The organism is Bacillus sp. ATD (assembly GCF_050585765.1).
Taxonomy (GTDB): Bacteria; Bacillota; Bacilli; order Bacillales; family Bacillaceae; genus Bacillus; species Bacillus stercoris.
Genome location: NZ_JBOBQH010000004.1, coordinates 400,414 through 443,122, shown reverse-complemented (window position 1 = coordinate 443,122; position 42,709 = coordinate 400,414). Strand labels below are relative to the sequence as shown.

Here is a 42,709-nt window from a genome sequence, read left to right as displayed (position 1 = left end):
TTTTATCAATATATATTTTGGCGGTTGTGGCGAAGTGGTTAACGCACCAGATTGTGGCTCTGGCATTCGTGGGTTCGATTCCCATCAATCGCCCCAAATAAAAATTGCGGGTGTAGTTTAGTGGTAAAACCTCAGCCTTCCAAGCTGATGTCGTGGGTTCGATTCCCATCACCCGCTCCATTTCTATATCGTCATGGGCCTGTAGCTCAGCTGGTTAGAGCGCACGCCTGATAAGCGTGAGGTCGATGGTTCGAGTCCATTCAGGCCCACCATGACTTTTATATTCCACAGTAGCTCAGTGGTAGAGCTATCGGCTGTTAACCGATCGGTCGCAGGTTCGAATCCTGCCTGTGGAGCCATATGGAGAAGTACTCAAGTGGCTGAAGAGGCGCCCCTGCTAAGGGTGTAGGTCGTGTAAGCGGCGCGAGGGTTCAAATCCCTCCTTCTCCGCCATATGATTACAGATATAAATTTATAATTGTCGGCCCGTTGGTCAAGCGGTTAAGACACCGCCCTTTCACGGCGGTAACACGGGTTCGAATCCCGTACGGGTCATCCAGAAGCCTTGCAGGATATGCAAGGCTTTTTTATTTTTATTAATCATAGATATGTCATAAGCTTCGTTCTTTATTTTAAAACAGGCAACAAAAATCTCCATATATTTCGTTTTTCTTCAGAAATTGAAGTTAATTGTCTATAAGTATAAGCGCTTTCAGGAAAGGGCTTTTTTTTATTTCTTCGAATAAATACTATAAATGAAAACTATGATGTCAGAAAGGATGATTACATGGCCGCTGTCAGCCCTACAGCACATGATGTTTATCTTTTTCACGAAGGCAGTCTGTTTAAAAGCTATCAGCTGTTTGGCTCGCATTTTCGTGAGCTGAATGGCACAAGCGGATATGAATTCTGTGTGTGGGCGCCTCATGCGTCGGAGGTACGAGTGGCTGGGGATTTTAACAGCTGGTCGGGAGAACAGCATGTGATGCACAGAGTGAATGATAATGGCATTTGGACGTTATTTATTCCGGGTTTAGGAGAAAAGGAACGATATAAATATGAAATCGTGACAAATTGCGGTGAGATCAGGCTGAAGGCAGATCCATACGCCATTTATTCAGAAGTCAGACCAAACACAGCGTCACTTACTTACGATTTGGAAGGGTACAGCTGGCAAGATCAAAGATGGCAAAAGAAACAGAAGACTAAGACGCTGTATGAGAAACCTGTTTTCATTTATGAACTGCATCTCGGGTCTTGGAAGAAGCATTCTGATGGCAGGCATTACTCCTATAAAGAGTTAAGTCAGACACTTATTCCGTATATCAAAGAGCATGGGTTTACCCATATTGAACTGCTTCCGGTATATGAGCATCCATATGATCGTTCCTGGGGCTACCAAGGAACGGGGTATTACAGCCCGACAAGCAGGTTTGGCACACCGCACGATCTGATGAGGTTTGTTGATGAATGTCATCAACAAAATATCGGAGTTATTTTAGATTGGGTTCCTGGACATTTTTGTAAAGATGCTCACGGTCTTTATATGTTTGATGGAGAACCGCTTTATGAATACAAAGAAGAACGTGATCGAGAGAACTGGTTATGGGGTACGGCAAATTTTGACCTGGGAAAACCAGAAGTTCATAGTTTTTTAATTTCGAATGCGTTGTACTGGGCGGAATTCTATCATATAGATGGATTTAGGGTTGATGCAGTGGCTAATATCTTGTATTGGCCAAATCAGGATGAACGCCACACGAATCCATATGCTGTTGAATTTTTAAAAAAACTCAATCAAACCATGAGAGAGGCATATCCACAGGTGATGATGATCGCGGAAGATTCTACAGAATGGCCTCAAGTGACAGGTGCCGTTGAGGAAGGGGGGCTTGGTTTTCATTATAAATGGAATATGGGATGGATGAATGACGTACTGAAATACATGGAGACGCCTCCTGAAGAAAGGCGGCATTGTCATCAGCTTATCTCTTTTTCATTACTGTATGCGTTTAGTGAACATTTTGTGTTGCCGTTTTCTCATGATGAAGTCGTATACGGAAAAAAATCACTTCTTAATAAAATGCCTGGCGACTACTGGCAGAAATTTGCCCAGTATCGGCTTTTGCTGGGCTATATGACAGTGCATCCCGGAAAGAAATTGATCTTTATGGGATCAGAGTTTGCCCAATTTGATGAATGGAAAGATACAGAACAACTTGATTGGTTTTTGGACTCCTTCCCCATGCATCAGAAAGCCAGCGTTTTTACGCAAGATCTTCTCCGCTTTTACCAAAAAAGCAAAATCCTTTATGAACATGATCATCGTGCACAATCGTTTGAATGGATTGATGTCCATAATGACGAACAATCAATCTTTTCTTTTATTCGCTATGGCAAAAAGCACGGTGAGGCGCTTGTCATCATTTGTAATTTTACACCCGCGGTCTATCATCAATATGATGTTGGAGTTCCTTTTTTTACCCAATACATCGAAGTGCTTAACAGTGACAGTGAAACATATGGAGGCTCAGGACAAATCAATAAAAAGCCGTTATCGGCCAAAAAGAGAGCTCTTCATCATAAACCTTGTTATATCACGATGACCATCCCCCCTTACGGCATCTCGATTTTACGGGCGGTTAGAAAAAGAGGAGAGATAAAAAGATGAAAAAACAATGTGTAGCCATGCTCCTTGCCGGCGGAAAGGGCAGCCGTCTCAGCGGATTAACAAAAAATATGGCCAAACCGGCTGTATCTTTCGGGGGAAAATACAGGATTATTGATTTTACCCTAAGCAACTGTTCTAATTCAGGCATAGACACAGTCGGGATTTTAACGCAATATCAGCCGCTTGAGCTGAATTCCTATATTGGAATCGGCAGTGCATGGGATCTTGATAGATATAATGGCGGAGTGACGGTTTTACCTCCTTATGCTGAGTCATCAGAAGTCAAATGGTATAAAGGGACGGCAAGCGCCATTTATGAAAATCTCAATTATTTGAATCAGTATGATCCTGAGTATGTACTGATTTTATCAGGGGATCACATATACAAAATGGACTACGGCAAAATGCTGGACTTTCACATTGAAAAGAAAGCAGATGTGACCATCTCTGTCATCGAAGTGGGCTGGGAGGAAGCAAGCCGGTTCGGGATTATGAAGGCCAATCCAGATGGGACGATCACACAATTTGATGAAAAGCCTAAGTTCCCTAAGAGCAATCTTGCCTCAATGGGAATTTATATCTTCAATTGGCCGCTTTTGAAACAGTATCTTGAGATGGACGATCAGAACCCTTATTCTAGCCACGACTTCGGCAAGGACATTATTCCTCTGCTTTTGAAGGAGAAAAAGAAGCTTTCCGCTTATCCGTTCAAAGGATATTGGAAGGATGTCGGAACAGTGCAGAGCTTGTGGGAAGCCAATATGGATTTATTAAAAGAGGACTCGGAGCTGAAGCTGTTTGAACGCAAATGGAAAATTTACTCCGTCAATCCAAATCAGCCCCCGCAATTTATTTCATCTGATGCACAGGTTCAAGATTCGCTTGTGAACGAAGGTTGTGTTGTGTATGGAAATGTGTCTCACTCTGTTCTTTTTCAAGGTGTGACTGTCGGTAAGCATGCGACTGTCAAATCATCCGTCATCATGCCGGATGTGACGATTGGGGAGCATGTAGTGATTGAAAATGCCATCGTTCCTAAGGGGATGGTGCTCCCGGATGGCGCAGTGATTCGCTCCGAAAAAGACATTGAAGAGGTGCTGCTCGTTTCAGAGGAATTTGTAGAAAAAGAATTGATTTAATTACTGAACAGGGGGCAGAATCAGTGTTCAATAATCAAATGTTAGGTGTTATAGATGAAACCACATATAAGCATTCTCTTCAGGATTTAACAGCACAGCGGTCGCTTGGAGCGATTCCTTTTGCCGGCAGATACCGTCTGATTGATTTTATGCTTTCTAACATGGTGAATGCGGATATTAGGAGTGTTGCCATTTTTCCGAAGTATCGTTACCGTTCGCTCATGGATCACCTTGGGGCAGGTAAGGAGTGGGATTTGCATCGGAAAAAGGACGGTCTCTTTTTTTTCCCGTCTCCCCATCTTCATCACGAATACGATGAATTCGGTTCCTTTCGCCAGTTTTCGGACCATCTAGATTACTTCCACAGAAGCACGCAGCAATATGCTGTTATCTCCAACAGCCATACCGTATGCAACATTCAATTTCAATATGTGCTGAAACGCCATCAGGAGGTTGGCTGCGATGTCACCGAGGTATTTCAGGACGGCCAGTCGCTGCAAATCTATATCATGTCTACAACACTTTTAAAGGAGCTGATCTACGGACATAGCGAAAAAGGCTATAAAACCATTCAGGAGGCTGTTGAAAAGGAAGCTTCCGCCTTGACCATTTGCCCTTATGAATATTCAGGTTATGCCGCTGTTATTGATTCGGTGGAAAAATATTATACCCACAGTATGGAACTCATTCAGCCTCGTTTTTGGCAGCAGGTATTTTTGCCGCAGCAGCCGATCTACACAAAAGTGAAGGATGAACCGCCGACGAAATACGGAAAACACAGCACTGTCAAAAATTCTTTGGTGGCAAACGGCTGTGTGCTTGAAGGAGAGGTTGAAAACTGCATTTTGTTCAGGGCGGTCCATGTCGGAAAGGGAACGAAGCTGAAAAACTGCATTATTATGCAAAAAACGCAGATTGGCGAGGATTGTCTTCTTGAGCAGGTCATTTCTGATAAGGACGTTAAAATCGGCAAGGCGACGGAAGCTGCTGGAACAGCTGAGCAGCCGCTTGTATTAAGAAAAGGTTTGGTGCAAGGAGAGCTGATGAATTCTTGAAGATATTATTTGCTGTGTCTGAATGCACCCCATTTGTTAAATCCGGAGGTCTTGCCGATGTAGCAGGTGCTCTTCCGAAGGCGCTTGCGCGATTAGGCAATGAGGTAGCTGTGATGCTGCCGAAGTACAGCCAAATACCTGAGCCGTGGAAAAAGCGTATGAAAAAAAAGGCTGAGTGTACCGTAGCTGTCGGCTGGCGGCAGCAATATTGCGGAATTGAACATATGGCAGAGGATGATGTGAATTATTACTTCATCGACAATGAGTACTATTTCAACAGGGATTCGTTGTACGGGCATTATGATGACGGTGAGCGGTTTGCCTTTTTTTCAAGAGCTGTGCTGGAGGCTGCCAAAGTTGTGAATGTTCAAGCCGATATTGTTCATACTCACGATTGGCATACAGCGATGGTCAATTATTTGCTGAAAGAGGAATACAGAAAACATCCTTTTTATGAACGCATGAAAAGCGTGCTCACGATTCACAACCTGCAGTTTCAAGGCATATTCCCTCCCGATGTCACACATGACTTGCTGGGTCTTGAGATGGATCATTTTCACTATGAAAGGTTAGAATGCAACGGATTTGTTAATTTTATGAAGGCGGGCATCATTGCGGCTGACCATGTGACGACTGTGAGCCCTACTTACAGAAATGAAATCTTGACACCGTATTATGGTGAGCAGCTGGAACAGGTTTTGCAATATAGGGAAAATGATGTAACGGGCATATTAAATGGCATTGATGATACGTTCTATCAGCCGAAAAGCGATCCTTATATAGAGGCGCAATACGACTCGGAACATCTTGCATGCAAGATGGAAAACAAAACGAAGCTTCAGCGGCGAATGGGGCTTCCAGAGAAAAACGATATTCCGCTGATCAGTATGGTGACAAGGCTCACTAAACAAAAGGGGCTTGATCTTGTCCGCAGAATTATGCACGAGCTTCTTGAGGAGCAAGACATACAGCTGGTTGTGCTGGGGACAGGAGAACGTGAATTTGAAGATTATTTTCGGTATGCAGAATTTGCTTTTCATGGGAAGTGCAGAGCTTATATTGGGTTTGATGAGCCGCTTGCCCACCAAATTTATGCGGGATCTGATATGTTTTTGATGCCGTCGAAATTTGAGCCGTGCGGCTTGGGGCAGCTCATTGCTCTTCAATATGGCGCCATTCCCATTGTTAGGGAAACGGGTGGACTTTACGACACTGTCCGTTCATATCAGGAGGAAGAGGGGACGGGCAATGGTTTTACATTTTCCGCCTTCAATGCGCATGACCTGAAATTTACGATTGAAAGGGCGCTGTCGTTTTATCGCCAACAGGATGTATGGCAGAGCATCATGAAGACCGCAATGAATGCAGATTACAGCTGGGGGAAGTCGGCTAAAGAGTATCAGCGCATTTTCGAGCATGTGACAAGGAGTGGACGGGATGTTCTCGAGTAAAGAACGCTTTGCAGATTTATTTTTAAAGCGCCTGGAAATGACGTGCGGAAAAAGCTTTAAAGATTCTGCCAAGCTGGATCAATATAAAACGTTGGGCAATATGGTCAGAGAGTATATCAGTGCAGATTGGATCAAGACGAATGAAAAAAGCAGATCCAATTCCGGGAAGCAGACATATTATTTATCAATCGAATTTCTGCTCGGTCAGCTCCTTGAACAAAACTTAATGAATCTCGGTGTTCGTGATGTTGTAGAAGCTGGTTTAAAGGATATCGGCATCAATTTAGAGGAGATCCTTCAGATAGAGAACGATGCTGGTCTCGGCAACGGCGGGCTTGGCCGGTTGGCCGCTTGCTTTTTAGATTCTCTTGCTTCGTTGAACTTGCCGGGGCACGGGATGGGCATCCGTTACAAGCATGGCTTGTTTGAACAAAAAATTGTAGACGGGCATCAGGTGGAGCTGCCTGAGCAATGGCTGAAAAACGGGAACGTATGGGAAGTAAGGAATGCAGATCAAGCAGTGGACGTGCCGTTTTGGGGCGAAGTCCATATGACAGAAAAAAGCGGGCGCCTGCATTTTCGCCACGAACAAGCGACAATTGTTACCGCTGTTCCTTATGATATCCCGATCATCGGTTATGAAACAGGCACTGTCAACACGTTAAGACTTTGGAACGCCGAGCCCTATGCGCATTATCACGGCGGTAATATTTTGTCTTATAAGCGGGAAACAGAAGCGGTTTCTGAATTTTTATATCCCGATGACACCCATGACGAGGGGAAAATTTTACGTCTGAAGCAGCAGTATTTTTTGGTATGCGCAAGCTTAAAAAGCATTGTAAACAATTACCGAAAAACGCATAAATCTTTATCCGGCCTGCATAAAAAAGTGAGCATTCATATTAATGACACTCATCCTGCGCTTGCGGTGCCTGAGCTGATGCGGATTTTGCTCGATGAAGAGGACATGAGCTGGGAAGAAGCTTGGCATATCACTGTACATACGATCTCTTATACGAATCATACAACATTGTCAGAAGCGCTTGAGAAATGGCCGATTCATTTGTTTAGGCCGCTGCTCCCGCGCATGTATATGATTATTGAAGAGATCAATGAAAGGTTTTGCCGCGCAGTTTGGGAAAAGTATCCGGGAGACTGGAAAAGGATAGAGAACATGGCGATTACAGCGCATGGTGTTGTCAAAATGGCTCATCTGGCCATAGTAGGCAGTTACAGTGTAAATGGTGTTGCAAAAATTCATTCCGATATATTAAAGGAAAGGGAGATGCGTGACTTTCACTTGCTGTTCCCGAATCGTTTTAACAATAAGACGAATGGGATTGCCCACAGGCGCTGGCTGTTAAAAGCGAATCCAGGCTTGTCTGCCATCATTACAGAGGCGATCGGCGATGAATGGGTGAAACAGCCGGAATCACTGATCCATTTAGAATCGTACGCCTCTGATCCTGCATTTATTGAACAGTTTCAAAACAACAAAAGCAAGAAAAAACAAGAGCTTGCCGATTTGATTTTTTGCACGGCAGGGGTGGTTGTGAACCCTGACAGCATATTCGACGTCCAGGTGAAACGGCTTCATGCATATAAACGGCAGCTGTTGAATGTTCTTCACATTATGTATTTGTATAACCGCCTCAAGGAGGACGCTGGGTTTTCAATCTACCCGCAAACCTTTATTTTCGGGGCAAAGGCTTCACCAAGCTACTATTATGCCAAGAAAATCATTAAGCTGATCCATTCTGTCGCAGATAAAGTCAATTATGATCCGGCGGTCAAACAGCTGATCAAAGTTGTTTTTTTAGAAAATTATAGAGTTTCTATGGCTGAGCGAATTTTTCCGGCATCAGATGTAAGTGAGCAAATTTCAACCGCAAGCAAGGAAGCGTCTGGTACAGGAAATATGAAGTTTATGATGAACGGCGCTTTGACGATCGGCACGCATGATGGCGCTAATATCGAAATCCTTGAGCGGGTGGGCCCTGATTGTATTTACACGTTCGGCTTAAAAGCGGATGATGTTCTATCGTACCAGGAAAACGGCGGTTATAGATCGAGGGAATATTATCAGCATGACCGGAGAATCAGGCAGGTAGTCGATCAGCTGATCAATGGTTTTTTTGAAGGAGAAGCAGATGAGTTTGAATCGATCTATGACTCGCTGCTTCCGCATAATGATGAGTATTTTGTACTGAAGGATTTCAGCTCATATGCAGATGCGCAAGAGCGAATTCAAGCTGATTATCGAGAACGAAGGAAATGGTCTGAGCGTTCGATTGTAAACATTGCCCATTCTGGATATTTCTCCAGCGACCGCACGATCCGGGAATATGCGAAGGACATTTGGGGCATCAAGCCGATGATATGAAAAAGCCGCTTATACAGCGGCTTTTTTTGTTCACAGATTCATTGAATCGATAGTAAAGGATAAGAACGTCGCAAATGCACTCCATAAAAAATAAGGCAAAAGAAGATAGCTTGCGGCTCTGCTGTATTTTTTCGCAATGATCAGTAATACGATTGCTGTGATGGCGACAAGCAGGCAGTCAATCGATGCAGCCAGCAGATTTTTTTGCGTAAACTGGAAATAGCTGAATGCCTGATTGAGCACGTAATTTATTAAAAGCGCCAACCAAAAGCTTTTTGCACCTTTAAAAGAAAACGCAGTATATATAATGGCAGCTGAAAGGGAGATCAGGGCAAACAGAATGGCCCAAATGATGCCGATCGCAGATCCGCTTGGCGTCCAGTCGGGTTTTTTTAATGAATTGTACCATTCTTGGTCAACAGGAAACAGGTATCCTGCGGCTGAAAACAGCGCGTATGTAATCACAAAAACCGCTATGGCGCCGATCATCTTTTTCATGTTTGCAACCTCCGTATGTATTTATTTTACATTTATACTTACCCTTTAGCTTATAAAGATCAAACCCCCGATATGCGGGGGAAATGATGGATTTAAATCAGCTGCTGCAATGCGTTTGATTTAATGCGTTCATATTCAAAAGCTGATTCTAATTCTTCCTTCGGTAAAGCAGACTTGCGGACGTATTTTTCGCGAATGACATCGTAAAGCTCATAAGGAAACAGCATATCTATAAACATGACTTGTTTTTGTTCTTCAGTTAATGGGGCTCTGGATTCGTATGCGCTTAGCATGACATGAAATGTCTCGTCATCCCAAGCGCCCGTCGTATCCAAAAGCGGAATAATCATTTTGCGCAAATCGCGAATAGGCAGATCAAATGATACGGTATCTAAGTCGATGACCCAAATCTGTTCATTTTCTCCTAAGAGTGTATTTCCGGTTCCGTAATCCTGGTGGCAAAGGTTAGGGCTTTTTTTCAGCTGTTCAGTCCATGGAACATAGGCCGATTGCAAAAGCTGGTCTTTGATGCGCAGGCCGTCTTCAATGAAGCGGTCTATCTCCTGAAGATAAAGCTGTGAGAATGGGTCTTCTTTTTCCGCTCTCGCCATCAGCTTCCACGTTTCCATCTGTTTGCACCGTTTCGTGTAGTGGTTCGGCCAGCGCCCTAATTTGGTAAATACGGGAACTCCATTCGGCGGCTGATATCCGACGGACGCTGTATGGAAATCAGCAAGGCCTTTCATGATAAACTCCAAGTCCTGCTTTACAGTCAGCTCAAAAGGTCTTCCTTCGATCCAATCATATACGACAAATAGAAAGGAGCCGTGCTTGGAATATAGGCTGCCTTTTTTGTTTGGGAGTATGCCAGGAACATTCATGCCTTTTTTTGCTAAATAATCCTGCGCAAAAATGGAAAATAACGCTTTCTTTTCTGGTCTGTGTATTCGTTTCAGACAAACCGCGCCGGAGCCTGTGTGGACCTTCCAGACCAGCGCCATCTGATTTCCCTGAATGACGTCTATTTTTTCAGCATGCACATCCCATCCTTGAAGCACATTTTCAGCCAGCTCCGTTAATTTTTTTTCATCTTCTGCTGATAAAGGAAGCTCTGATGAATTCCCCTCCTCAATGACTTCGTGGTTTTCTGCCATTAAAGGACACATCCTTACCTGTTTTACTCCTACCTTATGAATCAAAAGGAAAAAATGATTGAGATATTTGACTATATTTAATAGAAGAATATGGTTGTTTACCCGTTTTGTTTTTGGGGCAGTCCCAATCCGCACAAGTTGGTTGATCAGCCGTATCATGATTCTAACTAGTTAAAAATCATGCAGGAATGGAGGCTATGTATGAAAATAGCACTGATCGCCACAGAGAAGCTTCCTGTCCCATCGGTTCGAGGAGGCGCCATTCAAATCTACCTCGAAGCGGTTGCCCCTTTAATTGCCAAAAAACATGAGGTGACTGTGTTTTCTATTAAAGATCCTAATCTCGCTGATAGAGAGACGGCAGACGGTGTCCATTATGTGCATTTGGATGAAGACCGTTATGAAGAAGCTGTTGGAGAAGAGCTGAGAAGGAGCCGCTTTGACCTTGTGCATGTTTGTAATCGCCCAAGCTGGGTTCCAAAATTGAAGAAACAGGCGCCGGACGCTGTTTTTATATTAAGCGTTCACAATGAAATGTTTGCTTACGATAAAATCAGCCAGGCAGAAGGAGAGATTTGCATCGATTCCGTAGCGCAGATTGTTACGGTCAGCGATTATATCGGACAGACGATCACAAGCCGTTTTCCGTCAGCCCGATCAAAAACAAAAACAGTTTATTCCGGTGTGGATTTAAAAGCGTACCATCCCCGCTGGACGAATGAAGGACAGCGGGCTCGCGAAGAGATGCGAAGCGAGCTGGGGCTTCACGGCAAAAAAATCGTCCTATTTGTCGGCCGTCTTAGCAAAGTCAAAGGCCCGCACATTTTATTGCAGGCTTTGCCGGACATCATTGAGGAGCATCCCGATGTCATGATGGTGTTTATCGGGTCCAAATGGTTCGGAGATAATGAGTTAAATAACTATGTCAAACATCTTCATACCCTTGGCGCGATGCAAAAGGATCATGTCACATTTATTCAATTTGTGAAGCCAAAGGACATTCCGCGCCTTTATACCATGTCAGATGTATTTGTGTGCTCTTCGCAGTGGCAGGAACCTTTAGCAAGGGTGCATTATGAAGCGATGGCTGCGGGACTGCCTATTATTACAAGCAATCGGGGAGGCAATCCAGAGGTCATAGAGGAAGGGAAAAACGGCTACATCATTCATGACTTTGAAAATCCTAAACAATATGCCGAACATATCAATGATTTGCTAAGCAGCTCGGAAAAGCGGGAACGGCTTGGGAAATACAGCCGCCGTGAGGCAGAAAGCAATTTCGGCTGGCAGAGGGTGGCTGAAAATCTGCTCAGCGTCTATGAAAAGAACAGATAGAAGGGGTGAACAGAGTGTACCAAAAAGAGCATGAAGAACAGATTGTGTCTGAAATTCTTAGCTATTATCCTTTTCATATTGACAATGTGGCGCTGAAATCGAACAAAAGCGGACGCAAAATCTGGGAAGTTCAAACTGATCATGGCCCAAAGCTGCTAAAAGAAGCGCAAATGAAACCGGAGCGGATGCTTTTTATCACTCAGGCACATGCCCATTTACAAGAGAAAGGGCTGCCGATAGCGCCGATTCATCAAACAAAAAATGGCGGTAGCTGCTTGGGCACGGATCAGGTTTCTTACAGCTTATATGACAAAGTGACAGGAAAAGAAATGATTTACTATGATGCAGAGCAAATGAAAAAAGTCATGTCGTTTGCAGGCCATTTTCATCATGCGTCAAAAGGATATGTTTGCACAGATGAAAGCAAGAAGAGAAGCAGGCTGGGAAAATGGCATAAATTGTACCGATGGAAGCTGCAGGAACTTGAAGGGAATATGCAGATCGCAGCATCTTATCCTGATGACGTATTTTCGCAAACTTTCTTAAAACATGCTGATAAAATGCTGGCAAGAGGAAAAGAAGCACTTCAAGCGCTTGATGACTCAGAATACGAAACCTGGACAAAAGAAACGCTCGAGCATGGCGGATTCTGTTTTCAGGATTTTACATTGGCACGTTTGACTGAGATCGACGGGGAGCCCTTTTTAAAGGAGCTTCACTCGATTACCTACGATTTGCCTTCAAGAGACCTTCGTATTCTGCTGAATAAAGTGATGGTTAAGCTCTCGGTGTGGGATACTGATTTCATGGTTGCGCTGCTTGCGGCCTATGACAAAGTGTATCCGCTCACAGAAAAACAGTACGAGGTACTTTGGATTGATCTCGCGTTTCCGCATTTGTTCTGTGCAATCGGCCATAAATATTATTTGAAGCAAAAGAAAACGTGGTCAGATGAGAAGTATAACTGGGCGCTGCAAAATATGATTTCCGTTGAAGAATCTAAAGATTCGTTTTTGGATAAACTGCCGGAACTGTATAAAAAGATAAAAGCGTATCGGGAGGCGAATTGACATGAGATCTTCGAGACAAAAAGCCTCTATTTCTAAATTGGATCTTGATCAATTCGTATTTACACCGCCTGGATCAATGGGGTGGCAGGCTCATGACTCAATCTCAGCTGAGAAGGAGGAAGAGGAGAAGCATTTAGCTGTGGGCAGCATCCGAGAGCTTCCTCACATCAATGCACCGAAAGAATATCAAGAAGAAACGAAGGAAAAGGAAACTGAACACAAAATCATCAATGATGAAGAAGAAACGAAATTTGAAACTGCTCGAGAGCCTGAGGAGGAGCGTGAGTCGAAACGCTCAATGCCGCTCTTTGAGGAAGAAGAGCATGATGATGAAGAACCAGAATTAGTGGAGGAAGCTAGAGTGGAAATCATCATTCTTCCAAGTGATTCTAAACCAGCTCCATGGTTTTCTTCAGCTGTAAAGCGAAAGGCATAAAGTCACTTTTATGCCTTTTTTTGAGCTCTCTGCAACAAAAAACAGCCCGTTTTGCAACGCGAGCTGTAGGTTTATGATTTTGCTTTCACAAAAAGCTGATTGATTGATGATAAATCAAGGTTTTGCGTCAGAAAAGGCGGCGGGAATTGTTTGTTTTTCGGGGTCAAAACAAATTGGTAAACTTCATTGAGCCGTTTGGCAGCATGTGTAAAGGTAAATAAAGCTTCTACATGCTTACGGCCGTTTTTTGTCATTTTGTTCATTAATTCTTGATCTGTAAAGGCTCTATCAATTGCTTTTGCAAATGAAGAAGGTTTGTTGTAGCTGTCAATGACAAGGCCGGTGACTTCGTGTTTTACGACCTCTCCGTTTCCGCCCCGGTTTGTGGTAATTAAGGGCGTGCCGGCTGCCATTGCTTCATAATTCACACGGGCGAGCGGTTCATTCCACTGAGAGCTGCACACAAATACATCTGCCATCAGAAAAAGGTTTGGTATGTCGTCTGCGGGAATGAATTTTGTGAAGATCACGTGGTCTCTGTACGGCAGTGCCAGCTTGCGAAGATAGGTGACATATTGATTTTCGCTGTCATCGCTGAACCACTTCCCGCCCGCTATGACAAGTACAGCATCAGGATGCTGCTGCAAAATCCGTCTCATGCTGTGGATGAGAAGGTGAGGCCCTTTTGTCGGGCTTAAGCGGCCGGCGAATAAAATAACTTTTTTATCCTCAATGTCGTATTTTTTTCGGTATGTTTCTCTGACAGCCGCGCCTTTCGTCGTCCAGACGGGCGGATAAGCGTGTAAATCAACGCCCGAGTACACGACTTTTGTGATGTCCTCGGCTTCAGGGAAACGTTCGATGACGGTTTGTTTAATAAATTCGCTGACAGTTGTAATCATGGAGACATTGTCGAGTACTTCTTTTCCTTGCGCGAAGGTCATCTTTTTTTCAGAAAACATTTCGTTATGCAGGCTCAGAATGATCTTGCTGTTTGGTGAAGCCTTTTTATATAAAGAGACATTTAAAGGCCTGTTAAACACATGAATGAGGTCGAAGGAAGAGGCTCGCAGCTCTTCGGCTACCGCCTCTCGGTAATGCTCTTTTGGCAGATGGATATAATGTACGCCGTTTTTCGTTTCTCTTTTTGGAAGCGATGGATCTTCTATTGAAAAAATGGTCAGGTCGTAGCGGCTGCTGAAATAGGGCGTGACACCGTCAATCATCATTTGAATAGCGCCGCCGCGTACCGCGGGCGCCGGCAGCTTTTCTGTACAGATAAAGGCAAGCTTCATTTTCATTCCCCCTGATACAGCGACGATAAATAGGCAATTTCGTTAGTCAAGCCATCCTTTAAGGATGTGGCAGGATCATAATGCAAGAGCTGCTTTGCTTTTGAAATATCCGCCCACGTGTTGCTCGGTTCCCCTGCTATTTTGTCCGAAAAGTGCAGTATTGCTTTTTTACCGGAAATCTCTTCAATGAGGGAGACAACCTTTAAGACTGAGGCACGTTCAGCACCGCCGATATTTACCGTTTCACCAATAAGGTGGGGTTTCCCAAGAACAGCGGTGATGCCTTTGACACAGTCGCTGATGTAAGTAAAATCTCTTGACTGCTGCCCGTCACCGAAGATCGTGAGCGGCTTTTGCTGAAGGTGCTGCTTGATGAGCCGGTGAAAAGCCATGTCCGGCCGCTGTCTTGGTCCGTAAACGGTAAAAAAACGGAGAATCACAATTGGAATGCCAAAGCTTTGTTGATACACATGGCAAAGCTTTTCGCCGGTAAGCTTTGTTACCCCGTATGGAGATAAAGGAGAAAGCGACGTGTTCTCGCTGACTTTTCCTTGTTTTTCGCCATAGACGGAAGAGGTGGATGCAAAGATGAACGTTTGAATAGGATGTTCCCGGGATGCCTCAAGGAGTCTTTGGAGCGCTTGGATATTATGTGCGGCATATGGGTGAAAATGATTGCCCCAGCTTGAGCGGACACCCGGAATGGCCGCCAAATGAAAGATGACGTCCACTCCTTCCAGTAAGGGAGAAAGATCCGCTGTCAGCAGATTTTCCTTTATAAACGTAAATCGTTTTTCTTGCAGCAGGGTTTTAAGGTTTTTTAATTTTAAGGAAAATGGAGTAGGACCGATAAAGTCATCGATTCCGATAACGTGATGTCTCTTATCCTTCAGTAATTCTTCGCAGAGGTGGGAGCCGATAAATCCCGCTGCTCCTGTGACGAGTATTCTCATGGGCGCCCAACCCCCGTACAGATCAGGCCGCAAGCCTCGATCGGTTCTTTTTTCAGTACGTTGCGTCCGTCAATCACAAGACGCCCTTTCATGATATCTGCAGCCTTTTTCCAATCAAACGCTAAAAACTCAGGCCATTCTGTCGCCAAAAATAAAAAGTCACTCTCTTCTATCGCATCAAAAGCTTGAGAATGCTGAGTTGCATGTTGCCGCAAATGTTCTGGAAGGACAGCTTCAGGGTCATATGCATGAACATCACATCCCAGCTCTGCCAGCCCTTCAATCAGTCTGACGGCCTGAGAATTTCTGGTGTCATCGGTATGGGGTTTGAAGGAAATGCCGAGTACAGCTGCTTTCTTGCCTTGAAGTGTATCGAAGAATGACTGTATTTTTTTGATATACAGGCTGAGCTGGGTGTCATTAATGTGCTGCACGGCTTGAAGCAGGAAGGTCTCCGTGTTTTTTTCCTTGGCAGCAAATTGCAGCGCCTGCAGATCCTTTGGAAAACAAGAGCCGCCGTATCCGATGCCAGCCTGCAAAAAGTGCCTCCCGATTCTCGGATCTAGTCCGATAGCGCGGGAAATATCCGAGATATCTGAATGATAGGCTTCACATAAACGGGCCATTTCGTTAATGAACGAGATTTTGGCTGCTAAAAAGAAATTGTTGGCATATTTGATCAGCTCTGCTCCTGTTAAGCTTGTAATGATATAAGGGGTGTCAATGTGTTTGTAAATAGATTTGACGATTGCTGCCGATACGTGATCGCCTTCCTGAATACCGATGACCGTTTTGTCAGGATGCAGCATGTCATATAAGGCGTTGCCTTCCCGCAGAAACTCGGGATTGGATACGATGTTAAACAAACTTTCAGACACACCGGAGGCAACCAGCTGTTTTGCTATGTTTTCATTTGTCCCGGGCGGAACAGTGCTTTTCGTAATAATGGTTTTATACGATCGAATCGCCTCGCTCAAATCGCTGATGACGGACTGCAGGGCTTTCGTATCAGCTGACCCGTCCGAACGCGGTGGGGTTCCGACTGCGATAAAGATGACGGGACATTTCTCCATGCTCGATTTCACTTCAGAAGAAAACGAGAGATTGCCGTAATGGTTTATTGCATCAGAAAGCCCAGGCTCGTAAAAGGGAATGTCTCCATTTTTCAGCTGCTCGATTTTTTTGACGTCTTTGTCTGTGCATATCATGTCATGCCCGATGGATGCCAGTGCCGCTGATAAAGTTAAACCGACATATCCGGCGCCAACCACACAAATTTTCATCACCTGAGCTCCTTTTCAAGATTACTGGTCATATATCAATATCCTATTAAAAAAGGGCTGGTTCGTGATTCCGCTTTCTGCCCAGTTGCGTCCGCCTAATTTCACATGGACAAACATCGGGATGCGCTCTTGGAATATCATGTAATAAACATAAGCTGAGGGGAAAATACCATGATAAAAAAAGCGATCATTCCTGCCGGAGGATTCGGCACGAGAAATCTGCCGGTGACGAAGGTGATTCCGAAAGAAATGTTTCCGGTAGGGTCTAAGCCTGTAATTCATTATATTGTTGAAGAACTAAAGGAGTCAGGCATTGAGGACATTTTGATGGTTGTATCGAGCCATAAAAACCTGATTGTCGACTACTTCGATTCCTCTTTGGCACTCGAAGCTTTTCTGGACTCCCGGAATAAACTGCATTTACTCAGTGAGCATCCAATTCCAGATATACGAATTCACTACGTGCGCCAGCCTTATGCAAAGGGTTTGGGTGATGCCATTTCTTACGGAAGGCCATTTGCAGGCGGGGAGCCTTTTGCCGTCGTTTTGCCCGATGATCTGATTTTTTCCGCCAATCAGCCGGCTTTAGGGCAGCTGATTGAAGCGTATACGAAATATCAGTCCAGTGTGATCGGCTTAAAAGAAACAAAAACGGAGGATTTACATCATTACGGGGTGATAAAGGGGGAGCCTGTTGAAAAAGGGGTTTATCGCATCCAGGATATTGTGGAAAAGCCTAAAGAAAACCCGCCATCTCATTTTGCTGCAGCAGGACGTTATATTTTTACACCGGATATCTTTGATAAGCTGGACGAATTAGAAGCTGATAACGGAGGAGAAGTGCAGGTAACGGATGCGATTAAAGCTTCACTCGGGGCATGCAATGTTTACGGGAAATTGCTAGAGGGCGAGCGGTATGACATCGGCCTGCAAAAGGATTATTTGAGGCTGATTTCCGATATGCTGAAAACGAAAAAGAACCCCCGATAATCGGGGGTTCAATCAGCGTGGAGATCGCCGAATGTTGTCATGATTCCCTCTTCGTCAAGCTCTTCCTCATAACGCTCATGGGCCCTGCTTTGATAAACTGTAATTTCTTTGCCGGTGATATCAGTAGCAATGAAATTTTCGTAAGACTCCGTATTACCGATATTCTCTTCGGCGTTCATTGTCATATCATCGTAGCTGAGCGGCGGATTTTCCATATCCTGCGGCGTTTGCGAGTTACCGTATTTTTCGACATCCTGATAGGAATCTTCACTGTCATATGGCGCTCTGATTTCTTCATCATCGTCAAATTCAAATTGCCCGAAAGGTGTTTCTTCTTCGATCGGACGGTCTTTGGACACCACGTCCTGTGACGAATACTCCGCGAGTGTTGTGGCAGTCGGAAGCGCTTCAAGTCTTTCGTAAGGGATTTCCTTTCCGCTGACTTCACAAATACCGTACGTACCGTTTTCTATCGCTTTTAATGAATGCTCAATGTCCCGAAGGTGCTCTCGCTCATGTAAATCGAGAGCGATGTCTTTTTCACGCTCGTAAAGTTCGGTTGCATGGTCTCCGGGGTGGTTATCATAAGCTGAAAGTTCACCCATTGAATCATACGGAAAGGCTGAATTGAGCTGAAAATGGTCATTGTCTTTGAAACGGTTTAAGATATCTTTTTTTGTTTGCTCCAGTTCATTTTTTAAATGCTGCAGCTGGTCTTTTGTAAGCAATGTGATCGCCTCGTTTCTCTGTGATGCATACCTTTAGTATGAACAGATCGCCGGAGAACTTTCATAAATGCCTGATGGAGGAATATAGGGGATTTTCCTTTTATGGTAAGCGGATACAAGCTTTGCTACCAGTGGAGAAAGAAATTTAAGCTTTGTTTCTTTTTCATTTCTGAAATTAGGTTTATAATAGGTAAGGCAGGCCATTTGGACTGCACGATCTGTGTTTGACACAAAGAAGACACAGGTGTATGGTATTAAAAGCATTTTAAGGATTATGGAGGAATGTCTCATGGTGACAACGGTGCAGCGTACGTTCCGAAAGGGAGTTCTACATGCATTACATAAAGCCAAAGAAGTCAACCATGCTGTCTTAATAAGCTATTCGAGACAAATCGAGTCTCTTGACCCTCTATCATTTTTCAATTACAGAGCAAAAAAATATACAGGCAATCGATTTTTTTGGTCAGATCCTGAAAGTGAATTGACAATAGTCGGTCTTGGCAAAGAAGCAGTTTTCCAGACAAATCAAAAAAACAGCGAGCGGTATCGTGAGGTTTTTGAACAATGGGAGCGCTTTAAAAAGACGGCTTTTCATATTTATGAAGAAGAAAAGCTGCAGCATTCTGCAGTGGGACCTGTGTTATTCGGAGGATTTTCTTTTGACCCTTGCGAAGAAAGAGGTACACAATGGGACCATTTCTCGGAAGGGGATTTCTTTGTGCCTTCGCTTATGCTGACAATGACTGCTGAAGGCCCGTTCTTAACAGTCAACAGATGGGTAAAAGGACAAGAAGACGCAGAGGCTGTTTTGGAAGGCTTACAAGCTTTTGCAGCGGAATTAATTGTTCCTGATTTAGATCTGGGAAGCCAGGCTATGATTGAAGCATCTCAAGAGCTGGATAAGGATGATTGGCTGAAAGCAATCGAAACGGCAACAAGCCAAATTAAAGAGAAACAATATGATAAAGTGGTTCTTGCCCGAGAGCTGCTGCTCACGTTTGACGGTCCAATTCAAATTGAACCGGTGCTTAAAACGCTTCTGAACGATCAGCAGACAAGTTATGTTTTTGCAATTGAACAGGGAGGCAAAACCTTTGTCGGCGCATCTCCAGAAAGACTGATCAAAAGGGACGGCAGCACTGTCATGTCTACTTGTCTGGCAGGCTCCATTAAACGAGGCGTGAATGAAGAAGAAGACCGCCGGATCGGGCTGGAATTATTAAACGATGATAAAAACCTGCATGAGCATGATATTGTCGTAGGCATGATTCATAACGCTTTTGAATCAGCCTGTTCAGAGGTTGAAAAGCCTGATGGGCCTGTATTGTACAAAACAAAAAGCGTTCAGCACCTATTTACGCCGATTGTCGGACAGCTGCGTGACTCTGCTTCGATTTTTGACTTAATTGAGAAGCTGCATCCCACTCCGGCGCTTGGGGGAGCACCTAAGGAAAAAGCTGTTGAAGTGATCCGAGAGATTGAACCGATGAATCGCGGCTGGTATGCAGCCCCTATCGGCTGGATTGACAGCCAGGATAACGGAGAATTCGCAGTAGCCATTCGTTCCGGACTGATCGAAGGCAGAACAGCAAGGCTGTTTGCCGGGTGCGGTATTGTGGAAGACTCGGAACCAATCTCGGAATATGAAGAAACGCAGATTAAATTGAAGCCGATGATCTCTGCATTAGGAGGTGAGAGGCGTTGACTGTCAACCCGATTACTCATTACATCGGAAGTTTTATTGATGAATTCGCCCTTTCCGGAATTACGGACGCCGTCGTTTGTCCAGGCTCAAGATCCACGCCGCTGGCTATTCTTGCTGCCGCGCACCCCGATATTAGCGTCCATGTCCAAATTGATGAAAGATCGGCCGGGTTTTTTGCACTAGGATTGGCAAAAGCGAAGCAGCGTCCCGTACTATTGATCTGCACATCAGGAACAGCCGCGGCCAATTTTTATCCGGCTGTGGTTGAAGCCCATTATTCAAGGGTGCCAATTATTGTGTTAACTGCTGATCGGCCTCATGAGCTGCGCGAAGTAGGCGCACCGCAGGCTATTAATCAGCACTTCTTATTCGGTAACTTTGTTAAGTTTTTCACAGACTCTGCTCTTCCTGAAGAGTCTCCGCAAATGCTGAGATACATCCGAACGCTGGCAAGCCGCGCTGCCGGTGAAGCACAAAAACGACCAATGGGGCCTGTCCATGTGAATGTGCCGCTGCGCGAACCGCTGATGCCGGACCTTTCGGATGAGCCGTTTGGAAGAATGAGAACAGGCCGTCATGTGTCTGTAAAAACGGGTACGCAGTCTGTTGACCGCGAATCCCTGTCTGATGTGGCTGAAATGCTCACAGAGGCTGAAAAAGGAATGATCGTCTGCGGAGAGCTCCATAGTGAAGCGGATAAGGAAAACATTATTGCGCTGTCAAAAGCGCTTCAGTATCCGATTTTAGCGGATCCGCTATCTAATTTGCGGAATGGTGTTCATGATAAAAGCACTGTCATTGATGCGTATGATTCATTTTTAAAAGATGATGAGTTGAAGCTGAAACTTCGTCCTGATGTTGTCATCCGGTTTGGGCCGATGCCTGTTTCAAAACCGGTTTTCTTATGGCTCAAGGATGATCCGGCGATTCAGCAAATCGTGATTGACGAGGATGGAGGGTGGAGAGACCCGACACAGGCAAGCGCGCATATGATCCATTGTAGTGCGTCTGTTTTTGCTGAGGAGATCATGGCAGGCCTTACTGCTGCCACCAGATCATCAGAGTGGCTTGAGAAGTGGCAGTTTGTCAATGGGCGGTTCCGCGAGCATTTGCAAACCATCAGCAGTGAAGATGTTTCGTTTGAAGGCAATCTCTATCGAATCCTTCAGCATCTTGTGCCTGAAAACAGCTCGCTGTTTGTTGGCAACAGCATGCCGATCAGGGATGTTGATACGTTTTTTGAAAAGCAGGAACGCCCTTTTCGGATTTATTCAAACCGGGGCGCAAATGGAATAGACGGTGTCGTCTCCTCTGCGATGGGGGTATGTGAAGGAACAAAAGCGCCTGTTACCCTTGTGATTGGAGATTTATCTTTTTATCATGATTTAAACGGCCTGCTCGCGGCCAAAAAACTGGGCATTCCTCTGACTGTGATTCTTGTCAATAATGACGGCGGAGGGATTTTCTCCTTTTTGCCGCAGGCTTCTGAGAAGACACACTTTGAAGATTTGTTCGGCACACCGACTGGGCTCGATTTCAAGCATGCGGCTGCACTTTACGGCGGAACGTATTCATGCCCGGCTTCATGGGATGAATTCAAAACAGCTTACGCGCCGCAGGCAGACAAGCCCGGACTCCATTTGATCGAAATCAAAACAGATCGCCAATCGAGAGTCCAGCTTCATCGCGATATGCTGAACGAGGCTGTGCGGGAAGTGAAAAAGCAATGGGATCTGTAAACATAACGGTGTCAGATGGTGTCCGATATGCTGTGACAGACGTCGGGCCGGATGCTTCCGAAGCCGTCGTCTGTCTGCACGGGTTTACTGGCAGCAAACAATCATGGACTTTTCTTGATGAGATGCTGCCTGATTCTCGCTTGATCAAAATTGATTGTTTAGGGCATGGTGAAACCGATGCCCCGCTGAATGGGAAAAGATACAGCACTAGCCGGCAGGTTTCTGACCTTGCCGAGATTTTTAATCAATTAAAACTTCACAAAGTGAAATTGATTGGGTATTCTATGGGAGGAAGGCTTGCTTACTCTTTTGCGATGACATATCCAGAGCGGGTATCAGCACTTGTGCTTGAAAGCACAACGCCGGGGCTCAAAACGCTTGGGGAACGGCGGGAGCGAATCATGCGGGACCGGAAGCTTGCTGATTTTATTTTGCGTGACGGGATCAAAGCGTTTGTTGAGTATTGGGAGAATATCCCTTTGTTTTCATCCCAGCAGCGGCTGGCTGAAGATATTCGGCACAGGATACGATCGGGCCGTCTGCGGAACAATAAGATTGGGCTTGCGAACAGTTTAACCGGCATGGGCACCGGTTCACAGCCTTCCTTGTGGAGCCGTGTAGAAGAAATAGCCGTTCCTGTGCTCCTTATCTGCGGCGAGTGGGACGAAAAATTTTGTGCCATCAATCAAGAGGTGCATAAGATGCTTCCTTCTAGTAGAATAGAGATTGTTCCAAAGGCAGGACATACGGTCCATGTGGAACAGCCGCGATTGTTTGGTAAAATAGTGAGTGAGTTTTTGACAAGCATCTGACTCATTCACATAGAGAATAAAAGGAGGTCATCATATGGCTGAATGGAAAACAAAACGGACATACGATGAGATATTGTATGAAACGTATAATGGCATTGCAAAAATAACAATCAACCGACCTGAGGTACATAATGCGTTTACCCCTAAAACGGTTGCTGAAATGATTGATGCGTTTGCTGACGCAAGAGACGACCAAAATGTTGGGGTTATCGTGCTTGCCGGCGCAGGGGACAAAGCATTTTGTTCTGGCGGAGACCAAAAAGTGCGCGGTCACGGTGGATATGTAGGAGACGACCAGATCCCGCGTCTTAACGTATTGGATCTTCAGCGTTTAATCCGTGTCATTCCGAAACCGGTTGTTGCGATGGTGTCTGGATATGCGATCGGCGGAGGCCATGTGCTTCACATCGTATGTGACTTGACAATTGCTGCAGACAACGCAATTTTCGGACAAACAGGCCCTAAAGTGGGAAGCTTCGATGCAGGTTACGGTTCTGGCTATCTGGCTCGAATTGTTGGGCACAAAAAAGCGCGTGAAATCTGGTACCTATGCCGTCAGTACAACGCACAGGAAGCACTGGACATGGGTCTTGTCAACACAGTCGTTCCTTTGGAACAGCTTGAAGAAGAAACGATTAAATGGTGTGAAGAAATGCTTGAAAAAAGCCCGACCGCACTGCGCTTTCTTAAAGCTGCGTTTAACGCGGACACAGACGGACTTGCTGGAATTCAGCAGTTTGCAGGGGATGCGACCCTTCTTTACTACACAACAGATGAAGCAAAAGAAGGCCGTGATTCCTTTAAGGAAAAACGCAAACCTGATTTCGGACAGTTCCCTCGTTTCCCGTGATCAGCAATACTTAGTCAACCAACAGCTTGAGACTTTGCGGTCCAAGCTGTTTTCTTTTCAATACAGACATTTTACCTCGGAGATGATGACATGCTGACAGAACAGCCTAACTGGCTCATGCAGCGGGCGCAGCTGACACCTGAGAGAATTGCTCTCATCTATGAAGACCAAACCGTGACTTTTGCAGAATTGTTTGCCGCGTCTAAACGAATGGCGGAACAGCTTGCCGCTCATTCGGTTCGGAAAGGGGATACTGCGGCTATTTTGCTCCAAAACCGTGCAGAAATGGTATACGCTGTTCACGCTTGTTTTTTGCTAGGTGTTAAAGCGGTGCTTTTGAATACAAAGCTGTCAACACATGAAAGGCTGTTTCAGCTGGAGGATTCCGGCTCCGGCTTTTTACTGACAGATTCAAGCTTTGACAGAAAAGAGTATGAACATATCGTTCAAACGATTGATGTGGATGAATTGATGAAAGAAGCCGCGGGGGAAATGGAGATCCAGGCTTATATGCAAATGGATGCAACGGCGACGCTGATGTATACATCGGGTACGACAGGAAAGCCAAAGGGAGTTCAGCAAACGTTCGGCAACCATTATTTCAGTGCGGTGTCGTCCGCGCTTAATTTGGGTATAACAGAACAAGACCGCTGGCTTATCGCATTGCCGCTCTTTCACATCAGCGGCTTGTCCGCATTATTTAAATCTGTGATCTATGGAATGACTGTCGTGCTTCATCAGCGTTTTTCCGTAAGCGATGTGCTGGATTCTATCAACAGGCATGAAGTGACAATGGTATCTGCGGTTCAGACTATGCTGGCCAGTCTTTTACAAGAAACAAGCCGCTGCCCTGAATCCATCAGATGCATTCTTCTCGGCGGCGGTCCTGCACCGCTGCCATTGCTTGAGGAATGCCGTGAGAAAGGATTCCCTGTCTTTCAGTCATATGGAATGACAGAAACTTGCTCACAAATTGTTACCCTGTCGCCGGAATTTAGCATGGAGAAGCTCGGATCTGCGGGGAAACCGCTGTTTTCATGTGAAATCAAAATCGAGCGGGACGGACAGGCATGTGAACCGTTCGAACACGGTGAAATTATGGTCAAAGGCCCGAATGTCATGAAAAGCTATTTTAACCGAGAGAGCGCAAACGAAGCCTCCTTTCAAAATGGCTGGCTGAAAACAGGTGATCTTGGGTATTTGGACAATGAAGGCTTTTTATATGTATTAGACAGACGTTCAGATCTGATCATTTCTGGCGGAGAAAACATTTATCCGGCCGAAGTGGAGTCAGTGCTGCTTTCACACCCCGCTGTGGCCGAAGCCGGAGTTTCAGGGGCTGAGGACAGAAAATGGGGGAAAGTGCCTCACGCCTATCTTGTCCTTCACAAGCCTGTGAGCGCAGAAGAATTGAGGGCATACTGCAAAGAACGCTTGGCAAAGTATAAAATTCCGGCAAAATTCTTTGTGCTTGACCGCCTGCCGCGCAATGCGTCTAATAAGCTCTTGCGAAATCGGCTGAAAGATGCGCGTAAAGGAGAACTGCTATGATCGAAATAGAAAAAATTACGCTTTACCATTTGAGCATGAATTTAAAGAAACCGTTTAAAAATAGTATCGAAACGCTTCAAGAGCGTAAATTTCTGATCGTGGAAGCCATTGATACATCAGGTGTTACAGGCTGGGGAGAAGTTTCTGCTTTCTCTTCTCCTTGGTACACCGAGGAAACCATTGGAACATGTTTGCATATGCTAAAAGATTTTTTTATTCCAAATGTCGTCGGCCGTGAATTTAATCACCCTTCAGAAGTGCCGGACAGCCTGGCGCGGTATAAAGGAAACCGGATGGCAAAAGCGGGACTTGAATCGGCTGTCTGGGATATCTATGCGAAAAAGAAGGGCATATCTCTTGCTGAGGCATTGGGCGGAACAAGAGATAAAGTCCCTGCCGGAGTGGTTGTCGGCCTGGCACCCCTTGACGATATGCTGAAGGAAATTGAAAGCTATCAAAAAGAAGGGTATCAAAGAATAAAAATTAAAATTCAGCCTGGGCAGGATGTGGAATTGGTCAAGGCCATCCGCAGCAGGTTCCCAAACATCCCTCTCATGGCTGATGCCAATTCCTCCTATGAGCTGAAGGATATCAGCCGCTTAAAGGAGCTTGATGAATTCCAGTTAATGATGATTGAGCAGCCTCTTCAAGCTGACGACATCGTTGACCACCGCCACTTGCAGAAACATTTGAAAACGGCCATTTGCCTTGATGAAAGCATTTGTTCAGTTGATGATGCGAGACGGGCGATTGAGCTGGGAAGCTGCAAAATTATTAATATAAAGCCTTCGCGTGTCGGCGGCTTAACAGAAGCTTTAAAAATTCATGATTTATGCCAAGAGCATCACATGCAGGTGTGGTGCGGAGGAATGCTGGAAACCGGCATATCGAGAGCGCAGAACGTTGCGCTTGCTTCACTGCCTCAATTCACAATACCCGGCGATATTTCATCATCTTCACGTTATTGGGATGAAGATATTGTGACCCCTGATATTCGTATTGATAATGGATTTATTTCTGTGTCAAAACAGCCTGGTTTAGGGGTTGAGGTGAACCAGGATATTATGCGAAAATATGTGACCAAAATGGATGTTTTCACACAGCATGGGTAAGAAAAAAGCATTTTGCTATTTCGAATGAATGACACTATGCTGTTACAGTAAAAGTGTTCATTGAATACATCCCTTCTCGTTTGGACCGGCTGCTGACCCAGCCGGTTTTTTTATGTAAATGGAGCTTGACAAAAATGGCCAAACGCGATAATTTTGCACTAGGGAAACTTTTTGTCCTAAGTAAATAAAATATGCTTTTGTCTAATTAAATGTCACATGTCTAAGAACTGATATCATAAGATAAAACAATCGGACATTGATGGCAAAGAGGAGGAGAAACATGAAACGAGGGCTGATGGCGGCAGTGCTTTTTGCGGCCTTTGCTTTAACAGGATGCGGAACAGATTCAGCCGGAAAGAGCGCTGATCAACAATTACAAGTGACAGCGACAACATCTCAAATTGCCGATGCAGCAGAAAACATCGGAGGCAAGCATGTAAAAGTCACCTCGTTAATGGGGCCGGGGGTTGATCCGCACCTTTACAAAGCTTCGCAAGGTGACACGAAAAAATTAATGTCAGCCGATGTTGTTCTGTACAGCGGGTTGCATTTGGAAGGGAAAATGGAGGACGTCCTCCAAAAAATCGGCGAACAAAAACAAGCAGCGGCAGTTGCTGAGGCCATTCCGAAAAACAAGCTTATTTCCGCGGGGGAAGGCAAGACGTTTGATCCCCACGTGTGGTTCAGCATTCCGCTATGGATCTATGCAGTGGATGAAATTGAAATGCAATTCAGCAAAGCAATGCCTCAGCACGCAGATGACTTTCAGAAAAATGCCAAAGCATACAAAGAAGATTTGCAATATTTAGATAAGTGGGCACGCCAGGAGATCTCGCACATTCCGGAGAAAAGCCGTGTGCTTGTGACTGCTCATGATGCGTTTGCGTACTTTGGGAATGAGTATGGATTTAAGGTAAGAGGCCTGCAGGGACTAAGCACAGATTCGGACTATGGATTAAGGGATGTTCAGGAGCTGGTTGATCTTTTGACAGAAAAACAAATAAAAGCTGTGTTCGTAGAAAGCAGCGTATCTGAAAAATCAATCAATGCAGTGGTGGAAGGCGCTAAAGAAAAAGGCCATACCGTCACAATCGGCGGCCAGCTTTATTCGGATGCCATGGGTGAAAAGGGCACCAAAGAAGGCACATACGAAGGAATGTTCCGCCACAATATCAACACGATTACTAAAGCGCTTAAATAAGAAAAAGAGGTGAAGGATATGTTCCCTGTTGAGCTTGATAATGTGACGGTTGCTTATCATAAAAGGCCTGTGCTGCAGGACATTTCGCTGCAGGTGCCGGAAGGAAAACTGATTGGCATTATCGGCCCAAACGGCGCGGGAAAATCAACTTTGATCAAAACCATTCTCGGTCTTGTGCCTCGGGCTTCAGGAGACATTTCTATTTACGGCAAAGACTATAAGGATCAGCGGACCAGAATCGGATATGTTCCGCAGCGCGGCTCGGTTGACTGGGATTTCCCCACAAGCGCGCTCGATGTCGTCCTAATGGGAAGATACGGAAGAATCGGTTTATTAAAGAGGCCAAAGAAAGCAGATGTGGAAATGGCGAAGGCCGCTTTAGCAAAAGTCGGGATGCTTGATTATGCGAATAGGCAGATCAGCCAGCTGTCAGGCGGCCAGCAGCAGCGGGTGTTTCTTGCCCGTGCACTCTGCCAGAACGCTGACATTTATTTTATGGATGAACCGTTTGCAGGTGTCGATGCAGCGACGGAGCGCGCGATTATGACGCTTCTGGCAGAACTCAAAGAAAAAGGAAAAACCGTGCTTGTCGTCCATCATGACTTGCAGACCGCCGAGGATTATTTTGATTGGATTTTACTGCTTCATTTAAGAAAAATCGCTTTCGGACCGGCGGAAAACGTTTTTACAATCGAAAACCTGCAAAAAACATATGGAGGAAGGCTTGCGTTTTTAAAAGATAAAGTACTGGCAGAAGGACATAAGGAGTGAACGCAATGTTTGAAAGTTTGTGGCTGCAGCTCCAGCATCCGAATACACAGTGGGTGCTGGCCGGTACGCTTTTGCTCGGGACGGCAAGCGGTGTTTTGGGCAGCTTTGTGCTGCTGAGAAAGCAAAGTTTAATCGGCGATGCGATGGCCCACTCAGCTCTGCCGGGAGTGTGTCTCGCTTTTCTGTTCACCGGGCAAAAATCACTGCCTTTCTTTTTGCTGGGTGCGGCGCTCGCCGGACTGCTCGGAACGTTTTGTATTCAGCTGATTCCTCGGCTTTCAAAAACAAAGGAGGACTCGGCGATCGGGATTGTTCTTTCTGTGTTTTTTGGCGTCGGGATCATTCTGCTGACATATATTCAGCAGCAGGGGGCGGGAAGCCAAAGCGGGCTTGATTCTTTTTTGTTCGGCCAGGCTGCTTCATTGGTCAGACAGGATATCATCCTTATTGCAGGAATATCTGCTGTTCTGCTGCTCCTATGTATTGTTTTCTTTAAGGAATTTACATTGATTACTTTTGATCTCGCGTTTGCAAAGGGATTGGGAATCCCGGTGCGTTTTTTGAACGGGCTTTTGGCTAGTCTGATTGTCGGTGCTGTCGTTATTGGGCTTCAGACGGTTGGTGTGATATTAATGGCAGCTATGCTGATTACACCTGCCATAGCTGCAAGATATTGGACCGAACGATTGACAGGGATGATCGTCATTGCCGGGGTCACTGGCGGGGTCAGCGGAGTGGCCGGAACCCTGCTGAGCACAACCATGAAGGGAATGGCGACAGGGCCATTAATAATCATCTCTGCAACGCTGATCTTTCTTTTTTCAATGATTTGCGCGCCTAAGCGGGGGTTGGCGGCTAAAGCCATAAGGCTGATGAGGCTTCGGAGCAGAACAAGCAGGGAGCAAGTGCTGCTGACGATTTATGAACAGTATGAAAAGAAAGATCTTTGTGTAACAGCTGAGAGTGTAAGAAAGAAAAGGCGTCTATCTCCTTCATTATGCCTTAAGGCATTGACTGACTTGGAACAAGAGAGGTGCATTGAGAGTATCGAAAATGGAGTTTGGCAAATCACAAGCACCGGGATTGAAAAAGGCTACCACACAGCTTTGAAGCAGCGGATGTATGAAGTGTATCTCATGCATGAAATGGAGCTTGCCAATATAGAATTCGACCAGGACTGCTTTGATCCGGATCGTTTGTCAGGGGAAACGAGAGAACGGCTTTTTTCATTATTAAAGCTGTATGGCCGGATGCCTGAGCTGCGAAAAGCGTCTCATGAAGCTGAGAAGGGACAGATCGTAAATGAGTTTTGAAACATGGATTATAGCTACAGGTGTATTAGTCGGTGTAAGCTGCGCATTGATCGGCACATTTCTTGTGCTGAGAAGCATGGCGATGCTGGCCGACGCAATCAGCCATACCGTGTTGCTTGGCATTGTCGGCGCTTTTCTAGTGACGGGAAGTCTCGACGGGATTTCTATGTTTATCGGTGCAGCCGCAACCGGTCTGTTAACGGCTTTCTTGGTTCAGCTTCTTCATAGCAAGGGGGTTCAATCAGATGCTGCCATAGGCGTTGTGTTTACATCCTTATTTGCAATCGGCGTCATTTTGCTTTCTGTTTATGGAGCGAATGTCCATCTCGATATTGAGCACTCGTTAATGGGAGAAATCGCTTTTGTGCCGTGGAATACGATGACGGCATTCGGAGTTGATATCGGGCCGAAAGCGTTTTGGATGCTGGCATCTGTTCTGGTTTTAAACGTAGTGTTGATCAGTGTGTGCTATAAGGAGTTTAAAATCGCGTCGTTTGATCCTCAAATGGCTTTAGCCTTAGGAATACCGGTTTTGCTCATTCATTACGTGCAAATGGGCATGCTGTCTTTGACGACTGTTGCTTCCTTTGATTCAGTGGGTGCTGTATTGGTTGTGGCCATGTTGATTGTTCCGCCTGCTGCGGCACATTTGCTGACAGACCGGCTTCTTTATATGCTGATTCTCAGCGCATTGATTGGGGGACTGTCGGCGATCATGGGCTATTTCTTCGCAACGTGGCTTAATGTTTCGATTTCAGGAGCGATGGCGGCCATGACAGGTATATGGTATGCAAGCGCCTTTTTGTTTTCACCTGCAAACGGGGTCATGACTAAAAAGCTGAGAACACTCAACATGCAAAAAGAAAGAGCTGGCTGATGCAGCTCTTTCTTTTAATTACAAATCATGCGGCTTAAACGTTTTGCAGTCTGTTTCCCGGCTGTTTTCAGCCGTTTCACCAGTATGGCTGACAACATAAATGGCATCAGCGGTGCATTTGTTTCCTTTGCCCCAATAAGAACAGTTGTTGACTTCGCATAGAATTTTCTGCTCCATGCCATCCCCTCCTTATAAAGGTTCTGGGTTAGTATAGCCGGCAGGCTTCACCTCTATTCCTCCTGGCGGATATAGCGTTTATCTCGCATAAACATTTTCCAGAAGAAATAAAAGCCCGGAAATAGAATGATAAATGCGACGATATACGTCGCAAACAGTGCCCTGAACGTTGCTGGCTCTGTGAAGCCTGACATGACTGTCACATCGGGATAAATCATATACGGAAGATGCGCCCGCCCGTACGCGTAGCTTGCGAGAAAATACTGTATTCCAATCGCGACAAGTGCAAGCCGCGGTTTTCCGATGTTTTTTCCAAAACTTTTGTTTGGCAGAAACAGAGCGATTCCAGCAATGACAAATGTAATAAACGATGCAATAATCCAAGTGAAATCATTCAGCATTCCGCTGTACAGCCAGTTTGCTTCATTCCGCATCGTCACCATAATGCATACAGCAAACAGCAGTGAAATCGGGCCGGTGATCAGGGCGCTTTTTCTGTAGGCCCGGTACGCATCCTGTTCCTCTGCTACATTTGAAAAATCAGCAAGCAATAGCGAGGATAAAAATAAGGTGCTTAAAATCGCAAACCCGATAAATGAATAGGCGTTGGGGCTTGAAAAGATTTTAGACATATTCAAGTTATAGATCCCGTCCGTTTTTTCGATAAATCCTCCGTGAGTCACAGGAAGCACCAAAATTAAAACAGCAGGAATGATAAAGCCGGAGATGCCGGAAATATATCTTAGCGTTTTCCGCTCTTTTGCTGTGTTTGAAAAAACGAGAAATCCGCTTCGGATCGCTAAAAGCAGCAAAATTATGCTGCCGGGAATTAATAACACGGTGCCGAGCACAAATGTCGCACCGGGGAAAAAACTGAAAAGCGCCACGACGATGGCCACAATAAAGACGTTTGTGACCTCCCAAGTCGGGGACAAAAATCGATTCGCAATATCGGTGGCCTTCATGTGTTCCTTGTTTAAATAGATCATAGACCAAAATCCAGCTCCAAAATCCATTGTCGCCATGACGGCGTAAATAAACACAAAGCCCCAGATAATTGAGATGGCGATCAGAGCGTCAGTTGAAATGTCCATTTGTCGATCTTCCTTCCATTTGGTTTCCTGTTTGCGGAGCCATTACGACTCCGCTGTATTTAAATCTTCGTCAACCGGGTGCTTGCGGAAATAGTACAAGAGCACGTAGACGACAGCTGCGCCTAACACGGCATAAACAAATGTGAAAAACAAGAAGAGCACTCCGATCGAACCAGTTGTTGTCACGACATCCGATGTTTTCAGCAGATGATAGATGACCCAAGGCTGCCTCCCCGTACAGGCGAAAATCCAGCCGAATTCAATGCCGATAAGACTAAAAGGGCCTGCTGTCATGAAAATGACCAAAAGCCACGTCGGGAATCGGTCTTTCTTGAGCACCTTTCTCCAGACCACACCGATAATGGAATAAAGAATCAACAGCATGCCTACTCCGACCATCGCATTAAACAGCGTGTGAATAAAAAGCGGCGGCCATTCATCTCTAGGAAATGCATTCAATCCCTTTACAACAGTGTCAAAACGGTTCGCTGCCAAAAAGCTTAAAGCCCATGGAATCTCGATAGCCCATTTTACTTTTTCTTCTTTCGGGTCGGTAAAACCGCCGATCGCGAGCGGAGCGTGGGATCTTGTTTCAAACAGGCCTTCCGCACCGGCTAATTTTTCGGGCTGGTATTCGTACAGCATCTGTGCTGATTCGTGTCCGTTCAAAGCGGTCAGCAATGAAAAAATACCGCCGATCGTGAGTGCGAGCAAAAGGGCTTTCCGGTGAAAGCGATAGACCTTTTCCTTTTTTCTCGTCCGGATCATTTTATATGCGGCCACAGAAGCCACGATAAACGCTCCCGTCATAAATGCGGATAAAACGACATGGCCCGCAGTGATAAAAAAGCTTGGGTTGAAGAACGCGGCCCACGGATCAACATCTGTGATTTTTCCGTTTAAAATTTTAAAACCTGCCGGAGTTCCTTCAAAGGCATGGACATTCGTGATCAGAACAGCGGATGCTGCGGCCCCGACTAACACAAAGAAAACAGCAACAATCCTCATTGCAGGTGATAAGCGGTCTGCTGCGTATACATAAATCGACATGAAAAGGGCTTCAACAAAAAAAGCATAGATTTCAATTTGAAACGGCAGGGACATGACCCGGCCGATGACTTCCATAAATCCCGGCCATAAAAGCGCGAGCTGAGTGCCCGCGATCGTTCCGGTCGGTATGGCGACTCCCAGTAAAACGGCTTGTGCTTTCGTCCACCTTTTCGCCATGATCGCATAATGGTCATCTTTCGTTTTTTGATAGATCAATTCCGCCACTAAAATCATGAGCGGCAGACCGACTCCAAGCGTTGCGAAAATGATATGAAAGCCCATTGTCGTGCCAAAAAGGCTTCTGGCCAAAACTAAATCATCCACAATCGTAAACCACCTTTCTCAAAAGACGTTCTTTATGTATTTTGGGTTTATTATTTGCTTCCTCGGTTAGATTATTCTTCCTATTCTTAAATGCCACGAGGTTTACGATGAGAGAACAGAGGGAAGGATGTAAGAAGATTGACAAAACGTTTGTGACGTTATAAAATAAAACGTAATTATTACGATTTATTGAAAGGAGACACTCATGAAAGAAGGAATTCATCCAAAGAACCACAAAGTGATATTTCAGGATGTCAACAGCGGCTACCGTTTTCTAAGCACCTCTACTAAAACATCTAATGAAACAGCAGAGTGGGAAGACGGCAACACATATCCCGTCATTAAAGTAGAAGTAAGCTCTGACACGCATCCGTTTTATACAGGCCGCCAGAAATTTAATGAAAAAGGCGGACGAGTTGAGCAGTTCAAAAAACGCTATAACATGGGGAAATAAGGCAGACCTGAGGGTTTGTCTTTTTTTATTATGACGAATAAACAAGTGTTGTGATATATTGAAGAGTAAAAAGAATAGAAAGGGACAACGAACATGAGTCTTCTAAATGATATTCTCGAATTTAACAAGACATTTACTGAACAAAGAGAGTATGAAAAGTATAAAACGTCAAAATTCCCCGATAAAAAAATGGCGATTCTTTCTTGCATGGACACTCGTTTGGTTGAACTGTTGCCGCATTCGATGAATATGCGAAACGGCGATGTGAAAATCATTAAAAGTGCCGGTGCGCTTGTGACACACCCATTCGGAAGCATCATGAGAAGTTTACTCGTCGCAGTGTACGAGCTGAACGCCGATGAGGTATGTGTGATCGGACATCACGATTGCGGCATGAGCAAAATCAGCAGCGAAAGCATGCTTGATAGAATCAAAGAAAGAGGAATTCCGGAAGAACGCATCGAAACATTAAAGTACTCCGGTGTTGATTTTGATCAATGGTTTAAAAGCTTTGATTCAGTAGAAGCAAGTGTGAAAGACAGCGTAGAAGTCATTAAACATCATCCGCTGTTCCCGGAAAACGTTCCAGTCCATGGCTTGGTTATAGATCCTGACACAGGAAAACTGGATCTTGTCGTAAACGGCTATAACGCTTAATGTTTGTGTTTCTTTTCAGGAACGGGATCGACCCCTCCCGGATGGAACGGGTGGCATTTCAAAATCCGTTTGATTGTCAGCCAGCCGCCTTTTAAAGCCCCATGTGTTTTAATCGCTTCGATTCCATATTGAGAGCAAGTCGGATAAAAGCGGCATGTTGGCGGCGTCAGCGGCGAGATGAATTTTTGATATCCTCTGATCAGAGCGATAAATAGGGTTTTCATATGTATTCAGCAACCTTTCTGATGCAAGTATAAGAAAAAAAACGCAGATTGAAAAGCTATTCGATTATTCTTATCGGAAAGGTATGTTATAATGGATGTACATTTTTAGAAAAGGGAGAGTGCCATTATGCCTTCAGTAGAAAGTTTTGAGCTTGATCATAATGCGGTTGTTGCTCCATATGTAAGACATTGCGGCGTGCATAAAGTAGGAACAGACGGCGTTGTAAATAAATTTGATATTCGTTTTTGCCAGCCAAATAAACAAGCAATGAAGCCTGACACCATTCACACACTTGAGCATTTGCTCGCGTTTACGATTCGTTCTCACGCAGAGAAATACGATCATTTTGATATCATTGATATCTCTCCAATGGGCTGCCAAACCGGCTATTATCTTGTTGTGAGCGGAGAGCCGACACCGGCGGAAATCGTTGATCTGCTTGAAGACACAATGAAGGAAGCGGTAGAGATTACTGAAATACCAGCTGCGAATGAAAAGCAGTGCGGCCAAGCGAAGCTTCATGATCTGGAAGGCGCTAAACGTTTAATGCGTTTCTGGCTTTCACAGGATAAAGAAGAACTGCTAAAAGTATTTGGCTAAAATAGAAAAGACCTTTTTGCTCAAGCGCAAAAAGGTCTTTTTTGTGACGTCTCATATTTTGTGTACCATTTGCTGTAAGCGTTTGCTACTATTTAGGTAAACGATGAAAGGGTGATGGCATGAAAAAGATGTTGGTTGTTCTGCTTTTTTCTGCTTTTTTGCTTAACGGATGCGGATCTGGCGAAAGCAAAGCAAATACAGATGAGGCGCCCAAAGTTTTGGATGTCAAGCTGACCGGTCCTGAAAAAGTAAATCCCGGAGACAGCGCTGCTTATGAAGCAGCCGTATCATACGGTGATGAAGCTGTGACAGATGCCGATGAAGTAGAGTTTGAAGTATGGAAAGAAGGGGAAAAAGACGCCAGCCAAATGTTTAAGGCGAAACAAGAAAAAGGCGTATACCGGTTGGAAACAACGTTTAAGGAAGATGGTGTATACACTGTCCAATCCCATGTCACAGCAAAAAAACAGCATAGCATGCCGACCTTAAAAGTCCAAGTCGGAGACGCCGATGCTGCGAGCAATCAGTCAGAAGAGAAGCAATCACATCATCATTGATTGTGTGAATCAGAGTGATTTTCTTGCGGTGGATCAATGGTATGCTTTACATTATAGGCTTTTACAGTCGTCCAAATGGTTACAAGCAACACAGCCAGCACAATCAAAATACTTATCGTAATGAGAAGCGTCATGACATTCCACCTCCCGTTTTTTAACAATTGTAGCATAATAGAAGAAATCGTGACAGATAAGGGTAAAAAAGAGGTTTTAGCGTACGATATTAAGGGTATACATAGTCATATAACAAGGAGGAGATACCATGTCAGAACAATTGATTCAAGCAGTGAACAAACAAGTAGCCAACTGGACGGTCATGTATGTGAAACTACATAATTATCACTGGTATGTGAAAGGGAAAGATTTCTTCACTCTTCATGAAAAGTTTGAGGAGCTGTACAACGAAACCGCAACTTATATTGATGACTTAGCAGAACGTCTTTTGGCGCTGAACGGAAAACCGATTGCAACAATGAAGGAATCCTTAGAAACGGCTTCTGTTAAAGAAGCGGCTGGAAATGAAACGGCTGAACAAATGGTTCAAAGCGTATACGATGATTTTACGGTCATCGCGGAAGAGCTGAAAAACGGCATGGATTTAGCTGATGAAGTCGGTGACGAAACAACAGGGGACATGCTTCTTGCGATCCATCAAAATATTGAAAAACATAACTGGATGCTAAAAGCTTACCTGGGGTAAAAGAACGGCCGGACGTCTAAAAACAGACGTCCGGCTTTTCTTTTTGTATCTGAAAAATAGGCGACAACCAGTCCATTTTTCTGAAAAATCCAATCCGGTCGGCTTGTTTTCCATAGAATATCGTAAGGCCGTTTCTGTGAAAGGATGTTGGGATAAATGGATAGAGACTTTGGCATCTTTTCGTTAATAGCAGTCAGCGTTTCAGCAGCGGGTTTTTTCTTCGGAGGTTTTCAGTATTCATTTCTGATTTTGCTCTCTCTTATGGCAATTGAATTTATCAGTACGACTTTGAAGGAAACAATTATTCACAAACTGTCGTTTAAGAAGATATTTGCCCGGCTTGTCAAAAAATTAGTCACGCTGGCTCTGATCTCTGTATGCCACTTTTTTGATCAGCTGCTGAATACACAGGGGTCCATTCGTGACTTGGCTATTATGTTTTATATTCTTTATGAATCTGTGCAAATTGTTGTAACAGCCAGTTCTCTCGGCATACCGGTTCCCCAGGTGCTTGTCGATCTTTTAGAAACGTTAAAAAATAAATTTAAACGCAAACCGTAACTTTTCCCTGTTCGCGGGTCATAATAAAGCCCAGAGCGTCAGTCGCACTTTTCGGCATTAGGTATCGCAAAAAACTGTACGAGCTAGTCTGTATGCAGAACCTGACGGCGTGCTGGGTTTCCCTTATTTTTTGATAAAAGGCTTCCGCAGAAACGTAACTGTGGTATGATGTATGGAAGATAGCTAGGAACGGATTTGAGGGATAAACATGTACGAGTTTAAAGATTATTATCAGAATACTGTTCAGCTTTCCTTTGACAATCAGCCTTTCTCGGACAGCCCGAAGCATGTCTGGGTGATTTGCCGTTTTGGCGGCAAATGGCTTTTAACAGAACATGAGGACAGAGGCTATGAGTTTCCAGGCGGGAAAGTAGAGCCGATGGAGTGCGCGGAAGAGGCTGCGCTTCGGGAAGTAAAGGAAGAGACGGGCGCGAGAGTCAAAAGCCTCAAGTATCTCGGACAGTATAAGGTTCTCGGTAAAGAAAAAGTGATTGTGAAAAATATATATTTTGCAGATATAGAAAAGCTTGAAGAGCAAGCTGATTACTTTGAAACGAAAGGCCCGGTTTTGTTTCACGAGCTTCCGGAGAACCTTTCCCGCAATAAAAAGTTCAGCTTTATTATGAAGGATTCCGTTCTTCCGATCAGTTTGAAAAAACTGAAAGAATCTGGATGGATCGAATAAAAAATCCGGCACATGTGCCGGATTTTTTATTATGTCCTGCCCTTCGTCCATTTCTTTTCCAGCAGCTCGACGCCCTGATACATCAGAGTGGCAAAGATGGCGATGATCAGCAGGCTTAAGAAGACGAGTGTAAAATTGAAGACTTGGAATCCGTAAATAATCATATATCCCAATCCAACCTTCGAAACGAGGAATTCCCCTACAATGACGCCAACCCATGATAAACCGACGTTTACTTTTAATGTTGAAATAATCGCGGGAGAGGATGCGGGCAGTATGGCTTCTTTAAAAATAACCCATTTTTTTGCGCCGAATGTTTTCATGACTTTCGTATAGTTTTCGTCGACCTCCTGAAAGGCGGTGTACACAACGATGGTGGTGATAATGACGCTGATGATGGCTCCCATCGCAATAATGCTGATTAAACTGGGACCGAGTGCGACAATCAGGATCGGGCCTAGGGCCACTTTCGGCATTGCATTCAAGATCACAAGATACGGATCTAAAATCCTGGCAAGCCGATTGGACCACCATAACAAAGCAGCGAGGCACGTGCCCATAAACGTTCCAAGCAAAAAGCCTAGCACCGTTTCGAATAAAGTGACGCCGATGTGTGACAGTAATGAACCGTCACCGAGTTTCTCCAGCAATAAACGCCATACAGCTGATGGAGAGCTGAAGATCAGCGGATCGATCCAGCCTTGCCTGCTGGAGATTTCCCAGCCTGAGAAAAAGAGAATAAATATGGCAAGCTGAAAGGAATGGACATTCCACTTTTCCTTTTTTTGTTTGAATTGATACTGCTCATGAAGCAGATCAATGGTTTCTTTGCTGTTTCTCAAGAGAATTCAGCTCCTTCCATATCGTTTGAAACAGCGTCTGGAAGGATGGCTCCTGGCGGGCGTCAAAAGGCATCATCGAGGCCAATTCCTTAGGAATGGTAAAAATCTGATGGATGGTGCCCGGCTGATTCGAAAATAAAAAGATCGTATCGCTCATCGCTATCGCTTCCCCTATATCATGAGTGACAAGCACTGCTGTTTTTTGATATTCCTTTAATGTGCGGAATACCAGGTTTTCCAATGACAGCTTTGTCTGAAAATCAAGCGCGGAAAATGGCTCATCCAGCAAAAGCAGACTTGGATCTGGCGCAAGAGTTCTTGCAAGCGCGGCCCGCTGGCGCATCCCGCCTGACAGCTCTTTCGGATATTTTTTCTCCACATCTATGAGGCCGAACTCCGGCAATAGGCCGAGTGCAGCGGCCTTGCTTTCTTCTGTCAGCGTGTCGGCGATTTTTAAACCGAGAAGCACATTTTCCTCGATAGATTTCCAGGGAAATAAGTAATCCTGCTGAAGCATATAGCCAATGTTATGTTCTTTTTGATTCGGCTCACGGCCTTCAATCAGAACTCTGCCTTCCGATGGCTCAATCAAACCGGCAATAATGGAAAGCAGTGTTGTTTTTCCGCAGCCGCTTGGGCCGAGAAATGAGATGAAATCACCTTTTTCGGCATCGAAATGAATATCCCGCACAGCCGTTGTTTTTTCTTTGATAGAAAAGTAAGTATGGGTTACATGGTCGACATGTAAGAAAGACATAGATGGCGCCTCCTATTTCTCCGAGGTGACTTTTTCAGCAATTTCTTTATTTACAAGCTGATTGTATGGAATGTGCTTCGGCAGTTCTCCCGCTTGATCCATAATGTCTTGGAGCAGCTCCCATTCTTTTTCGTTAAGCAGAGGATCTGGCGAATATGAATGCTGCTTTTTATAGCGTTCAATGGATGTTTCGATGACGTCTGGGTCGGTATCATCAAATTCATCTTTAATGGCATCTGTGATGTCCTTCGCAGAATGATTTTCAACCCACTGCTGCGCCTTGTAAATGGCTTTTGTAAACTTGACGGCTGTGTCTTCATTTTTCTTCAGGTAGCTTTGTTTCGCCATAAAGGTCGTGTAAGGAACGTCGCCTGATTCTTCTCCGAATGAAGCCACGATATGGCCGATGCCTTTTTTCTCAAAGAGAGAAGCCTGCGGTTCAAAGAGCTGTACATACTCACCGGTTCCAGAAGCAAACGCATTGGCAATATTGGCGAAATCTATGTTCTGGATGAGGTCTATATCTTTATGCGGGTCAATCTTATGTTTGTTCAGCACATACTCGCCGACCATTTGAGGCATGCCGCCTTTTCGCTGGCCGAGAAACGTTTTTCCGTTCAGCTGATCCCAGTTGAAGTGTTCAACATCTTCTCTCGCGACAAGGAACGTCCCGTCTGTCTGAGTCAGCTGGGCGAAGTTAATAACGGGGTCCTTAGCCCCTTGCGCCTCGACATAAATAGATGTTTCTGACCCGACAAGCGCGATGTCGGAGCCGTTTGAAAGAAGCGATGTCATCGTTTTGTCTCCGCCCCAGGTCGTATTCACATTGACATCAAGCCCTTCTTCCTTAAAAAATCCTTTAGACTCGGCAACATATAAAGGTGCGTAAAAAATAGAATGGGTCACTTCAGCCACTTTAACTTTGGTCAGCGTTTCTTCTTGCTTGCAAGCTGCCAGGGCGATCATCAGAAAGATACTGCCGACACAGGCGAAGCCCAGCCTTAACCATTTGTTCACATAGACAACCTCCTTATTTAGCATCAAGTTAATATCCTTTTTTGCTTTACATATCGTATGATGGGTATAAAAATGTGTGAATGCCTAATCAGGTTCTCCGGATGTAATTTTGGAGTAAGGAAAGCATATAGAAAAAAGGAGGCGGCTGTTTTGATTGTAGAGAAAAGAAGATTTCCGTCGCCAAGCCAGCATGTGCGTTTGTATACGGTCTGCTATCTGTCAAATGGGTTACGGGTAAAGGGGCTTCTGGCTGAGCCGGCGGAACCGGGACAATATGACGGATTTTTATATTTGCGCGGCGGGATTAAAAGCGTGGGCATGGTGCGGCCGGGCCGGATTATCCAGTTTGCATCCCAAGGGTTTGTGGTGTTTGCTCCTTTTTACAGAGGAAATCAAGGAGGAGAAGGCAATGAGGATTTTGCCGGAGAAGACAGGGAGGATGCATTTTCTGCTTTTCGCCTTCTTCAGCAGCACCCAAATGTCAAGAAGGACAGAATTCATATCTTCGGGTTTTCCCGCGGCGGGATTATGGGAATGCTCACGGCAATCGAAATGGGAAGGCATGCGGCTTCATTTGTTTCCTGGGGAGGCGTCAGTGATATGATCCTTACATACGAGGAGCGGCAGGATTTGCGGCGAATGATGAAAAGAGTCATCGGCGGAACACCGAAAAAGGTGCCTGAGGAATATCAGTGGCGAACACCGTTTGATCAAGTAAACAAAATTCAGGCTCCCATGCTGTTAATCCATGGAGAAAAAGACCAAAATGTTTCGATTCAGCATTCCTATTTATTTGAAGAAAGGCTAAAACAATTGCATAAGCCGGTTGAGACGTGGTATTACAGTACATTCACACATTATTTCCCGCCAAAAGAAAACCGGCGTATCGTTCGGCAGCTTACACAATGGATGAAAAACCGCTGACAATGAAATATGGTATGATAAAGAAAAAAGAGAACGAAAGGGGATCTCACTTTGGGAATGCCTGTTGAATTTAATACACTGATTGTGACAAAAGGAAAAGAAGTTCGCATAGATGAAAATATATTCACGTTAGAGAAGGACGGATACCGTGTATATCCGATGGAGATTCCGATGGATGTGCGCAAAACAAAGCTTGGCGAAAAGTCGGGCACAGCTGAAGTGCAGAAGCTTCAATGGGAAGACGGCCGGACGCTCATTACGTACAAGCTGACTTCTTTGCATTCTGTCAATTAAAACAAGCCAAGAGCTAATTGCTCTTGGCTTTTGCTTTTTAAACGAGAGGGCCGCCTGCCTGTGCAATGGCATCTGTATGTGCGAACTTTTTAAAATTCTCTTTGAATTCATTTGCAAGGTAGAATGCCTTTTCTCTGTATTCTTCCTTGTTGGCCCACGTGTTTTCAGGCTGAAGGATGTGATCAGGAACGCCAGGAACATGAGCCGGGATGTGCAGGCCAAAAATATCGTCAGTTATGATTTCTGCATCCTCTAATTTACCTTCAATCGCTGCTTTGACCATTGCTCTTGTGTAAGAAAGCTTCATTCGTTCGCCAGTGCCATAGCCGCCCCCGGTCCAGCCGGTATTGACCAAGAAAACGTCTGCGCCGTGTTCATCGATCTTTTTGCCGAGCATTTCAGCATAGACGTGAGCAGGAAGCGGCAGGAACGGTGAGCCGAAGCAAGTGGAGAACGTCGTTTCAGGTGACGTCACACCTCGTTCAGTTCCGGCAAGCTTGCTCGTGTAACCGCTCAAGAAATGGTACATCGCCTGTTCCTTCGTCAGTTTGCTGATCGGCGGCAGGACTCCGAAGGCATCAGCCGTCAAAAATACAATTGCAGACGGATGGCCTGCCATGCTTGGAGTCACGATGTTATCAATCATATGGATTGGGTAAGCTGCCCGCGTGTTTTCAGTATAGAAGGAATCATCATAATTGGCTTCACGTGTGTCTTCATCAACAACGACATTCTCGAGAACTGATCCGAAACGGATTGCGTTAAAGATCTGAGGTTCCTTCTCCTCGCTTAAGTGAATGCACTTAGCGTAGCATCCGCCTTCGATATTAAAGACGCCTGTATCAGACCAGCCATGTTCATCGTCACCGATCAGCTTGCGGTCAGCATCGGCTGAAAGAGTGGTCTTTCCTGTTCCTGACAGTCCGAAGAAAAGGGCGACATCGCCTTTTTCACCGACATTGGCGGAGCAGTGCATGGATAAAATATCTCTTTCAGGCAGCAGGAAATTCATAATGGAGAAAATGGACTTCTTCATTTCTCCGGCATACTCTGTTCCCCCGATTAAAATCGTCCGTTTTTCGAAAGAGACAATAATAAACGTTTCGGAATGAGTGCCGTCTGTTTTTGGGTCCGCTTTGAAATGCGGAGCAGAAAGAATGGTGAACGGCTGCTCAACTGTTTTCTTATCATTGCCTTCCGGACGGATGAACAGCTGCCGCGCAAATAAATTGTGCCATGCGAACTCATTTACGACAGTGATCGGCAGCCTGTATTTCTCGTCTGCTCCGGCAAATCCTTCGAAAACAAACAGCTCATCTCGCTGTTTCAGGTAGCTGACAACTTTCGTATAAAGCCGATCAAACGCTTCTTCTGAAATCGGCTGATTCACCGGGCCCCAATCGATCTTATTTTTCGTGC

At 45.0% G+C, this 42,709-nt stretch carries 43 protein-coding genes and 6 tRNA genes (1 of these 49 cut by a window edge); 34 read left to right on the top strand and 15 right to left on the bottom strand.

Annotated elements, in window-relative coordinates:
- Nucleotides 1-20 precede the first annotated feature (20 nt).
- From ACQXR1_RS12935 to glgP, 11 genes are all read left to right on the top strand, one after another.
- Nucleotides 21-96, top strand: a tRNA-His gene (locus ACQXR1_RS12935).
- A 10-nt stretch (nt 97-106) separates the two neighbouring features.
- Nucleotides 107-180: transfer RNA gene (locus ACQXR1_RS12930), tRNA-Gly, on the top strand.
- 15 nt (nt 181-195) lie between these two features.
- Nucleotides 196-272: transfer RNA gene (locus tag ACQXR1_RS12925), tRNA-Ile, on the top strand.
- A gap of 12 nt (nt 273-284) precedes the next feature.
- Nucleotides 285-359: transfer RNA gene (locus ACQXR1_RS12920), tRNA-Asn, on the top strand.
- Nucleotides 360-362: 3 nt separating this feature from the next.
- Nucleotides 363-453: transfer RNA gene (locus ACQXR1_RS12915), tRNA-Ser, on the top strand.
- Nucleotides 454-483: 30 nt separating this feature from the next.
- A tRNA-Glu gene (locus ACQXR1_RS12910) sits at nt 484-555 on the top strand.
- 232 nt (nt 556-787) lie between these two features.
- On the top strand, nt 788-2,671 hold the full coding sequence (gene glgB, locus ACQXR1_RS12905; protein ID WP_430772271.1) for a 1,4-alpha-glucan branching enzyme: 1,884 nt from the start codon (nt 788-790) through the stop codon (nt 2,669-2,671).
- Nucleotides 2,668-3,810: a glucose-1-phosphate adenylyltransferase gene (locus tag ACQXR1_RS12900; protein WP_040082024.1), complete on the top strand. Its 1,143-nt coding sequence runs from the start codon at nt 2,668-2,670 to the stop codon at nt 3,808-3,810. The genes glgB and ACQXR1_RS12900 overlap by 4 nt, the downstream gene beginning before the upstream one ends.
- 23 nt (nt 3,811-3,833) lie before the next feature.
- Entirely contained in the window at nt 3,834-4,865 is a 1,032-nt protein-coding gene (gene glgD / locus ACQXR1_RS12895; RefSeq protein ID WP_080478266.1) for a glucose-1-phosphate adenylyltransferase subunit GlgD, read from the top strand.
- On the top strand, nt 4,862-6,316 hold the full coding sequence (glgA, locus tag ACQXR1_RS12890; RefSeq protein WP_430772270.1) for a glycogen synthase GlgA: 1,455 nt from the start codon (nt 4,862-4,864) through the stop codon (nt 6,314-6,316). The genes glgD and glgA overlap by 4 nt, the downstream gene beginning before the upstream one ends.
- On the top strand, nt 6,303-8,699 hold the full coding sequence (gene glgP / locus ACQXR1_RS12885) for a glycogen phosphorylase GlgP (RefSeq protein ID WP_069840201.1): 2,397 nt from the start codon (nt 6,303-6,305) through the stop codon (nt 8,697-8,699). Before glgA ends, glgP begins: the two co-directional genes overlap by 14 nt.
- Nucleotides 8,700-8,729: 30 nt before the next feature.
- On the opposite strand, the gene ACQXR1_RS12880 is transcribed toward glgP, so the two are convergent.
- Together ACQXR1_RS12880 and cotI are read right to left on the bottom strand one after the other, a co-directional pair.
- Nucleotides 8,730-9,197, bottom strand: coding sequence for a TspO/MBR family protein (locus ACQXR1_RS12880; RefSeq protein WP_430772269.1), 468 nt, complete (start codon nt 9,195-9,197; stop codon nt 8,730-8,732).
- Between the two features lie 92 nt (nt 9,198-9,289).
- Nucleotides 9,290-10,363 (bottom strand): spore coat kinase CotI, encoded by a 1,074-nt coding sequence (gene cotI / locus ACQXR1_RS12875; RefSeq protein WP_430772268.1) that lies wholly within the window; start codon nt 10,361-10,363, stop codon nt 9,290-9,292.
- A gap of 189 nt (nt 10,364-10,552) precedes the next feature.
- On the opposite strand from cotI, the gene cotSA reads away from it, so the two are divergent.
- From cotSA to ACQXR1_RS12860, 3 genes are read left to right on the top strand one after another with little or no spacing between them, the layout of a single operon-like run.
- The gene (cotSA, locus tag ACQXR1_RS12870) at nt 10,553-11,686 is read left to right on the top strand and encodes a spore coat protein CotSA (RefSeq protein ID WP_136654389.1); all 1,134 of its coding nucleotides are present in this window, start codon (nt 10,553-10,555) and stop codon (nt 11,684-11,686) included.
- A 14-nt stretch (nt 11,687-11,700) separates the two neighbouring features.
- Nucleotides 11,701-12,756, top strand: coding sequence for a spore coat putative kinase CotS (cotS, locus tag ACQXR1_RS12865; protein ID WP_014665115.1), 1,056 nt, complete (start codon nt 11,701-11,703; stop codon nt 12,754-12,756).
- Nucleotide 12,757: 1 nt separating this feature from the next.
- Nucleotides 12,758-13,192 carry a hypothetical protein gene (locus ACQXR1_RS12860; RefSeq protein WP_014665114.1) on the top strand — a complete coding sequence of 145 codons (435 nt, stop codon included), beginning with the start codon at nt 12,758-12,760 and terminating at the stop codon, nt 13,190-13,192.
- Nucleotides 13,193-13,263: 71 nt separating this feature from the next.
- On the opposite strand, the gene ACQXR1_RS12855 is transcribed toward ACQXR1_RS12860, so the two are convergent.
- The 3 genes from ACQXR1_RS12855 to ACQXR1_RS12845 are packed head-to-tail and all read right to left on the bottom strand — an operon-like array spanning nt 13,264 to nt 16,723.
- On the bottom strand, nt 13,264-14,487 hold the full coding sequence (locus tag ACQXR1_RS12855; RefSeq protein WP_430772267.1) for a glycosyltransferase family 4 protein: 1,224 nt from the start codon (nt 14,485-14,487) through the stop codon (nt 13,264-13,266).
- 2 nt (nt 14,488-14,489) lie between these two features.
- Nucleotides 14,490-15,440 (bottom strand): NAD-dependent epimerase/dehydratase family protein, encoded by a 951-nt coding sequence (locus tag ACQXR1_RS12850; RefSeq protein WP_430772266.1) that lies wholly within the window; start codon nt 15,438-15,440, stop codon nt 14,490-14,492.
- On the bottom strand, nt 15,437-16,723 hold the full coding sequence (locus ACQXR1_RS12845; RefSeq protein WP_071581086.1) for a UDP-glucose dehydrogenase family protein: 1,287 nt from the start codon (nt 16,721-16,723) through the stop codon (nt 15,437-15,439). Before ACQXR1_RS12845 ends, ACQXR1_RS12850 begins: the two co-directional genes overlap by 4 nt.
- Before the next feature lie 171 nt (nt 16,724-16,894).
- On the opposite strand from ACQXR1_RS12845, the gene ACQXR1_RS12840 reads away from it, so the two are divergent.
- Nucleotides 16,895-17,713: a UTP--glucose-1-phosphate uridylyltransferase gene (locus ACQXR1_RS12840; protein ID WP_418657415.1), complete on the top strand. Its 819-nt coding sequence runs from the start codon at nt 16,895-16,897 to the stop codon at nt 17,711-17,713.
- A gap of 8 nt (nt 17,714-17,721) precedes the next feature.
- Here ACQXR1_RS12840 and ACQXR1_RS12835 read toward each other — a convergent pair whose 3' ends face one another.
- Entirely contained in the window at nt 17,722-18,441 is a 720-nt protein-coding gene (locus ACQXR1_RS12835; RefSeq protein ID WP_069840191.1) for a yteA family sporulation protein, read from the bottom strand.
- A gap of 289 nt (nt 18,442-18,730) precedes the next feature.
- On the opposite strand from ACQXR1_RS12835, the gene ACQXR1_RS12830 reads away from it, so the two are divergent.
- The 10 genes from ACQXR1_RS12830 to mntD all read left to right on the top strand — a co-directional run bounded on the left by ACQXR1_RS12830 (nt 18,731) and on the right by mntD (nt 30,372).
- The gene (locus tag ACQXR1_RS12830; RefSeq protein WP_430772265.1) at nt 18,731-20,146 is read left to right on the top strand and encodes an isochorismate synthase; all 1,416 of its coding nucleotides are present in this window, start codon (nt 18,731-18,733) and stop codon (nt 20,144-20,146) included.
- Nucleotides 20,143-21,885 carry a 2-succinyl-5-enolpyruvyl-6-hydroxy-3-cyclohexene-1-carboxylic-acid synthase gene (gene menD, locus ACQXR1_RS12825; protein ID WP_430772264.1) on the top strand — a complete coding sequence of 581 codons (1,743 nt, stop codon included), beginning with the start codon at nt 20,143-20,145 and terminating at the stop codon, nt 21,883-21,885. The genes ACQXR1_RS12830 and menD overlap by 4 nt, the downstream gene beginning before the upstream one ends.
- Nucleotides 21,873-22,697: a 2-succinyl-6-hydroxy-2,4-cyclohexadiene-1-carboxylate synthase gene (gene menH / locus ACQXR1_RS12820; protein ID WP_430772263.1), complete on the top strand. Its 825-nt coding sequence runs from the start codon at nt 21,873-21,875 to the stop codon at nt 22,695-22,697. The genes menD and menH overlap by 13 nt, the downstream gene beginning before the upstream one ends.
- 34 nt (nt 22,698-22,731) lie before the next feature.
- Nucleotides 22,732-23,547 (top strand): 1,4-dihydroxy-2-naphthoyl-CoA synthase, encoded by an 816-nt coding sequence (menB, locus tag ACQXR1_RS12815; protein ID WP_003229054.1) that lies wholly within the window; start codon nt 22,732-22,734, stop codon nt 23,545-23,547.
- 90 nt (nt 23,548-23,637) lie between these two features.
- Nucleotides 23,638-25,098, top strand: coding sequence for an o-succinylbenzoate--CoA ligase (locus ACQXR1_RS12810; RefSeq protein ID WP_326246733.1), 1,461 nt, complete (start codon nt 23,638-23,640; stop codon nt 25,096-25,098).
- Nucleotides 25,095-26,210: an o-succinylbenzoate synthase gene (menC, locus tag ACQXR1_RS12805; RefSeq protein WP_014665102.1), complete on the top strand. Its 1,116-nt coding sequence runs from the start codon at nt 25,095-25,097 to the stop codon at nt 26,208-26,210. Before ACQXR1_RS12810 ends, menC begins: the two co-directional genes overlap by 4 nt.
- Before the next feature lie 280 nt (nt 26,211-26,490).
- Nucleotides 26,491-27,411, top strand: coding sequence for a manganese ABC transporter substrate-binding protein/adhesin MntA (gene mntA, locus ACQXR1_RS12800; protein ID WP_326246734.1), 921 nt, complete (start codon nt 26,491-26,493; stop codon nt 27,409-27,411).
- A gap of 18 nt (nt 27,412-27,429) precedes the next feature.
- Nucleotides 27,430-28,182 (top strand): manganese ABC transporter ATP-binding protein MntB, encoded by a 753-nt coding sequence (gene mntB, locus ACQXR1_RS12795; protein WP_069840184.1) that lies wholly within the window; start codon nt 27,430-27,432, stop codon nt 28,180-28,182.
- A gap of 5 nt (nt 28,183-28,187) precedes the next feature.
- Nucleotides 28,188-29,495: a manganese ABC transporter permease MntC gene (mntC, locus tag ACQXR1_RS12790; RefSeq protein ID WP_326350266.1), complete on the top strand. Its 1,308-nt coding sequence runs from the start codon at nt 28,188-28,190 to the stop codon at nt 29,493-29,495.
- Complete coding sequence (gene mntD, locus ACQXR1_RS12785) at nt 29,485-30,372, top strand: manganese ABC transporter permease MntD (protein WP_326350267.1); 888 nt, start codon at nt 29,485-29,487, stop codon at nt 30,370-30,372. Before mntC ends, mntD begins: the two co-directional genes overlap by 11 nt.
- Nucleotides 30,373-30,390: 18 nt before the next feature.
- Here mntD and ACQXR1_RS12780 read toward each other — a convergent pair whose 3' ends face one another.
- Genes ACQXR1_RS12780 through ACQXR1_RS12770 form a run of 3 tightly spaced genes read right to left on the bottom strand, consistent with a single transcriptional unit; the run spans nt 30,391 to nt 33,017 of the window.
- On the bottom strand, nt 30,391-30,549 hold the full coding sequence (locus tag ACQXR1_RS12780) for a DUF1540 domain-containing protein (protein ID WP_003229069.1): 159 nt from the start codon (nt 30,547-30,549) through the stop codon (nt 30,391-30,393).
- A 53-nt stretch (nt 30,550-30,602) separates the two neighbouring features.
- Nucleotides 30,603-31,643, bottom strand: a complete 1,041-nt coding sequence (locus tag ACQXR1_RS12775) for a cytochrome d ubiquinol oxidase subunit II (protein ID WP_014665096.1) — start codon at nt 31,641-31,643, stop codon at nt 30,603-30,605.
- 42 nt (nt 31,644-31,685) lie between these two features.
- Entirely contained in the window at nt 31,686-33,017 is a 1,332-nt protein-coding gene (locus ACQXR1_RS12770) for a cytochrome ubiquinol oxidase subunit I (RefSeq protein WP_014665095.1), read from the bottom strand.
- Nucleotides 33,018-33,222: 205 nt separating this feature from the next.
- Between ACQXR1_RS12770 and ACQXR1_RS12765 the strand changes: the two genes are divergently transcribed.
- The gene (locus ACQXR1_RS12765) at nt 33,223-33,471 is read left to right on the top strand and encodes a type B 50S ribosomal protein L31 (RefSeq protein WP_003219346.1); all 249 of its coding nucleotides are present in this window, start codon (nt 33,223-33,225) and stop codon (nt 33,469-33,471) included.
- 93 nt (nt 33,472-33,564) lie between these two features.
- Nucleotides 33,565-34,128, top strand: coding sequence for a beta-class carbonic anhydrase (locus ACQXR1_RS12760; RefSeq protein WP_014665093.1), 564 nt, complete (start codon nt 33,565-33,567; stop codon nt 34,126-34,128).
- Here ACQXR1_RS12760 and yidD read toward each other — a convergent pair.
- Nucleotides 34,125-34,352, bottom strand: a complete 228-nt coding sequence (yidD, locus tag ACQXR1_RS12755; RefSeq protein ID WP_014665092.1) for a membrane protein insertion efficiency factor YidD — start codon at nt 34,350-34,352, stop codon at nt 34,125-34,127. The two genes, ACQXR1_RS12760 and yidD, sit on opposite strands and share 4 nt — an antisense overlap.
- A gap of 127 nt (nt 34,353-34,479) precedes the next feature.
- On the opposite strand from yidD, the gene ACQXR1_RS12750 reads away from it, so the two are divergent.
- A complete protein-coding gene (locus ACQXR1_RS12750; protein WP_014114882.1) occupies nt 34,480-34,953 on the top strand; it encodes an S-ribosylhomocysteine lyase in 474 nt (157 codons plus the stop codon).
- 119 nt (nt 34,954-35,072) lie between these two features.
- On the top strand, nt 35,073-35,510 hold the full coding sequence (locus tag ACQXR1_RS12745) for a FixH family protein (protein ID WP_071581098.1): 438 nt from the start codon (nt 35,073-35,075) through the stop codon (nt 35,508-35,510).
- Here the strand turns inward: ACQXR1_RS12745 and ytzI are convergent.
- The gene (ytzI, locus tag ACQXR1_RS12740) at nt 35,504-35,644 is read right to left on the bottom strand and encodes a YtzI protein (RefSeq protein ID WP_003229081.1); all 141 of its coding nucleotides are present in this window, start codon (nt 35,642-35,644) and stop codon (nt 35,504-35,506) included. The genes ACQXR1_RS12745 and ytzI overlap by 7 nt on opposite strands.
- Before the next feature lie 128 nt (nt 35,645-35,772).
- Between ytzI and ACQXR1_RS12735 the strand changes: the two genes are divergently transcribed.
- The 3 genes from ACQXR1_RS12735 (at nt 35,773) to ytkD (ending at nt 37,456) form a co-directional block, all read left to right on the top strand.
- Nucleotides 35,773-36,210, top strand: coding sequence for a Dps family protein (locus ACQXR1_RS12735; RefSeq protein ID WP_003229083.1), 438 nt, complete (start codon nt 35,773-35,775; stop codon nt 36,208-36,210).
- A 156-nt stretch (nt 36,211-36,366) separates the two neighbouring features.
- A complete protein-coding gene (locus tag ACQXR1_RS12730) occupies nt 36,367-36,771 on the top strand; it encodes a phage holin family protein (protein ID WP_014665089.1) in 405 nt (134 codons plus the stop codon).
- A gap of 208 nt (nt 36,772-36,979) precedes the next feature.
- On the top strand, nt 36,980-37,456 hold the full coding sequence (gene ytkD, locus ACQXR1_RS12725) for an RNA deprotection pyrophosphohydrolase (protein WP_014665088.1): 477 nt from the start codon (nt 36,980-36,982) through the stop codon (nt 37,454-37,456).
- Between the two features lie 29 nt (nt 37,457-37,485).
- On the opposite strand, the gene ACQXR1_RS12720 is transcribed toward ytkD, so the two are convergent.
- From ACQXR1_RS12720 to ACQXR1_RS12710, 3 genes are read right to left on the bottom strand one after another with little or no spacing between them, the layout of a single operon-like run.
- Complete coding sequence (locus ACQXR1_RS12720) at nt 37,486-38,298, bottom strand: ABC transporter permease (RefSeq protein ID WP_069840178.1); 813 nt, start codon at nt 38,296-38,298, stop codon at nt 37,486-37,488.
- The gene (locus tag ACQXR1_RS12715; RefSeq protein ID WP_014665086.1) at nt 38,273-39,055 is read right to left on the bottom strand and encodes an ABC transporter ATP-binding protein; all 783 of its coding nucleotides are present in this window, start codon (nt 39,053-39,055) and stop codon (nt 38,273-38,275) included. The genes ACQXR1_RS12720 and ACQXR1_RS12715 overlap by 26 nt, the downstream gene beginning before the upstream one ends.
- A gap of 12 nt (nt 39,056-39,067) precedes the next feature.
- Nucleotides 39,068-40,072 carry an ABC transporter substrate-binding protein gene (locus tag ACQXR1_RS12710; RefSeq protein ID WP_147772401.1) on the bottom strand — a complete coding sequence of 335 codons (1,005 nt, stop codon included), beginning with the start codon at nt 40,070-40,072 and terminating at the stop codon, nt 39,068-39,070.
- Between the two features lie 150 nt (nt 40,073-40,222).
- Here ACQXR1_RS12710 and ACQXR1_RS12705 point away from each other — a divergent pair, with 150 nt between their 5' ends.
- Together ACQXR1_RS12705 and ACQXR1_RS12700 are read left to right on the top strand one after the other, a co-directional pair.
- Nucleotides 40,223-40,996: an alpha/beta hydrolase family protein gene (locus ACQXR1_RS12705; RefSeq protein WP_430772262.1), complete on the top strand. Its 774-nt coding sequence runs from the start codon at nt 40,223-40,225 to the stop codon at nt 40,994-40,996.
- A 51-nt stretch (nt 40,997-41,047) separates the two neighbouring features.
- Nucleotides 41,048-41,290 (top strand): DUF2584 domain-containing protein, encoded by a 243-nt coding sequence (locus ACQXR1_RS12700; RefSeq protein WP_040082053.1) that lies wholly within the window; start codon nt 41,048-41,050, stop codon nt 41,288-41,290.
- A gap of 37 nt (nt 41,291-41,327) precedes the next feature.
- Here the strand turns inward: ACQXR1_RS12700 and pckA are convergent, their stop codons facing one another.
- Nucleotides 41,328-42,709 carry the 3' portion of a phosphoenolpyruvate carboxykinase (ATP) gene (gene pckA, locus ACQXR1_RS12695; protein ID WP_014665082.1) on the bottom strand. Its footprint extends 202 nt past the window's final position, so 1,382 of the gene's 1,584 nt are visible here — the last part of the coding sequence; the start codon falls outside the window, past its right edge — the gene reads right to left on this strand; it ends in the stop codon at nt 41,328-41,330.

Coding starts and splice junctions, on each gene's coding strand:
- glgB (WP_430772271.1), top strand. CDS start 788: ATGGCCGCTGTCAGCCCTACAGCACATGATGTTTATCTTTTTCACGAA.
- ACQXR1_RS12900 (WP_040082024.1), top strand. CDS start 2,668: ATGAAAAAACAATGTGTAGCCATGCTCCTTGCCGGCGGAAAGGGCAGC.
- glgP (WP_069840201.1), top strand. CDS start 6,303: ATGTTCTCGAGTAAAGAACGCTTTGCAGATTTATTTTTAAAGCGCCTG.
- ACQXR1_RS12880 (WP_430772269.1), bottom strand. CDS start 9,197: ATGAAAAAGATGATCGGCGCCATAGCGGTTTTTGTGATTACATACGCG.
- cotI (WP_430772268.1), bottom strand. CDS start 10,363: ATGTGTCCTTTAATGGCAGAAAACCACGAAGTCATTGAGGAGGGGAAT.
- cotSA (WP_136654389.1), top strand. CDS start 10,553: ATGAAAATAGCACTGATCGCCACAGAGAAGCTTCCTGTCCCATCGGTT.
- ACQXR1_RS12860 (WP_014665114.1), top strand. CDS start 12,758: ATGAGATCTTCGAGACAAAAAGCCTCTATTTCTAAATTGGATCTTGAT.
- ACQXR1_RS12855 (WP_430772267.1), bottom strand. CDS start 14,487: ATGAAGCTTGCCTTTATCTGTACAGAAAAGCTGCCGGCGCCCGCGGTA.
- ACQXR1_RS12850 (WP_430772266.1), bottom strand. CDS start 15,440: ATGAGAATACTCGTCACAGGAGCAGCGGGATTTATCGGCTCCCACCTC.
- ACQXR1_RS12845 (WP_071581086.1), bottom strand. CDS start 16,723: ATGAAAATTTGTGTGGTTGGCGCCGGATATGTCGGTTTAACTTTATCA.
- ACQXR1_RS12840 (WP_418657415.1), top strand. CDS start 16,895: ATGATAAAAAAAGCGATCATTCCTGCCGGAGGATTCGGCACGAGAAAT.
- ACQXR1_RS12830 (WP_430772265.1), top strand. CDS start 18,731: ATGGTGACAACGGTGCAGCGTACGTTCCGAAAGGGAGTTCTACATGCA.
- menH (WP_430772263.1), top strand. CDS start 21,873: ATGGGATCTGTAAACATAACGGTGTCAGATGGTGTCCGATATGCTGTG.
- menB (WP_003229054.1), top strand. CDS start 22,732: ATGGCTGAATGGAAAACAAAACGGACATACGATGAGATATTGTATGAA.
- ACQXR1_RS12810 (WP_326246733.1), top strand. CDS start 23,638: ATGCTGACAGAACAGCCTAACTGGCTCATGCAGCGGGCGCAGCTGACA.
- menC (WP_014665102.1), top strand. CDS start 25,095: ATGATCGAAATAGAAAAAATTACGCTTTACCATTTGAGCATGAATTTA.
- mntA (WP_326246734.1), top strand. CDS start 26,491: ATGAAACGAGGGCTGATGGCGGCAGTGCTTTTTGCGGCCTTTGCTTTA.
- mntB (WP_069840184.1), top strand. CDS start 27,430: ATGTTCCCTGTTGAGCTTGATAATGTGACGGTTGCTTATCATAAAAGG.
- mntC (WP_326350266.1), top strand. CDS start 28,188: ATGTTTGAAAGTTTGTGGCTGCAGCTCCAGCATCCGAATACACAGTGG.
- mntD (WP_326350267.1), top strand. CDS start 29,485: ATGAGTTTTGAAACATGGATTATAGCTACAGGTGTATTAGTCGGTGTA.
- ACQXR1_RS12780 (WP_003229069.1), bottom strand. CDS start 30,549: ATGGAGCAGAAAATTCTATGCGAAGTCAACAACTGTTCTTATTGGGGC.
- ACQXR1_RS12775 (WP_014665096.1), bottom strand. CDS start 31,643: ATGGACATTTCAACTGACGCTCTGATCGCCATCTCAATTATCTGGGGC.
- ACQXR1_RS12765 (WP_003219346.1), top strand. CDS start 33,223: ATGAAAGAAGGAATTCATCCAAAGAACCACAAAGTGATATTTCAGGAT.
- ACQXR1_RS12760 (WP_014665093.1), top strand. CDS start 33,565: ATGAGTCTTCTAAATGATATTCTCGAATTTAACAAGACATTTACTGAA.
- yidD (WP_014665092.1), bottom strand. CDS start 34,352: ATGAAAACCCTATTTATCGCTCTGATCAGAGGATATCAAAAATTCATC.
- ACQXR1_RS12750 (WP_014114882.1), top strand. CDS start 34,480: ATGCCTTCAGTAGAAAGTTTTGAGCTTGATCATAATGCGGTTGTTGCT.
- ACQXR1_RS12745 (WP_071581098.1), top strand. CDS start 35,073: ATGAAAAAGATGTTGGTTGTTCTGCTTTTTTCTGCTTTTTTGCTTAAC.
- ytzI (WP_003229081.1), bottom strand. CDS start 35,644: ATGACGCTTCTCATTACGATAAGTATTTTGATTGTGCTGGCTGTGTTG.
- ACQXR1_RS12735 (WP_003229083.1), top strand. CDS start 35,773: ATGTCAGAACAATTGATTCAAGCAGTGAACAAACAAGTAGCCAACTGG.
- ACQXR1_RS12730 (WP_014665089.1), top strand. CDS start 36,367: ATGGATAGAGACTTTGGCATCTTTTCGTTAATAGCAGTCAGCGTTTCA.
- ytkD (WP_014665088.1), top strand. CDS start 36,980: ATGTACGAGTTTAAAGATTATTATCAGAATACTGTTCAGCTTTCCTTT.
- ACQXR1_RS12715 (WP_014665086.1), bottom strand. CDS start 39,055: ATGTCTTTCTTACATGTCGACCATGTAACCCATACTTACTTTTCTATC.